Genomic DNA, 54,658 nt, shown 5'->3' with positions numbered 1-54,658 from the left:
GAAGTTGTTCTGACCGGCGCCTCTGGGCGGATCGAAGGCCGTTACACGCCGGGCAAGAGCGAGACGGCCCCGGTGGCGCTGATCCTGCACCCGCACCCCAAGGCGGGCGGCCAGATGAACAATCCGGTGACGGTGCAGCTGTTTCACCTGTTCATGAAGCGCGGCTTCTCGGTCCTGCGGTTCAATTTCCGGGGCGTCGGCAGGAGCCAGGGTGAGTTCGATTCGGGCATTGGCGAGCTGGCCGACGCGGCCACCGCGCTGGACTGGCTGCAGACCACCAATCCGGCGGCGTCGCAGTGCTGGGTGGCCGGCTATTCGTTCGGCGCCTGGGTGGGCATGCAGCTGTTGATGCGGCGCCCGGAGACCGACGGCTTCATCTCGGTGTCGCCGCCGACCAACGCCTACGATTTCTCGTTCCTGGCCCCCTGCCCGGCCTCGGGTCTGATCCTGCACGGCGGCGCCGACACCGTGGTGCCGCCCATCGAGGTCGAGCGCGTGGTCTCCAAGCTGCGCACGCAGAAGGGCATCGTCATCGACTACGACGTCGTCGACGGCGGCTCGCACTTCTGGATGGAGAACCTGCCGGAGGTGGAGCGCCGCGTCGGCGCCTATCTCGACAAGCGCCTGGCGGCCGAACCGGCGTAGGTTGCTGACTCAATCATTTCCTCTTTGCTCGTCATCGTCCGGCTTGTCCGGGCGACCCATGATCGCCGCGATGAAGGATGAAGTGCAGCGGCGCCGTCGAACCCCATCTTCCGGCAAGGAGATCATGGGTGGCCCGGACAAGCCGGGCCATGACGTTATTTAACAAATTCAGTAATATAAATTCGGGTTCAACCAAAACCCGATGATCCCCCCGGAAGACGCCATCCGGGCGCGGCGGCGTCTGACCAACAAGCTGATCGCCGCGCGGAAGGCCGCGCGCCTGCGGCCGTTCTTCACGGTTGACGCCCGCCTGATCGCCGGCGACGGCGGGCTGATCCTGGGGGCCGACGCCATCGTCGAGACCTTCGCCGCCCAATTCCGCGAGCCCGGGTTCACCGGCTATGTGCGGACGCCGGGGACGATTGAGCTCGATCAGGCCGGAGACCGGGCGGCCGAGATGGGGCGCTGGACCGGGGGCGCGATGTCGGGCGCCTACCTGGCGGTCTGGCGCAAGGTCACCGGCCAGTGGGTGATCGAGAGCGAGCTCTACGTTACACTGGCGGGCTGACCAGCATCGCGCGTTCGTGGTCGCCGAGCACCCGCCACCTGCCCTCTTCGAGATCCCCAAGGCGCAAGGTCCCGATGCGGATGCGCACCAGGTCCATGACGTGCAGGCCGACCAGTTCGCACATGCGGCGGATCTGGCGGTTGCGGCCTTCCTTGAGGATGAAGCGCAGCTCCTGGCCCTCGACGACGCTGACGCTCGCCGGTTTGAGCTGGCGGCCATCCATGCTCAGGCCGTGGCAGAGCCGGGCGATCTTTTCCGGCGTGATCCTGCCGGTGACGCGGACCAGGTATTCCTTCTCGAGGTCGGACTCCGGCCCGATGATCGCCTTGGCCAGCACCCCGTCGTCGGAGAGCAGCAGCAGGCCGCGACTGTCCATGTCCAGGCGTCCGAGCGGGGCGAGGCGGGTGTCGCGGTCGGGGATGGCGGGGCTGTCGCCGACCAGAGCCGGCCGGGTCAGGAGCCGCACGGCCGGGATCTGGCCGGACTCGGGCTGGGCGGAGACGACGCCCATCGGCTTGTGCAGCACGACGCTGAGCGCGGCGGGGCCGCCGCCATCGGCCAGGGTCAGGGTCTGGCCGGGCAGGATCTTGCGGCCGGTGTCGGTGACGGTCTCGCCGTCGATGGACACCAGGCCGCGGGCGATGAAGTCCTCGGCCTCGCGGCGGGAACAGACCCCGCTCTGGCCCAGCCATTTGTTGACCCGCTGCGGCTCCGCCGCCTCATATCGACCCGTCCAGGCCATCAGGCGGGCTTCGGCGGGTAGGCGTGGCGGCGGCCCGCCGGGTCCTCGACGGCGTCCGGCGAGAGATAGCCCGGGCCGACCGGGACCTTCCCGTGGCCGCCGGGGATGTCGAGGACGTAGGTCGGCTGGCAGAGACCGGAGACGGCGCCGCGCAACGCCTTCATCAGCCGCTGGCCGTCCTCCAGCGAGGTGCGCAGGTGCGAGGTGCCCGGTGCGAGATCGGCGTGGTGCAGGTAGTAGGGCTTGATCCGGGTCTCGACGAAGGCCCGCATCAGGGCGGTGAGGGTTTCCGGGTCGTCGTTGACGCCCTTCAGCAGGACTGTCTGGCCGAGCATGGGAATGCCCGCATCGACGATCCTGGCGCAGGCCGCGCGGGCGGGCGGCGTCAGTTCGCGGGCATGGTTGGCGTGGAGCGCCACATAGACCGCCTTGCCGGGCGCCTGAAGAGCTGAGACCAGCGCGTCGGTGACGGTTTCCGGCGCCACGGCGGGAACGCGGGTGTGGAAGCGGACGACCTTGACGTGGACGATCTCGCCCAGGCGGCGCATCACATCGGCCAGGCGACGCGGCGACAGGATGAACGGATCGCCGCCGGTGACGATCACTTCCCAGATGTCAGGGCGAGCGGCGATGTAGGCCATGGCCGCGTCGAGGGCGCCCGGCGACAACGGGCGCAGGCCGTCGGGCCCCACCATCTCGCGCCGGAAGCAGAACCGGCAATAGACCGCGCAGGCATGGTTGACCTTCAGCAGGCAGCGGTCGGGATAGCGATGGACGATCCCCTCGACGGGACTGTGGGCGAAGTCGCCGACGGGATCGGCGGACTCCTCCGGCAAGACGTCGAACTCGGCCTCGGTGGGGACGAACTGGCGGGCGATCGGATCGTCGGGATCGGCGGCGTCGATCAGGTCGGCCATCGCCGGGGTGATCGCCACGGCGTATTGCGCCGCCACCCGCTCAAGCGCCGGGAGCCGCTCGGGCGCGACGAGGCCGGCGGCGTCCAGGGCCTTGGGGCTGCGGAGGGTCTGGGCGGTCGTCATGCGGCTGGCGGTATGGCGCAATGGCCCGCGCGCGGCAACGTGGGCGCGTCAGCCTGTCCCGACCACCGGCGCCCAGAGCACCTGCTCGATGTGGCTGGCGCCGGTCGCCAGCATCACCAGCCGGTCGAGGCCCAGCGCGCCGCCGCTGGCCTGTGGCATCGTCGCCAGGGCGGCCAGGAAATCCTCGTCGACGGGATAGCGTTCGCCGTAGACGCGGGCCTTTTCGTCCATCTCGATCTCGAACCGGCGGCGCTGTTCGGCCGGGTCGGTGAGTTCGCCGAAGCAGTTGGCGAGCTCGACGCCGCAGGCATAGAGTTCAAAGCGTTCGGCGACGCGGGGGTCGGACGCTTTGGGCCGGGCGAGCGCGGCCTCGCTGACCGGGTAGTCGCAGAGAATGGTCGCCCGGTCGCGGCCCATGTGCGGCTCGATCTTTTCCACCAGGACGCGGCTGAAGATATCGGCCCAGGTGTCGTCGGGGGCGGTGCGGATCCCCTGCCCGCCTGCCGCGGCGGCCAGGGCGTCGCGATCTTCAAGCATCGCCAGGACATCGATTCCCGCGTGGCGCGCGAACGCCTCGGCCACCGTCAGCCGCTCGGGTTGGGCGTGAGGATCAATGCTGTGGCCGCGCCAGGTCAGGACGCTGGCGTCGGCCGCCTCGGCGGCGACCGCCAGCAGGCGCGCGCAATCGGCCATCAGCACCTCGTAGGGCTCGCCCGCGCGATACCACTCCAGCATGGTGAACTCAGGGTGATGCAGCGGGCCGCGCTCGCGGTTGCGCCACACCCGGGCCAGCTCGAACAACCGCGCCTCGCCCGCCGCCAGCAGTTTCTTGGCGGCGAATTCAGGGGAGGTGCGCAGGTAGAGGGGCTCGCGACCTCCGGCGATGTCGACCGCCTCGGTGGCGAAGGCTTGCAGGTGGGCCTCGTTGCCCGGCGATACCTGCAAGGCTGGCGTCTCGACCTCGACGAAGTCGCGGGCGGCGAAGTCGGCGCGGAGGGCGGCGGTGATCCGGTTGCGGGCCAGCAGGAACGGCCGGCGGTCGGCGTGCCGGTCCGGCGTCCACCACGGGGAAGGGGTCTGTCCTGGCACCTGGAGAACCGGTAGGGGGCTGGCGGATTCGGCGTCAATCGCTATAGGGGCGCGACAAGAAATTCATCAGCGGAATCGCGCGCCCTGACAGCGCGGCCGCCGTTATCGGGGAATATCCGCTTGAAAGTAGCCGCCAGCTCACTGCGCAAGGGCGCCGTCGTCGACATGGAGGGCAAGCTCTATGTGGTGCTCACCGCCGAGAACATCCATCCCGGCAAGGGCACCCCGGTGACCCAGCTGAACATGCGCCGCATCTCCGATGGCGTGAAGGTGTCGGAACGCTGGCGGACCACCGAACAGGTCGAGCGCGCCTTCGTCGACGACCGCAACTTCACCTTCCTCTATGCCGACGCCGAGGGGTTCCACTTCATGAACCCGGAAAACTACGACCAGGTGGTCTGCACGGCCGACGTGGTCGGCGACGCCGAGCCGTGGTTGCAGGACGGCATGACCGTGATGCTCTCGACCCATGACGAGGTTCCCATTGCGCTGGAGTTGCCGCGGCTCCTGACCCTGGAGATCACCGATACCGAGCCGGCGGTGAAGAACCAGACGGCGTCCTCGTCCTACAAGCCCGCCATCCTGACCAACGGCGCGCGGATCATGGTGCCGCCCTATATCGCCGCCGGCACCCGCGTCGTGGTGCTGACCGAGGACTTTTCCTACCACGAGCGCGCCAAGGACTAGTGTCCCGATTCCGAAGTTCGCGGGCGCCTGAGGCCGGTGCGGACGAACTTCGGAATCGACGAGGACACTAGCAAGCCTTTGTTTCCTAGTGTGCTTCTTGGATCTGAAGTTCGCTCAGAGCCTGATCCCTCAAGAAGGCGAACTTCAGATCCAGCACACTAGCGGCGGCCCGGCCGGGCCCCAGGGCTCTGGCGGACAGCGGGCGACGGCCCCAAATAAGGCCACATCGGACGCTCTCTGCGGCGGCCGGCCCAAAGCCTTCGGAGTTTTCCCATGCGGACCACCCTGCTCGACCTGCGGCGCATGAAGGCGGCGGGACGGCGGATCGCCATGCTGACCGCCTATGACGCCACCTCGGCGATGATCGCCGATCGCTCAGGCCTGCCGATGCTGCTGGTGGGCGACTCGCTGGGCATGGTCATGCAGGGGCACGACACGACCCTGCCGGTCAGCCTGGACGACATGGTCCGCCACGCCGCGGCGGTCGTCCGGGGGAGCCAGCACGCCCTAGTGGTCGCCGACCTGCCATTCCTGACCTACGCCAGCGTCGAGGACGCCACGCATGCGGCGCGGCGACTGATGCAGGAGGCCCACGTCCAGGCGGTCAAGCTGGAGGGCGGCGCGCACGTCGCGCCGATCGTCCGGCACCTGACGGCGTGGGGCGTGCCGGTGATGGGCCATCTGGGCTTCACTCCGCAGTCGCAGCACACGCTCGGAGTGCGGGTGCAGGCCAAGACCGCGTCCTGCGCCCGACGGCTGATCGAGGATGCGCTGGCGCTTGAGGCCGCCGGGGCCTTCGCTGTCGTACTGGAACTGGTCCCTGCCCCGCTCGCCGAGGCCGTCACCCAGAAGCTGCGGATCCCGACGATCGGCATCGGCGCCGGCGCCGGTTGCGACGGCCAGGTGCAGGTTTGGCACGATATCCTGGGACTGCTGGAGACCTCGCCTCGGCATGCCCGCCGCTACGCCGAGATCGGCGTGGCCATCGAGGCGGCGATCCGCGCCTACGCCGCCGACGTGGAGGCCGGCGCCTTCCCGATCCCCGCCCAGAGCGCCGGCATGGACGCCGGCGAACTGGCCCGCGCGCTCGCCTAGAGCCCGGGCCATGCAGGTCCTCCACACCATCGCCGAGATGCGGGCGGCGCGCCAGAACATGGGGCGTCTTGGCCTCGTGCCGACCATGGGCTACCTGCACGCGGGCCACCTGAGCCTGGTCGCCCGCGCCAGGGCGGAGTGCCCCGCGGTGGCGGCCAGCATCTTCGTCAATCCCACCCAGTTCGGCCCCAACGAGGACCTCAGCCGCTATCCGCGCGATCTGCCGCGCGACCTCGAACTGCTGGAGGCGGCCGGTGTCGACCTGGTGTTCGCGCCCGAGCCTTCGGAAATGTACCCACCGGGGTTCGACACCCAGGTCCGGGTCGGCGGGATCACCGAGGTGCTGGAGGGCGCGGCGCGGCCCGGCCATTTCTCCGGCGTCGCCACCGTGGTCGTCAAGCTGCTCAACATCATCCAGCCGACGCTGGCCTATTTCGGCCAGAAGGACGCCCAGCAGTGCGTGGTGATCCGCAAGCTCGCGCGCGACCTGGACCTGCCCGTCGACGTGGTGATCGCCCCGACCGTGCGGGAAGCCGACGGTTTGGCGCTCTCCAGCCGCAACCGCTATCTGACCCCGCCACAGCGGGCAGTGGCGCCGGCGATCTTCCAAGGACTGTCGGCGGCCCAGCGCCTGTTTGACGCTGGCGAGCGCGACGGCGAGATCCTCCGCCAGGCGATCCGAGCGGTCATCGCAGCGCAGCCCGACCTCAAGGTCGACTATGTGAGCGTCGCCGATCCCGAGACCCTGCGGGCGTTGCCCACCGTGCAACAGCAGGCGCTGGCGTCGGTGGCGGCAAGGCTGGGCGCCACCCGCCTTATCGACAACCTGATCCTGGGCTGAGGCTGCGACCGGGCCTAAGGTTTGACGATCCGCCCGCCGGTGATCGGCCAGCGGACACCGGTGGTCCTGGGGAAGCTGATCGGCAGGCCCCGCGCGCAGCGGGCGGCCAGGTAGGCGAAGGCCTCGGCTTCGATGGCGTCACCGCGCCAGCCGTGGTGCTCGGCGGCCTTCACCGGCGCCGGGAGGCGGTCGCCCAGAGCCTGCATGATCCTGGGATTGTGCCGCCCACCGCCGCAGACCACGACCTCGCGCGGCGCCTCGCCCAGCATCTCGAATCCCAGCCGGACGGCCTCGGCCATGAAGGCGACCAGGGTGGCGGCCGCGTCCTCCAACTCGCAGGCGTCCAGCGGTTCGAGGGAGAAATCGAAGCGGTCGAGGGACTTGGGCGGCGGCGCCCGGAAATAGGGGTGGCCCAGCAGGCCGGCCAGGACGCCCTCATTGACCCGGCCGACGCTGGCGTAGCGCCCCTGGTCGTCGAAGCGGCCGGCGCCCCGGGCCTGGACCAGCAGGTCGATCATGCCGTTGCCGGGTCCGGTGTCGAAGGCGGAGATCCCGCCCTCCCGCGAGATGAAGGTGACGTTGGCGACGCCGCCGATGTTGAGCACCGCCAGAGGGGTCTCCAGACCCGATGCCTGCGCGCGCGCCAAGTGGTAGATCGGGGCCAGGGGCGCGCCCTCCCCTCCGGCCGCCACGTCGGCTGAGCGGAAGTCGTGGGCCACCGGAACGCCGGACTTGCGGGCCAGCAGCGCCGCGTCGCCCAGCTGGACCGTGCGGCCGACGAGGCCGTTCCCTGGCCGTTCATGCAGCACCGTCTGGCCATGCATGCCGATCAGGTCGATGTCGGACCAGGCAAGGTCGTTGGCGGCGAGGAACTCCCGCGCCGCGGCGAGGTGCTCCTCGGCGCCGGCGCGGGCGGCCTCGGCGAAGATCGCCGGCGGCGGCGCGCCGCGCGGCCAGGCCAGCGCCTGTTTCGTCGCCTCCAGCATGATGTCGCGGGTCGCCTCGCTCAGGCGGCGCTCGCCGGCCGGCCCGAAGGCGGAAATCGCCTCGCCCTCGGTCTCCAGCACCGCCATGTCGACGGCGTCGAGGGAGGTCCCGGTCATGAATCCCAGCACGCGCATCGCGCTTGACTGCCATGCGCCGGCCCCGTAGTCAGCCCGCCATGTTCGGCAAGACCGCCCTCACGCGCGCCTATTACCGCCTGCCCTAGCCGCAGGCCGCCGATCCTTCGCGCCTGCCCACCCCGGCCGGCGCGCCGCTCGAAATCTCCCGCGCCGGCCTCCTGATCCCCAAGGAGCCTGCCATGTCTCTCGAACTTGCCGACGCAGCCGTGCTAGAGCCCGGCCAGCGATTTCCCGAGATTCCCCGAATGTCCGACCCGGTATTCAAGTCCGAGTTCCTGCAGACCATGCAGGCGCGCGGGTTCATTCACCAGATCACCCACCCGGTGGAGCTGGACGCGGCCTGCGCGGGCGGCCCGGTGACGGGCTACATCGGTTTCGACGCCACCGCGCCCAGCCTGCACGTGGGCCACCTGATCCAGATCATGATGCTGCGACGGTTGCAGCAGGCCGGGCACAGGCCGATCGTGGTGATGGGCGGGGGCACCACCAAAGTGGGCGATCCGACCGACAAGGACGCCTCGCGTCCCCTGCTCACCGACGCCCAGATCCAGGCCAACATCGCCACCATCAAGGGGACCTTTGAGCGGTTCCTGACCTTCGGCGACGGGCCGACCGAGGCGGTGATGATCGACAACGACAGCTGGCTGTCGAAGTTCGGCTATGTGGAATTCCTGCGCGAGTTCGGCGTGCATTTCACCATCAACCGGATGCTGGCGTTCGACAGCGTCAAGGCGCGGCTCGAGCGCGAGCAGCCGATGACGTTCCTCGAATTCAACTACATGCTGATGCAGTCAGTGGATTTCCTGGAGCTGGAGCGGCGGCTGGGCTGCGTGTTGCAGATGGGCGGCTCGGACCAGTGGGGCAACATCGTCAACGGGGTCGAGCTGATCCGCCGGGTCGACGGCAAGCCGGCGTTCGGCCTGACCACACCGCTGCTGTCGACCGCCTCGGGCGCCAAGATGGGCAAGACAATGGGCGGAGCGGTTTGGCTGAACGCCGACCTGCGCAGCCCCTACGACTACTGGCAGTTCTGGCGCAACACCGAGGACGCCGATGTCGGGCGCTTCCTGCAGCTGTTCACCGATCTGGCGCTGGACGAGATCGCGCGGCTGGAAGCGCTGCCCGGCGCGGCGATCAACCAGGCGAAGAAGGTGCTGGCCAACGCGGCGACGACCCTGCTGCACGGACCCGAGGCGGCCGCGAGGGCGGCGGGCGCCGCCGAGGCTGCCTTTGTTCAGGGCGCCTTGTCAGACGACCTGCCGACCTACGAGGTCCCGTCGTCGGACCTGGCCGCGGGGATTGTCCTGGCGGCGTTGGCGGTGGACGCCGGCCTGGCCGGATCGCGCGGCGAGGCGCGTCGCCTGGCCCAGGGCGGCGGCCTGCGGCTGAACGACAAGGCCGAGCTCGACGCCAACCGCACCGTCAGCGACGCCGACCTGACCGACGGGGTCATCAAGCTTGCCGCTGGCAAAAAGAAGATCGTCCTGGTGAAACCGGTCTGAGGAGAAGTCGATGAGCAAGATCACCGAGGGCGCCCCGGCGCCGGATTTTGAGCTGGAGAGCGCGGGCGGGCCGATCCGGCTTGGGGATTTCGCGGGCCGGACCTTGGTGGTCTTTTTCTATCCGAAGGACGACACCACCGGCTGCACCACCGAGGCCAAGGACTTCAGCGCGCTGGCGGGCGAATTCGCCAAGGCGGGGATCGCGGTTGTCGGCGTCTCCAAGGACAGCCTCAGGAGCCACGAGAAGTTCGCCGCCAAACACGGCCTGACCGTCCAGCTGGGCTCCGATCCCTCCGGGGCGATGGTCGAGGCGTTCGAGAGCTGGGTCGAGAAGAGCCTCTATGGCCGCCGCTATATGGGCATCGATCGCTCGACCTTCCTGATCGCCGATGGGGTGATCCGGCGCATCTGGCGCAAGGTGAAGGTGGCCGGCCATGCCCAGGCCGTGCTGGACGCCGCCAGGGCGCCTTAGGCCGTCCGCACCCCTGCGCGCAACCTGATCGGCGTTCAGGTTTCGTCAATAGACTGGGGAGCGGATTTATACACGTTACAGTTGCATAGACCTGCGGCGCAATGCGCCTTGCGCCGCCCGCAATTCTCATTGCATATCCCGCCTGTCCATGGGGCTGGGGGCCACGCGACGCATGACACGGCTGGCGCGCCTTCGCCGCTCAATCGAAGAGTTCTTCCCGGAACGCCATCTCTACGTCCGCTCGGGCGGGGAGATGAGGGGCTATGTCCTGACGCCCCGCAAGCAGATGGCGGTCGCCGCCTGCGTGTCGGCCGCGGCTCTTTGGATGGGCATTTCCAGCGCCGCCGTGCTGGTGGACGTGCTGTCGGCGTCCTCGGCCGACCGCGAGATCGCCAGGACCCAGGCCAAGTACGAACGCTGGATCGCCGACCGCCAGGCGCGGCTGAACTCCGCGGTGGCCGAGCTGAACGCCGGCGGGGCGACCAACGAGAGCCTGGCCTCCAGCATGGAGAAGCGGCACGCCGCGCTGGCCATGCTGCTCACCGACATGAAGGGCGCGCCCGGCGCGGCCGAGGCCCTGGCTCCGGCGATGGGCAAGGTGCTCGCCTCGACCGACAAGAACCCGGCCCACCGAATCGACCGGGTGCGCGCCAGCCAGGACCAGATTCTCGACGCGGCCGACAGCTTCGCCAAGAGCCGCGCGGACCGGGTGCGACTGGCGTTCCGGCTGGCCGGGCTGACGCCGGCGGCCTACATGCCCAAAGGCGGATCCTTAGGCGGCCCGCTGATCGACTCCAAGGACCCGCGCGCGCTCGCCGCCGTGCTCGACGTCGATGAGGATTTCGCCGACCGCATCCAGCACGCCGCCACCGACATGGGCGAGGCCCATGCCCTGGAACAGGCCGCCCAGAGCCTGCCGCTCGCCCGGCCGACATCGACGACGCCGCAGTCCAGCGGCTTCGGCGTCCGCTACGATCCGTTCACCAGCCGGCCGGCGTTCCACTCCGGCCTGGATTTCCCCGGCGGGATGATGACCCCGATCCATGCGACGGCGCCGGGCGTGATCTCGTTTACCGGCCTCCGCTCAGGCTACGGCCAGACGGTTGAGATCGACCACGGCCGCGGCTTCAAGACCCGCTACGCCCACTTGGCCAGCATCGCCGTGACGGTGGGCCAGCGGGTGGCCGTGGGCCAGCGGCTGGGCGGCATGGGCTCCACCGGCCGCTCCACCGGCACGCATCTGCACTATGAGGTGTGGGTCAACGGCCGGGCGCAGAATCCGGATCGTTTTGTCAGGGCAGGCGCCTATGTTCTCAAAGCCGGCTAGGACCCTCGCCAAGGGACCGGATAACGCCGAAGCGCCGGCGCGCAAAGCCATCGCCTGCTCGCTGATCGCCGAGAACGTCAGCCTGGATGGCGACCTGAAGAGCGACGGCGATGTGCAGCTCGACGGGGCGGTGCGCGGCGACCTGCATGTGGCGCATCTGACGCTTGGCGAGACCGGGCTGGTCGAGGGCTCCATCGTCGCCGAGGCGGTCGAGGTGCGCGGTCGCGTCACCGGCACGATCAGCGCCAAGGCCGTGCGGCTCTACGCCACCGCGCGGGTGGACGGCGACATCACCCACGCCCAGATCGCCATCGATGCGGGCGCCCATTTCGCCGGCCGCAGCGTGAAACTCGCCCTCCCCGTTCAGGAATCTTTGAGCCTGGCGACGGCGGCGGAGTAGGCGTCAGTCCGCCGCGCCGGCATCCCCCGTCACGCCGACCCGTTGGGCCAGCGCGGCGCCCATGAAGGCGTCGAGGTCGCCGTCGAGGACGCCCTGGGTGTCTGAGGTCTCCACGTCGGTGCGCAGGTCCTTGACCATCTGGTAGGGCTGCAGGACGTAGCTGCGAATCTGGTGACCCCAGCCGATGTCGGTCTTCTGGTCTTCCAGCGCCTGCTGCGCCGCCTCGCGCTTCTGCAACTCGAGTTCATAGAGCCGCGCGCGGAGCATCTTCCACGCCTCGTCGCGGTTCTGGTGCTGGGAGCGGCCGGCCTGGCAGGCGACCGCGACGCCGGTGGGGATGTGGGTCAGGCGCACGGCGCTATCGGTCTTGTTGATGTGCTGGCCGCCGGCACCGGAGGCCCGGTAGGTGTCGGTGCGCACGTCGGCCGGATTGATGTCGATGACGATGGCGTCGTCCACCACCGGATAGACCCAGACCGAGGCGAAGCTGGTGTGCCGCTTGGCGGCTGAATCGAATGGTGAGATGCGGACCAGCCGGTGGACCCCGCCCTCGGTCTTCAGCCAGCCATAGGCATTGGGCCCCTTGATCTGCAGGGTCGCCGACTTGATGCCGGCCTGGTCGCCGGAGGTTTCCTCCAGGAAATCGACGCTCATCCCGTGGGCGTTGGCCCAGCGGGTATACATCCGCATCAGCATGCCGGCCCAGTCGCAGGACTCGGTGCCGCCGGCCCCGGAGTTGATCTCGACAAAGGCGTCGTTGCCGTCGGCCTCTCCGGACAGCAGCGCCTCAAGCTCGGCGCGACCGGCGCGGTCCTTCAGGCCGCGCAGCTGGACGCGGGCTTCCTCCAGCGAGGCTTCGTCGCCCTCCTCGTCGGCCATTTCGGCATAGCCCAGGGCGTCGGCGAGATCGCGTTCCAGACCCTTGACGGCCTCGACCTGACCGGCCAGCCGCGAGCGTTCCCGCGTCAGAGCCTGAGCGGCGGCGGCGTCATCCCACAGTGTCGGGTCCTCGACGCGGGCGTTCAGTTCGTCGAGCTTGCGAAGCGCCGGTTCCCAGTCAAAGACGCCTCCTGAGCAGGTCGATCGACTGCTCGATGTCAGCCTTGGCGGCCTCGACATCCAATCTCATGGGACAATTCCTGGTGCAGTTCGCGGGCCGCGAGATAGCGCCCGCCTTCGGTTAGTACAAGCCGCTGACATCCTCGGGCGGTTTCTTCGGCGGGGGTGGCGGGGCGACGGCGGCCGCGGCGCTGGGGGCGCCGGTTAGGCCGTTCTTGAACACCGTGGCGTAGGGCTGCGGCCCGTCAGGCGCGACGACGTCCTCGGCGACATGCGGTTCGGTGCCCGGGCGGAAGGCTTCGCGGATGCCGCGGACCATGGCGAACTTGGCATTGGCCGGCGGCTTGAAGTCATCGGGCGGATAGCCCTTGTTGGCCTCGGTCATGAAGTCGATGAAGATCGGCACGGCGGCGACCGCCCCGGTCTCGCCGTGGCCAAGGCTGCGGTTGTCGTCGAAGCCGATGTAGATGCCGGCGACCAGTTGCGGGGTGAAGCCGACAAACCAGGCGGAGCGGAACTCATTGGTGGTGCCGGTCTTGCCCCCGGTGGGCCGGCCTAGCACCGAGGCGGCGGCGGCCGTGCCGCGCTGGACCACGCCCTGCAGCATGGAGGTGATCTGGTAGGCGGTGATCGGATCCCAGACCTGGGCGCCGGCGGCGGGGATCCGCGGGCTCTCGTCGCCATTGAAGCCGGCCGTGCAGCGGTTGCAGTCGCGCAGGTCGGCCCGGAAGATGGTCTTGCCCTCGCGATCCTGCACCATCTCGATCAGGTGCGGCTCGACCTTCTTGCCGCCGTTGACGAAGGCCGCGTAGGCCCCCGACAGCTTGAAAACCGTTGTCTCGCCGGCGCCCAGCGCCATGGCCAGCACTTTTTCCATGCTCTTGACCACACCCAGCCGTTCGGCGGCGGCGGCGATCTTGGTCATGCCGACCCCTTGCGCCAGGCGCACGGTCATGGCGTTGCGCGACAGCTCCAGGCCCTTGCGCAGCTGCAGCGGGCCGAAATAGTCGTGCTCATAATTTTCCGGCGTCCAGGCCTGGCCGTTGGCCCCGGTGAGCGTGATCGGGGCGTCCATGACGATGCTGGCGGGCGTGTAGCCGTTCTCCAGCGCGGTGGCGTAGACGATCGGCTTGAATGCCGAGCCCGGCTGGCGCAGCGCCTGGGTGGCGCGGTTGAAGCTGGACAACGAGAAGGAATAGCCGCCGACCATCGCCAGCACCCGACCCGAGTTCGGCTCCATGGCCACCAGGGCGCCGTTGACCGCCGGGATCTGTTTCAGCCGGAAGGCCGAGCCCTTGTCGGAGGGGGCCACGAAGATCAGGTCGCCGGAACCCAGCCCCTTGCCGGCCCGCGCCCAGGCGACGTCCTCGGGCGCCAGCACCCCGGCCTTGCCCTCGACGGTGCGGACATGCACGCCGCCGCCGACATCGGTGATCACCGCCTCGCGCCAGTCCGGCCGCTCCGCCGGGCGGGCCTGCGACCTGGCCAGCGCCTCCCAGCCCGCCAGTGTGGCGACATGGCCCCAGGCGCCGCGCCAGCCGTGGCGGCGATCATAGGCCTCCAGCCCTTTCATCAGCGCCGCCTTGGCCGCGGTCTGCAACCGCGGGTCCAGGGTGGTGCGCATGTAGTAGCCGCCCTCGTTGATCCGGGGCCCAAGCGTCGCCATCCCTCGACGGCGGACCTCCTCGACGAAATAATCGGCGTCGCGGTACTTGGCGCGGCTGGGTTCGGGCTGGACCTTCAGGTCCTCCAGCTTGGCGGCCTCCACCTGCGCGCGGCTGGCCCAGCCCAGGTCGGCCATCTGGTCGAGGATGAAGTTGCGCCGGTCCAGCGCATACTTCCGCCGGCGGATCGGGTGGTAGTTGTCGGGTCCCTTGGGCAGGGCCGCCAGGTAGGCGCACTCGGCCAGGTCCAGTTCGGTGATCGACTTGCCGAAATAGTTGTAGGCCGCCGCGCCGACGCCGTAGGAGCGGTAGCCCAGCCAGATCTCGTTCAGATAGAGTTCGAGGATCCGCTCCTTCGACAGGGTCTGTTCCAGCCGCCCGGCCAGCATCGCCTCCTTCAGCTTGCGACCGAGGGTGGCGTCGTTGGTGAGCAGCACGTTCTTGGCCACCTGCTGGGTGATGGTCGAACCACCCTCCATGCGCTTGCCATGGGCCAGGTTGATGACGTTCTTGGCCATGGCCCGGACGAGGCCCATGACATCGACGCCACCGTGCTTGAAGAAGTTATGATCCTCGGCGGCCAGGAACGCCTCGGCCAACTGCGGCGGGATCGAATCGTAAGGCACGAAGATCCGCCGCTCCCGGGAGAACTCGCCGATCAGGGTGCCGTCCCAGGCATAGGCCCGGGTCGCCGTCGGGGGGTGATAGTCGGCCAAGTCGCCGGCGTCGGGCATGTCGTGGAACAGCCAGGCGGCCCAGATGGCCACCGCGAACCCCGCGGCCGCGATCAGGCCAAGCACCGCCACCCCGGCCATCGCGACCCATCTTTCGCGGGGTAGATCCAACGGACTCACGGCCTCCAGAGGCGCCCCGCCCCAATGGTCTTGGGTCTAACCGGCTTCGGATGCGGCGCCAACGGTAGCTCGCCGTCGCAATCAACCCGAGCGGCAAAGCAAGACGAGGCTGCCGGCCCCCAGGATGACGCCACAGCCGGAAACCATGGCGGCCGCGCGGGTTCGCCCCGGTTGGGGGACTTGCCCCTCGCGGGTCAGGGCCTAGTGTTCCCGCTGGATTGTGGATGAACGCGATGAGCGACGCTGTCGGCCCTGGCGATCTGGTTCTCTGTGTCAACGCCGCCCCAAACCATGTCACGGGAAGGCCGGTGCCCCTCCAGGCCGGAGAGACCTACCGGGTCATCGGCGTCATGGACTTTGCCTGCCCCTGCGGACGTTCCGACGCCCTGCTCGACGTGGGCGTCGACTTCGCGTGGTGCCAGACGCGCTTCCGTCTCCTGCCAAAGCCCAAGGCCCAGACCAGAACGCGCCGCGTTTCGGCGCCCAAGGAGACGGAAACGGTTCGCTGAACGGCGGGACGACGGCGTCGGAGGCGGATCGCGCTCCACGCTGGGGAGGAGCTTTGAGCTACCGCGAGGCCAACCGGGTCGCTTCGGCGAAATAGTCGTCGATGGAATCGCCGACGGCGTTCATCAGGCGGGTGCGGCGGACGGGATCGCGCAGCAGCTCCTCGTCGTCGGGGTTGGAGACGAAGCCCATCTCCAGCAGCACGGCCGGCACGTCGGGCGCCAGCAGAACCATGAAACCGGCGTCGCGGTGGCTGCGGCGCAGCAGCGGCGTCCTGGCTTCCGCCTCAATGCGGGTGACCAGGGTCTGGGCGAAGGCGGCCGAGCGGTTCTTGGTGGTCCGCTGGGTCAGGTCGAACAGGATGTCCTGCACGCCGCGGTCGCCGGTCAGGCTGGCCTTCATGAACCAGTCGTCCTGTTTGACGAAGCGCACGGCGCGGTTCGAAGCCTTGTCTGACAGGGTGTAGACCGAGGCCCCGCGTAGGCTGGCGTCAGGGCCTGAGTCGGAGTGCAGCGAGATGAACAGGTCGGCGCCGGCGCTCTGGGCGATGCGGACGCGGCGGTCCAGCGGCACATAGCTGTCGTCGTCGCGGGTCAGCACCACGCGATAGCGGGACGCGCGTTCCAGCCGGGACTTGAGCGCCAGGGCGGCGGCGAGGTTGACGTCTTTCTCGAAGCCCAGGGCGCCGCTGGCGCCGGGATCGTGGCCGCCATGGCCGGGGTCGATGACGATGATTTTTTTCAGCGACACGCGTGTCGCCCGCACGGGCGCGATCTTTGGCCGAAGCTTGAGCGCTATCGGCATCGGCGCGGTCGACGAGGCAAGCTTCAGGCCGGCGGTGGGCAGGGCGGCCACGTCGATCACATAGCGGTAGTGGTCGATGCCGTCGGCCGGCGGCAACAGGAACCGGCCGCGCACCTTGGCCTCGGCGGTCAGCTCGAGCACCAGTCGCGCGCCGCCGGTGGTCTGGTCGACGCTCCAGGACCGCACCAGCCCCTGGCCCGCGCCCTGCAGGCCGCCCAGGGCGGAGACGCCGGCCAGGATCACCACGGCGTGGCCGTCGGAACCGTCGGACACCAGCTTACCGCTGGCGGCCTGGTCGAGGTCCATGACGATGCGGGTCGCCTGGGAGTCGCCACCCAGCCGGACCTTGAGCAGTCCGGCGGCGGAGGCCGCGGCCCGGGTCATCGAGACGGCGGTGAGGGCGCAAGCCAGAACGGCCGCGGCAACGGCCGCGCCCCTTCGACTCCGCATCCAGCTCCGCACCCCGGCCTGCATGACGCCTCTAAACCCCGCGCCGGTCGCTATGGCCGACACCGCCCAAGACCCATATACGCGCGGCCGGGGTAGACAAACGGTTAACCGGATCTTGCCGCCCGCACATTCCGGGTACGGCTTTCCTTTTGCGGTCCGCTGTTGCAAAGTCCCGCCGCGCGCCAATCCGCCTCCCGCGTCAAGCGAGGGCAAGGGTTCGCGCGAACCAAACCCGCGTCAGCTGACCGTATTCCCGGCAAGCGACGCTCTATCCGATCCGCGTCACTCGACGCGCCTGGGAACACACCCGATGGGCAGCGCTGCTCAAAATCATTCGCGGGCCACGTCACGGCCCCAAGCCTCCCGAGACGCCATGCGTGGCGCTCCCGCGGGTGGCGCGCGCGCCCGTCCCACAAACAACCGGCTGCGCCTGGACCTAGCGTCCAGGGCGCGCCGCGGAGACAGATCCAATGCCCAAGAACATGTTGATCGATGCAGCCCACGCCGAAGAGACGCGTGTGGTGGTGGTCGACGGATCGCGCGTTGAAGAGTTCGACTTCGAAAGCGCCAACCGCAAGCAGCTGAGAGGCAATATCTACCTGGCGAAGGTGACGCGCGTTGAGCCGTCGCTGCAGGCGGCCTTCATCGAGTATGGCGGCAACCGCCATGGCTTCCTGGCCTTCAACGAAATCCACCCCGACTACTATCAGATCCCGGTCGCCGACCGCGAAGCGCTGATGCGCGAAGAGGCTGACGACGAGGACGAACATCACGAGCCCCGCGGCCGCCGCGGCGCGGCCGGCGCCGAGGCGACCTCCGAGGACGAGGACGAGGACCCCGAAGTCGCCTCCGAGGACGACGACGACGTGATGGAAGAAGAGGTCGCGCGGCGTCGCCGGCGCCTGATGCGCAAGTACAAGATCCAGGAAGTGATCCGCCGCCGGCAGATCATGCTGGTGCAGGTCGTCAAGGAAGAGCGCGGCAACAAGGGCGCGGCGCTCACCACCTATCTGTCGCTGGCCGGCCGCTATGGCGTGTTGATGCCCAACACCGCGCGCGGCGGCGGCATCAGCCGCAAGATCGAAGCCGCCACCGATCGCCGGCGCCTGAAGGGCGTGGTCCAGAGCCTGGACGTGCCGCAGGGCATGGGCCTGATCGTGCGGACTGCCGGCGCCAAGCGCACCAAGGCCGAGCTGAAGCGGGACTATGACTATCTGCTGCGGCTGTGGGAGAACATCCGCGAGACCACCCTGCACTCGATCGCCCCGGCGCGGATCTACGAGGAAGAGGATCTGGTCAAGCGGGCGATCCGCGACCTCTACGACAAGGACATCGACGGGGTGTTCGTCGAGGGCGCGGCGGGCTTCAAGGAAGCGCGCGATTTCATGCGCATGCTGATGCCCAGCCAAGCCAAGAAGGTGCAGCTCTACACCGAGCCGACCCCGCTTTTCGTCAAGCACCGGGTCGAGGACCACCTGAGCCAGATCTATTCGCCGGTCGTGCCGCTGCGCTCGGGCGGCTATCTGGTGATCAACCAGACCGAGGCCCTGGTCGCGGTGGATGTGAACTCCGGCAAGTCCACCCGCGAGCGAAACATCGAGGCCACGGCGCTCAAGACCAATATGGAGGCCGCCGAGGAAACCGCCCGGCAGCTGCGGCTGCGCGACCTGGCCGGCCTGATCGTCATCGACTTCATCGACATGGACGAGTCGAAGAACAACCGCACGGTCGAGAAGATCCTCAAGGACTGCCTGAAGGACGACCGGGCGCGCGTGCAGATGGGCAAGATCTCGCCCTTCGGCCTGATGGAGATCAGCCGCCAGCGCCGCCGGACCGGGGTGCTGGAAGGCACCACCCACGTCTGCGAGCACTGCGCGGGAACCGGCCGGGTGCGCTCGGTGGAATCCAGCGCCCTGGCGGCGCTGCGGACCCTGGAGCTCGAGGCGCTGAAGGGTGGCGGCGAGGTCACGCTGAAGACGCCCCGCGCCGTGGGCCTGTACATCCTCAACGAGAAGCGCGCGCACCTGGCGCGCCTGCAGCAGACGCTGGGCCTGTTCGTCACCGTGATGATCGATGACGAGATCGCCCACGCCGACTGCCAGATCGAACGCACGTCGATGGAGACCCGGCCGGACCATGTTGCGGTGGCCGCCCCCGCGGTGGCCTACGAGCCGATGGTCGATGACGGCTATGACGACGAAGCCTTCGAGGACGAGGACGAGGAAGACGCAGAAGACGAGATTGCCATCGAGCGGGAAGACACCGACGATGACGCGCCGCGGGCCGCCGCCCGCGCGCCCCGGGATGAGGAGGAGAGCCGCGAGGACGGCGATGGCCGCAACCGGGGTCGCCGACGCCGCCGGCGCGGGCGCCGCGACGGCGAGCCGCGCGAGCCGCGCGAGGCCACTGACGCTCAGGCCGCCGCGCCCCGCGCCGCCGACGCGCCGCGCAACGATGACCTGGATGGCGATGGCCGCCGCCGGCGGCGTGGTCGCCGAGGTGGCCGGCGGATGCGCGACGACGGGCGGCCCACCGACCCCTTCGCCTGGACGCGGCCCTGGGTGCCGTATGGGGATGATCCCTTCGTCTGGTTCGACCCGTCGGAAGACATCAAGGCGCCGCCCGCCCCCAGCCCCGCCCTTGCCAACGACGGGCGCGAGACGCCGCGCGCCGCGGCTCAGGTCGTCGCGCCGGCGCCGGACGCCAGAGCGGCGGACGGCGGTTCCACCGACGAGATCTGGGTCGAACTTCCCGCCAGCGAGGATCGCCCCAAGCGCGCCCGTCGCGGACGCGGTCGCGGCCGAGGGGGAGATGCGCCGGTCGCCGAGGTTGCTCGCGAGCTGCAAATCGAGGCGCCGATCGTGACGCCCGAACCGGTGATCGAGCGTGTCGAGGCTGTTGAACCCGCCATGGCCGACGCGCCGCCGGCCAAGAAGCCGCGCGCCAGCCGGGCAAAGGCCAAGCCGGCCGTCGAGGCGGTCGAGCCCGAAGCGCCGGCCGTGGCGGTGGTCCCGGCCGAGCCGGCTCCGGCTCCGGCGCCTGTTCCCGTCCCCATCCCCGTCGTCGCCGCGCGCGAGCCGGATCCGGCGGAAATCTCCACCCCGCCCGCCGCCCCGCGCAAAGGCTGGTGGCGGCGCGGGTGACGGGTTAGGCTCAAGACGATCCGGGGGGCGCGGTTTAGAGGCTTGAACATGGCGTCCCCTGCCCGTCCGGTTTCCCGCATCACGCTCGCCGCGACCCTGGCTCTCAGCCTCGTGCTGCGGCCAGGAATCGTCGCCGCCCAGAGCCAGCCGGGCGAATCCCTGATTCGCGACACCGAGATCGAGGAGATTCTGCACAAGGACGCCGAGCCGATCTTCCGCGCCGCGGGGATCGACCCCAAGGGCGTTCAGGTGATCATCATCGGCTCGACGGAGCTCAACGCCTTCGCCGCCCCGAAGGTGATGGCGGTCTATACCGGCCTGATCCTGCGGACCAAAACCCCCAACGAACTGCAGGGCGTCATGGCCCACGAGGTGGGTCACCTGGCCGCCGGCCACAGTTTCCGCTCGGGCGACATGCAGCGCGCCGGGATGGTGCCGATGATCCTGACCATGGGCCTCGGCGTGCTGGCCGCGCTGGCCGGGTCCGGCGACGCGGCGGCGGGTCTCGTGATCAGCGCCCCCTATTTCGGTACGCTGGGGGCCATCGGCTACACCCGCGAACAGGAAAGCCGCGCGGACCAGGCGGGCGCCACCCTGCTGGAACGCGCGGGCCTCTCAGGGCGCGGTCTGGCGGAGTTCTTCGACAACTTCCGCTATCAGGAGGTGTTCGCCGAATACCGCCGCTACAAATATTTCATCGACCACCCGCTTTCGTCGGACCGGATCGAGGCCCTGCAGCTGCGGGTCGCGGCCCTGCCGCATTTCAAGGAGGTCGACAGCCCCCAGGCGCTGGCCGAGCACGAGGTGATGAAAGCCAAGCTCGACGGCTTCATCAATCCGCAGCTCGCGATCACGAAATATGCGGAGGACGACAAGGGCTATCCCGCCCGCTACGCCCGGGCGATCGCCTACTATCAGCTGAAAGAGCCGGACAAGGCGCTGAAACGGGTGGACGCCCTGTTGGCGGACCAGCCGGACAATCCCTACCTCTGGGAGCTCAAGGGCCAGATCCTCTTCGAGTTCGGGCGTCAGGCCGAGGCGGAGGCGCCGCAACGCCGGTCGGTGGCGCTGAAGCCCGACGCGCCCCTGCTGAGGATCAACCTGGGCCAGACGCTGATCGCCCTCGACGACAACAAGAAGGTGGTCGAGGGTATCGGAGAGTTGCGCAAGGCGCTCATCCAGGAAGAGGACAACGCGGTCGCCTGGCGGCTGTTGGCGGAGGCCTATGACAAGCGCGGCGAGGACGGGCTCGCCCGGCTGGCCACAGCCGAATACCGCTACAATATCGGCGATATGAAACAGGCCCGGGTGTTCGCCATGCGCGCCCGCGAGCGGCTGGTGAAGGACACGCCGGAGTGGCGCCGCGCCACCGACATCGTGCTGGTCTCCAAGCCAAGCCGCGAAGACCTGCGCGACCTGGCCAAGGAGGGCTCCATCGGCGGGAGCCAGCTTCACTGAGGCTTCGCAAGGCGACCGCGCGCGGCTATGTCCCTGGCATGACCCCAGCGTTCCGCATCCTGGCCGGCCTGGCCGCCGCGCTGACCCTGTGCGCCTGCCAGAAGACGCCGGACGCCGCCTTTGGCCAGAAGGTGCGCGCCTATCTGATGGCCCACCCGGAGGTGATCCGCGAGGCGGCGGTGAAGCTGAACGAGCGCGACCGGCTGGCGGCGCAGAAGGCCTCCACCGAATCCCTCGACAGATATCGCCAGCAGCTGGAGCGCGATCCGCGCGACTTCGTGGCCAATCCGGGGGGCCGGATCACGGTGGTGGAGTTCTTCGATTACCGCTGCGGCTACTGCAAGCTCGCGGCGCCCGAGGTGTTGAAGCTGATCGAAGAGAACCCCGACGTGCGGTTCGTGTTCAAGGAATTCCCGATCTTCGGCGCGGTCTCCGACACGGCCGCGAAGCTGGCGCTGACCCCGGCGGCCAAGGCCAAGGGGCTGGATCTCTACCGCGGCTGGATGACCGAGAAGGCGCTCGATGACGCGGCGCTGGATCGCCGGATGACCGCCCTCGGCATCGATCCGGTCGCCACGCGCGCCGCCGCCCAGGCCCCGCAGATCGCCCGCCAACTCCTCGACACCCGTACCCTCGCCAGCGCGTTGAAGATCGAGGGCACCCCGGCCTTCATCGTCGGGGAGACCATGATTCCAGGGGCTGACATGGCGGCGCTTCGAGCCGCCATCGCTGCGGCCAAGGCCGGTCCGGCGAAGACGCGGAGCTAGCAGATGGCTGAGAAGGTTCTGGTGATCGGCGCGGGCATGGCCGGCCTGTGGACGGCGCTCGCGCTCGCGCCCGGCGACCGCGAGGTGGTGCTGCTGGAGCGCGATCCGCCCCCGCCGCAGGGCGGGCCGGACGAGGCCTTCGAGACCTGGAACCGGCGCGGCGTTGGCCACCTGCGCCACAGCCATGCGTTCCTGGCGCGCCTGCGCCTGCTGATCCGCGACCAGCACCCGCAGCTGCTGGCCGAATTGCTTGCGGCGGGCTGCCGGGACCTGGGGTTCGAGGGCGGGCTGAGCGAGAGTCAGAAACGCACCTATGTCCCCCTGCCGATCGACGCCGATCTGGCGGTGCTGACCAGCCGGCGGACAACCTTTGAACTGGTCATGCGACGCTATGTCGAACGGCAGGCCAACCTCAGTATCCGCTCGGGCGTCTTCGTGAAGGAGCTGCAGGTCACGCCGGGCACCGTTCCGACGGTCACCGGGGTGATCATCGAGGATGTCGACGGCCTGCACACGCTGAGCGCCGACATCGTCGTCGACGCTGGTGGCCGGACCTCCAGCGCCGTCGAACAACTGCGCGAGGCCGGCGTTGCGATCCCCGAGGAGTCCGAGGACTGCGGCATCCTCTACTACACCCGGCACTATCGGCTGAACCCCGGCGCGCCGGAACCCGAGCGGGGCAAGGCGCCGCTGACCGGCGACCTGGAATACCTCAAATTCGGGGTGTTTCCGGGCGACAACGGCTGTTTCTCGATCACCCTCTGCGTGCCGGACATCGAGGAAGAACTTCGCAAGACGATCGTCGGTCCGGCGGTGTTCGACGCGGTCTGCACCGCGTTGCCGGGCCTGGCGCCCTGGGTTGATCCGACGACGTCGACGGCGATCAGCAAGGTGTTCGGCATGGGCGACCTGCACAGCCGCTGGCGCGACATGGCGCCGGGCGGCAAGGCCGCGGTGCTGGGCTTCTTTCCGGTGGGCGACAGCCATGTGCGCACCAACCCCCTCTACGGCCGGGGCTGTTCGTTCGCCGCGGTGAGCGCGCATCTGCTGCGCGACGCGCTGAACCTGTTCAGCGACCCGGCGGCGCGGCTGGACGCCTACCAGCGCCGCGTCGAAGCCGAGCTTCGGCCCTACTATTCGGTGATGCGCGACGCTGACCGTTCGGCGATCCGGCGCGCCCGGCAGGCGCTGACCCCAGGCCATCGGCCGAGCCTGAAGAGCCGCATCGCCCGGCGGTTCATCGAGGATGGCGTGGCGGTGGCCGTGCGCTCCGACACCGACCTGTTGCGCGCGGCGCTGCGCGGGTTCCACATGCTGGAGGACCCGCAGGCCTGGCTGAAGCGTCCGGCCAACATCTCCAAGGTGCTGGGCTACTGGGCGCGCGGCCGCAAGGCCAACGCGGCGGCCTATCGGCCCAAGGGCGGGCCGGAACGCGCCGACATGCTGCGCGGCCTGGGATTGTCGCCGGAGCTCGATGTCGAGCGTGTGCTGGCGGGCGGAGTTCGCTGATGCGGACGCCGCTGCTGGCCGGCTTGCTTAGCCTGTCGATCGCGGGGGCGGCGGTCGCGGCCGGCGTGAGCCTGAAGCACGAGATGAAAAGGGTCGTTGAGCCGGCCTCGAACGCGCTGTTTGCCGTTGGCGGCGATGTGGACCCGGCCAACGGCCCTGACGCCGCCAAGGTCACCGAGGCCCGCTGGCAGGAGGGACTGATAGCCGCCCAGACGCTGACGAAGGTCGCCGCTCACCTCAACGGCGCGCAGCGAAAGGCCGGACCGGAATGGACGCAGGCCGCGGGCGACTTCGCCAGACTGGCGGCAGCGGCGGAAACAGCCGCCCAGGCCAAGGACGGCGCCGGCTTTTCGACAGCGGCCAACGCCCTGGCCGATACCTGCACGGCCTGTCACACCAAGTACAAGCCGAAGACCTAGTGGATTGATGGGGACGTAAGAGTCCTGGCCGGGATTCCCCAGGGCGTGCGTCGTGCGAGTCTGCCCGATGCGTGCCGGCCGCCGCGCCGGATGTCCGCCCTCCGGTGGGCAACCCAAGGCGGGGTTCGACCCTTCTCAGCCGTTCCTCGCGTCTGCTCTGACGGTCCCTAGATCACCATCAGATCGTGACCGACGATGATCTCTCCTTTGAAGATTCGCGCGGCTGCAGCGCGCCAAGCGGCGTCACTGACGCTCGCATCACCTGGGGCAAGGTGCGAGATCACCAGGGTCCTGACGCCGGCCTCCTGGGCTATCCGCCCAACTTCCTCCGCCGGCGAGTGGTCCGCGTGCATGTGAAGCATGGCGGTCTCGATCGAGGTGGGGAGGAGGCCCTGATGCTGCAGGCGGAGCTGCAACGCCTCGACCGCCGCGAAGTTGATCGCCTCGTGGACCAGCACGTCCGCACCCTTGGCCATCTGCGCCACCGCCTCCAGCGGGACGGTGTCGCCCGAGAAGGCGATCGAGCGGTCGTGGAAATCGAAGCGATAGCCGTAGGCCGGCGTCACGGGCGGATGCTGCACCAGCACCGAAGTCACCTTGACGTTCTCGTCCTGCATCACCGGTCCCGCGGTTGGAAGGTCACGGACTTCGATCATCTGCAGCGGCGGCCTCTGGAAGTCCTCGGCCCAGAAATCGATCGTCGCCTTCTGAGACCGCAAGAAGTCCTCGGTCATTTGCGCCAGCGGCGGCGGGCCAAAGGCGCGCACGCTCTGCAGCATGCCGCGGACCCAGCCGATCTCCAAGAACGGGCCGTACTCGATGTTGTGGTCGGGATGGTGGTGGGTGATGAAGATGCCGCGCACGGCCTTGAAGGCCGTGCCGGTGCGGGCGAACTGGTTCGTCAGCCCAAGCCCGCAGTCCAGCACATAGGCCGCGCCGTTACTGACCATAAGGTGCGAGGTCATGCGCCGCAGCTGACCGGGCGCGGGGCCGGCGCCCGTGCCCAGCAGAACCAGCTTGGTCCCTTGGGCGGCCTGTAAGGCGGCCCGCACTTGCGCCACCAGGGCGGCCTGTGCGTCCTCGGCTGTTGCACAGGTGTCTGCAGCCGTCGCGACCGACCCAGCTCCGACCGCCATCGTTGATCCGGCCGCGACGCTGGCCAGCAGTCCGCGGCGTGAAAGGCCGACCCCCGGGTTCTCCATGTCTCGCCCCCACTCGGCTCAGGTTGGCAAGCTGCGCCTGCAGTTAGGAGCTGTAAAGCCGGTGGCAACCAACGCCGCTTCAGGGGCGGCAAGCCAACGGCGACTCACCACCCTTCTGAGCCCTTCGGAACGTCTGCTAGTTGGCGAGGCTGCATTGCCCGCCCGACGCGGGCGACGGGCGACCTCATCGATTCCGAAGTTCGACCGCGCAGGCCATAGGCGCCCGCGAATTTCGGAATCGGGACACTAGCGCATTCGGCGGCTGCGCTGGCGCAACCGCCTCTCCTTCTTGATCGTCTTCCCCCGGCTTGTCCGGGGGACCCATGATCACCGTCATGGCGGGAGGGTGGCGGCGGCGGCGTGGATCGCGTGGTGGCCGCGGCGATCATGGGTGGCCCCCCGGGTCGCGTCGCTACGCGACCCGCCCGGGGCAGGCTCACGAGCCGGGCCAGGACGAGCTTTAGGGGGGGCAACTTGAGGGCCGGAGGCGTTAGATCAGGCCCGCGAGCGGCGAGGACGGGTCGGCGTACATCCGTCTGGGCATCCTGCCGGCGAGGTAGGCTTGCCGGCCGGCGATGACCGCGTGTTTCATGGCGCGCGCCATGCGAATCGGATCGCGGGCCTCGGCGATGGCGGTGTTCATCAGGACGGCGTCGCAACCCAGTTCCATGGCCAGCACGGCGTCCGACGCCGTGCCGACGCCGGCGTCAACCAGCACGGGCACACTCGACTGTTCGATGATCAGGCCGAGGTTGAGGAAATTCTGGATGCCCCGCCCGGACCCGATGGGCGCGGCGGCCGGCATGATCGCCGCGGCCCCGGCGTCCTCCAGCTTGCTCGCATAGACCGGGTCGTCGGTGCAGTAGACCATCACCTGGAACCCCTCGGCGATCAGCAGCTTCAGCGCCCGCAGCGTCTCTTCCATGTCGGGCAGCAGGTGTTTGGTGTTGGACAGCACCTCCAGCTTCACCAGGTCCCAGCCGCCGGCCTCGCGGGCCAGCCGCAGGGTGCGGACCGCGTCCTCGCCAGTGAAGCAGCCCGCGGTGTTGGGCAGGAAGGTGAAGCGGTCGGGTTTCACATGGTCGACCAGCATCGGCTGGCTGGGATCGGACAGGTTCACCCGGCGCAGCGCCACGGTGACGATCTCCGCGCCGGCGGCCTCGGCGGCCGCGGCGTTCTGGGCGTAGTCCTTGTATTTGCCGGTGCCGACGATCAGGCGCGAGGTGAAGGTGCGGCCGGCGACGCTCCAGGTGTCGGTCCCAGGTGCAGACCCGTCCATGTCAGCCGCCTCCGATGAAGTGCACGATCTCGATCCGGTCGCCGTCGGCGAGCGGGGTCCTTCCATAGGCCGAGCGCGGCACGATCTCCAGATTGCGCTCGACCGCCACCTTGCGAGCGTCAAGGCCCAACGCCACGACCAGCGCCGCCAGATCGGCCAGCGGCGGAAACGCGCGTGGCTCTCCGTTGACGGTCAGGTTCATGAACGCGGGCCTCCAGGTCGCCAAGCTTGTGACCCGCTGCCCTGACCGGTACAAGTCGGCGGAATCGACGGCGGAGCGCAATGTCGAAACCGATCTATGTGCTGAGCGGGCCCAATCTCAACCTCCTGGGCGTCCGCGAGCCGGAGATTTATGGCCAACAGACCCTGGACGACGTGCGCAGGCTCTGCGAGGCGCGCGCGGCGGCGCTCGGCTGGACGATCGTCTTCCGGCAGTCGAACCATGAGGGCGAGCTGATCGACTGGATCCAGGAAGCCCGAGACAAGGCCGCCGCCGTGGTGATCAATCCCGCCGGCTATGGCCACACCTCGGTGGCGCTGCTGGACGCGTTGAAGATGGTCGGGGTGCCGGTCATCGAGTGTCACCTGTCGAACCCTGCATCCCGCGAGACGTTTCGCCGTAAGACCTATGTGTCGCTGGCGGCGACCGGCGTCGTCTCCGGCTTCGGCGCCGCGAGTTATGAACTGGCGGTCGAGGCCGCCGCCGGCCTTTGCCGCCAGGCCTGAAGACCAAGAAGCGAAGGTATTTCCATGGCTAGCCCCCCCAAGGCCCCCGCCGACGACCCGATCGACGCGCGCCTGGTGCGCCGACTGGCCGACATCCTGACGGAGACCGGCCTTTCGGAGATCGAGGTCGAACACGCCGGCCTGAAGATCCGGGTCGCCAAGACCCTGACCGCGGCGCCGATGCAGATGATGCACGCCGCGCCGATGGCGGCGCCCGCGCCCGTGGCGGTCGCCCCTGGAGTCGCCGCGACTGACGCCCCGGCGCGCGCCAGCGGCGACGAGGTCAAGTCGCCGATGGTCGGCAGCGTCTATCTGCAACCCGAGCCCGGCGCGCCGAGCTTTGTCAGCATCGGCGACACCGTCGAGGCCGGCCAGACCCTGATGATCATCGAAGCCATGAAGACCATGAACCCGATCCCCGCCCCCAAGGCCGGCAGGATCGTGGCGATCCTGGTGGAGGATGGCCAGCCCGTGGAGTTCGGCGAGCCGCTCGCGGTCATCGGCTAGGGCGAGCGCCATGTTCGACAAGATCCTCATCGCCAACCGCGGCGAGATCGCCCTTCGCGTGCACCGCGCGTGCAAGGAAATGGGCATCTCCACCGTCGCCGTGCACTCCGAGGCCGACAGCGGCGCCATGTGGGTGAGACTGGCCGACGAGAGCGTCTGCATCGGCCCGCCGGCGGCGGCCAAGAGCTATCTGAACATCCCGGCGATCATCGCCGCGGCCGAGATCACCGGGGCTCAGGCGATCCATCCAGGCTATGGATTTCTGTCGGAAAACGCCCGCTTCGCCGAGATCGTCGAGGCCCACGGCTTCACCTTCATCGGGCCCAGGCCCGAGCACATCAAGCTGATGGGCGACAAGATCACCGCCAAGCAGGCGGTCAAGGCCGCCGGCATTCCCGTGGTGCCCGGCTCCGACGGCGCGGTGACCACCGAGGACGAGGCCATGGCGGCGGCGCTGGAAATCGGCTTTCCCGTGCTGATCAAGGCCGCGGCCGGCGGCGGCGGACGGGGAATGAAGGTGGCTCAGAGCGAGGCCGACCTGTACGAGGCGGTCTCGACGGCGCGCAGCGAGGCCAAGGCCGCGTTCGGCGACGACGCGGTCTATATGGAACGCTATCTGCAGACCCCCCGGCATATCGAGCTGCAGGTGATCGCGGATTCCTTCGGCAACGTCTGCCACCTGGGGGAACGCGACTGTTCGCTGCAGCGGCGCCACCAGAAGGTGCTGGAGGAAGCCCCCTCGCCGGCCATCGACGCGGCGACCCGCGCGCGCATCGGCAAGGTGGTGGTCGATGCGGTGAAGGCCATCGGCTATCTGGGCGTCGGCACCATCGAGTTCCTCTACGAGAACGGCGAGTTCTTCTTCATCGAGATGAACACCCGTCTGCAGGTGGAGCACCCGGTCACCGAGGCGATCACCGGCATCGACCTGGTGCGCGAGCAGATCCGCATCGCCGCCGGCCTGCCGCTGTCGTTCAGTCAGAAGGACGTGGTGTTCGAGGGCCACGCCATCGAGTGCCGGATCAATGCCGAGAACCCGAAGACCTTCGCCCCCTCCCCCGGCCTGGTCACCGACTTCCACGCGCCTGGCGGCCTGGGCGTGCGGCTGGATAGCGCGCTCTACGCCGGCTACACGATCCCGCCCTATTACGACTCGCTGATCGGCAAGCTGATCGTCCACGGCCGCGACCGCGACGAATGTATCGCGCGCCTCAACCGTTGCCTCGGCGAGATCGTGGTGGCCGGCATCGACACCAACATCCCGCTGTTCCAGGAGCTGATCCAGCAGCCGGACATCATCGCCGGGCGCTACAATATCCACTGGCTGGAGACCTGGATGAAGGCCCAGGCGGCGGCGGCCGCTTAGCGACGGACGGGCGGCATGGCGCAGTTCGACGCCCGCGACCTGCTCGACTGCTACGCCCGCGGCGTGTTCCCGATGGCCGACGCGCGGGAGGACGAGCGGGTCTTCCTGATCGACCCCGAGCGCCGCGGCGTGATCCCGTTGGAGGGGCTGCATGTGTCGCGCAGGCTGGCGCGGACGGTGCGGACGGAGCCGTTCGAGGTGCGCATCGACACGGCGTTCCGAGAGGTCGTGCGGCGCTGCGCCGAGGCCGGACCGGGGCGGATGGAGACCTGGATCAATCGCCCGATCGAGGCCCTCTATGTCGGCCTCCACGCCGAAGGGTTCGCCCATAGCGTCGAATGCTGGCAGGATGGTGAGCTGGTCGGCGGCCTCTATGGGGTTGCGCTGCACGGCGCGTTCTTCGGCGAAAGCATGTTCTCCCGGCAGCGTGACGCCTCGAAGGTGGCGCTGGTTCACCTGGTGGCGCGCCTGATCGCCGGCGGCTACCGGCTGCTCGACGCCCAGTTCATGACCGCGCACCTGACCCAGTTCGGGGCGCGGGAGATCTCACGGGCCGACTATCGGCGGCGCCTGGCCACAGCCCTGACCGTCCAGGCGAACTTTCAGCGCGCGGGCGCGGCGATGGGCGGCGCGGTGGCCCTGCAGATGATCAGCCAGGCGTCGTAGACCGGGTGTTCCAAGGGGTGCAGGCCGGGCGATGAAGCGTACATCCAGCCCTTGAAGACCTGGCGCGGCGCCAGCGACGGCTTGCCGGGTTGCGGCCGGGGCTGGGAGTCCACCGTCAGATAGGCGATGGAGTCGTCGATGGCCTCGTCGGGCGCCGAGCGTTCGCAGGCCTTGACCGTGAACACCAGACTTCCGAAGCGCACCGGGTGACCCACCGCGGCCTCGAATCGGACGCTCTCGGCGGTCACCTTGTCCAGCGCCTGCAGGACCGCGACGTCATAGCGCGCGCGGCGAACCGGGACGCCGGTGGGCTTGTCCTGTGTCTCGACCGGCGGCGCCGCGGCGACCTCCTTTTCGGAGATGGCCGGTACGGCGATAGGCGCGGGCGTCGGCACGCTGGCCGGCGGCGCCTCCTCAGCGGGCGGCGGGCCGGCGGGCTCCTCCGTCGGACCGGGTTGCGCGCGAACCAGGCTCGTCGTGGCGAGGAGGGCCAGGGCCGTGAGCCCAAGGGCGAGTTTGCGATAGGGCTTGAGGAACGCTTTGTAGGACACGAGCAGCGGCCTATTCCGGGGTCCAGGCCTCGTAGTCGCCGGTGGCCTTCTGGCGCTCGCCGCCGCGGGCCAGCGAGCCTTGCGGACGGCGCGCGTGGATGGTGCCGGTGAGGTTGGGCAGGTGCGCCTTCTCCCAGGGCTTGATGACGAAGGGCTCGACAGTCGGCGGCAGGGCGAAGGTGTGGTGCAGCCAGCCGTGCCAGTCCGGCGAGACCTTGGAGGCGTCGGCATAGCCCTGGTAGATCACCCAGCGCCGCAGGCGGCCGTCGAAGCTGTCGGAATTGTCCTTCGCCTCGAAATAGCGATTGCCCCGCTCATCCTGGCCGATGAACACGCCGCGGCGGCCGATGTGAAACCGCGCGCCGATCGTGGCGCCGTTCCACCAGGTGAAGATCGACTTCAGAACGTTGAGCACGGGGGGCTTCGTCTCTCAGGGCCAGGCTGGCGGGGCGGGAGCGCGCGCGGACTATAGGCGGGCGGATTTGGAGCGTCCAGCGTCGCGCCGGACGGAATTTTCGGCAAGATATTGGGGATGAAGTGACGGCTGACCACAACATCTATTGATCGGCGCGACGCCAGACGCCTACCCTGGCGGCCAGGGAGTCGGTTGATGGGTCGCGAAACATCGCGGACGAGGATCGAGGCGCGGAGGGTGGAGGTCGGGGGTCGGCTCACGGAGGCCAGAGCCCCGAGCCATTGGACGACCGCGCGGCTGGACGCCTGGATCGACTGGGCGGGCGGGGCGAGCGACCTCCCCGCCGCCATCGGCGAAATCGTGGAGGGCCTGACGGTCAAGGCCCAGGCCCGGGGGCTGGTGAAGGACGTCCGGGCGCGCACGCGATTCCGCGACGATCTGACCGAGGCCCTGCTGCAAGGCGTGATCGCCATCGGTCCCGCGCCCGCCGGTCAGGCCAGCCCGGTGATCGACAGCGCGGCGCCGGACATCGGCGCGGCGCTTTCCGACCTGGTCGCCGCGCACCGGGGCCGCGAGGCCGCGGCCTTCGCCGCCGCGGAATTCGGCCGCCGCCTGCAGGCGGTGATGGACGCGGTCCTGAGGTGCGAGGGCGATCCACGAGCCTGCGCCGACCCTGGCCAGAATCCCGGCCTGGCGCGCGCCGCCGAGACCGCTCGCGCGGCCGGCGCGCCGGACAGCCTGATCCTTGAGGCCATAGCCCTGGCGCGCGGCGGAGAGGACACCTGGGCCGTCGCGCCGCTGCCCTCGACCGACGGCGGTGTCCGGCTGGTGGTCGCGGGGGTCGCCGACGCAGGTGTCGCGCGGGCCGCGTGGGCGACCGGGGCCGTCGTACTGGCCTCGCGGCGGACGACCGCCGAGGGGATCGCCAGCGCCGCGGGTGCGGCGCGCGGCGGGGTCGACCTGATGGGCTTCTGGACCGCCGACGGGTTCGATGTGGAGGGTTTCGAGGCGACCGTCGCCCTGCTGGCGATGGCGCTCGCGGCGTCGGAGGGACCAGCCGTGATCGGCCTGGCCGGCCTTGGCGACTGGCTGGTGGCCCACGGCCTCGACTACGACAGCGACGCGGGCCGCGAGACCGCGCTCGCACTCTATCTGGCCGCGGCGCGGGCCATCGAGGGCGTCGGCCTGCCAGGCGGCCTGGCGCTTCTCCAGGACGCGGCGCTGGAACTGCGCCTGGGCGGAGGACGGCTGTCGGGCGATGCCTGGTGCGGTCCGGTGACCGTCGCCGAAACCGCCGACGGTGAACTGGTGCGGGTGCTGTCCGACGCCGCCGTGCGCGGGCTGGCGCTGGCCGGCGCCGATGCGGCCGAGGCCCAAGCCTGGCTGCTGGGGCGCAGGGATCTGGCCGACGCGCCGGGGGTCAACCCCGCCGCCCTGCTGGCCCGGGGCTTCACCGACCACGAACTCGATGCGGTGGAGGCCGCCCTGCCCGGCGCGCGGCGACTGCGCGACGCCTTCACGCCCGCGGTGATCGGCGACGGCTTCATCCGCGACGTCCTGGGCGCAAGCGACGCCGAGTTGGCCGATCCGGCGCTGGACATCCTCGGCCTGCTGGGATTCTCCGCCGCCGAGGTGGCCGCCGCCGAGGCCCATGTCCTGGGAGTCGGCAGCCTGAGCGCCGCGGCGTTCCTCGCCGGACCGACCCGCCACATCTTCCGCTCGGCCAACGACCTGGGTGCGGGGGCCGCGCTGGCGATGCTGCGGGCGCTGGAGCCGGCGCTTTCGGTTCCGCCGGTGGTGGAGGTCACCCTGCCGTGGGACGCCACGCCCGACCAGGCGCTGGCGGCGCTGAGCGGCATCGACGGGGCCGTTCGTCTGCGTCGCGCCGCCCCGCCGGCCGATCTGAAGCTGGAAATTCCCAGCCTGACAGAGCCTCGCGTCACCCGGGATGCCCCGCCCGAAGAGCGCATCGTCGAACGGGTGGTGGAGCGCGATCGCACCCGGCGCAAGCTGCCGGACCGGCGCAAGGGCTATATCCAGAAGGCGGCGGTCGGCGGTCACAAGGTCTATCTGCACACCGGCGAATACGACGACGGCGAGCTGGGCGAGATCTTCATCGACATGCACCAGCACGGCGCCGCCGTCCGCTCGCTGATGAACAATTTCGCCATCGCGATCTCGATTGGCCTGCAGTACGGCGTGCCGCTGGAGGAGTTCGTCGACGCCTTCGTGTTCACCCGGTTCGAGCCCGCCGGGCCGGTGACCGGCAACGACACGGTCCGTTCGGCGACCTCGATCCTGGACTACATCTTCCGCGAGCTGGGGGTATCCTATCTTGGCCGCGAGGACCTCTCCAGCGCCGATCCGGGTGAATTGAACGCCGATGGCCTGGGGCGCGGCAAGGCCGACGCGCTGGAGGCGGCGCCGTTCGAGGAAGGCGCGCCGCAGCCGGCGTCCCGGTTCATCTCGCGGGGGTTTTCCCGGGGCGCGGCGCCCGACAATCTGGTGTTCCTGCCGGTGGCGAGCCGCGTCATCGGCGCAACCAGACCGGAGGCCGCCGATGTCTGCGCCGCCTGTGGCGACGTGGCGGTGGTGCGCAAAGGCGCCTCGCTGATCTGCGAGACCTGCGGCGCCCGCGCAGGCCGCTTCGGAGAGGATCTCGGGGCCTGAAAAATCCCGTAACCCCTTAAGAATTACCGCGAATTAAGTGGCGCACCGCGACGTCCAAGCGCAGAGGCAAGGCGCAAGGATCGAGGAATTCCACCGCGTGCCGACCAAAGCCTTCCAAGCCCTGATCGCGCTCACCGCCCTGGTGATGACCGCGTCCTGCGCCTCCGGCGCGTTGGCCGCGGGCGGGGACAGGGAAATTCCGCGCTTCACCGCGTTTGGCGGCGCCTGCCCCAAGTGCGAGCTGTCGGGCCGCAAGATGACCGGCGCGCACTTCATCGGCGCGGACTTCTCGGGCACGGCCCTGGTCGGTTCCGACCTGCGCGACGCCCGGTTCCTGAAGTCGAATTTCACCGGCGCCGACCTCTCCCATGCCGACCTGACCAACGCCGAGATGCTGGCCGCGACCTTTACCAACGCCAACCTGTCGCACGCCCGCCTGCGATCCATCGAGGCCAGGGGCGCGGTGTTCGCGGGAACCAACCTGAGCAAGGCCGACCTCAGCGATTCCTCGCTCACCGGGGCCGATTTCAGCCGGGCGATCCTCACCGAGGCGGGGTTCCGCTCGGCCGGGATGCAGGCCGCCAACCTGAGCCGGGTCGCGGCCCGCGGCGCCGACTTCCGCGACACCACTCTGACCGCGGCGGTGCTGACAGGCGGGCATTTCGAGCGCGCGTCGTTCCGCTCGGCGGACCTGACCCTGGCGGTGCTGACCGGCGGCGGGTTCGACGGGGCCGACTTTCGAGACGCCGAGCTGGCCCACACGCTGATCGCCGGCGTCGATCTGTCGCGCGCCCGTGGCCTGACCCAGGACCAGGTGGACGAGGCGTGCGGGGACGCCAGGACCCGGCTGCCCAGCGGGCTGACGCCACGCGCCTGCGGGACTGGCGCCCCGCGGACGCGCGCGACGGTCAGGCCTTGAGGGGCGGAGCGAGCCGGATACTGAGCTCTTTCAGTTGCTTGTCGCTGACGTCTGACGGCGCGTTCATCATCAGGTCCTGGCCCTGCTGGTTCAGCGGGAAGGCGATGACCTCGCGGATGGCGGTCTCGCCGGCCAGCAGCATGACGATGCGGTCGATGCCGGGCGCCAGGCCCCCGTGCGGCGGCGCGCCATGGCGGAAGGCGTTGAGCATGCCGCCGAACTGTTCCTCGACGACGCTTGGCCCATAGCCGGCGATCTCGAAGGCCCGGAGCATGATTTCCGGCAGATGGTTGCGGACGGCGCCGGAGCACAGCTCGTAGCCGTTGCAGACGATGTCGTACTGGTAGGCCAGGACGTCGAGCGGATCCTGGCTGTTCAGCGCCGCCAGCTCGCCCTGCGGCATCGAGAAGGGGTTGTGGCTGAAGTCGACGTGGTTGGTCTCCGCGTTCATCTCGAACATCGGGAAGTCGACGATCCAGACGAACTCGAAGCGGTTCTCGTCCACCAGCTTCAGGTCGGTTCCGACCTTGGTGCGCGCGCCGCCGGCGAACTTGGCGAAGGTCTTGGGATCGCCGGCGACGAAGAAGGCCGCGTCGCCCGGACCCATGCCCAGCTGGCCCATCACCGCGGCCGTCTGATCGGGTCCCAGGTTCTTGGCGATGGGACCGCCCCAGCCGCCCTGGTCCTCGCTCCAGAAGATGTAGCCCAGCCCCGGCTGGCCCTCGCCCTGCGCCCAGCTGTTCATCCGGTCACAGAAGGCGCGGCTGCCCCCCTTGGGCGCGGGGATGCCCCACACCGCGTTCTTTCCATCCTCCAGGATGCGCGCGAAGAGGCCGAAGCCGGCGCCGCGGAACGGATCGGAGACGTCCTGCATACGGATGGGATTGCGCAGGTCGGGCTTGTCGGTCCCGTACCTGGCCATGCATTCGAGATAGGGGATGCGCGGGAACGGGTACGGCGTCACCGGCTTGCCGTCGGCGAATTCCTCGAACACGCCGTGCATGACCGGCTCGATGGCGGCGAACACGTCCTCCTGCGTGACGAAGCTCATCTCGACGTCGAGCTGGTAGAATTCCAGGGATCGGTCGGCGCGCAGGTCCTCGTCGCGGAAACAGGGGGCGATCTGGAAATAGCGGTCGAAGCCCGAGACCATCAGCAGCTGCTTGAACTGCTGCGGCGCCTGGGGAAGCGCATAGAATTTCGTTGGGTGCAGGCGCGACGGCACCAGGAAGTCGCGCGCGCCCTCCGGCGACGAGGCCGTCAGGATCGGCGTCTGAAATTCCAGGAAACCCTGGCCGATCATCCGGTTGCGGATCGACTGGATGACCTTGGAGCGCAGGACGATGTTGCGATGCAGGGTCTCGCGCCGCAGGTCCAGGTGGCGGTTCTTCAACCGGATTTCCTCAGGATAGTCCGGCTCGCCGAACACCGGCAGCGGCAGTTCGGCGGCTTCCGACAGCAGGGTCACCTCGGTCACCCGGATCTCGATCTCGCCGGTCGGCAGGCCCGGGTTCACCACCTCGGGCGCGCGCGCCACAACCTCGCCGTCGATGCGGATGACGCTTTCGGCGCGCAGCCGCTCGACCAGGGCAAAGCCCGGCGTCTCCGGGTGCAGCACCAGCTGGGTCAGGCCGTAGTGGTCGCGCAGGTCGACGAACACCAGCCCGCCGTGGTCGCGCTTGCGGTGGATCCAGCCCGAAAGCCGGACCGTCCGGCCGGTGTCGGCGGCGCGAAGCGCGCCGCAGGTGTGGGTGCGGTAGGCGTGCATTTACCTGGGAAATTCGGCTGTTTTACGAGGCGCGGAAGGGCGCATGTAGGGGGGCGAAAGTCAAGGCGAAGCCGCCCACCGCGGCGCTCTCGGCAAGGCCGCCAGCAGCCCGACGCCAAGCCAGAGGCCAAGGATCGAGCTCATCCCCATTCCGACCAGCGGCACCGGGAAAGCGCCAACCCGAGTTGTCAGCACGGAGAACAATCCATAGAGGGCGAGTGCGACAGCCGCCGCTCGCAGGGCGGGCGCCTCCGAGCGGCTGTGGATCAGCGGCGTCGACACCGCGCCGATAAGCACAGCCCAGGCCGCGATACCCGCAAGCGGTGAGAGCCGCCAGGCCAATTCCATGATGCCTTCGACGTCCGCTACGGGGGCGAGCGGATCCGCCCGGAGCCACGACCAAGCCATGGCCGCCACGGCGAACACCGCCGCGGCGCCACGCTGAGCGCCACCCATCGGCGCCAGCGCGATGATGACGAGCCACGCAGCGCCGAGAGCACTCGCCTGCGAGGCGTCCGGCTGAACCGCGAGCAGCGCCATAGCGATTGCCGCCGAGAGCCACAGCCGGTCCTTGCCGGCCGCCAGGGCCGCGCACGCGACCACCGCCGATGGAAGAACTACCTCCGCCGCATTCATATGAAGCGGCCCGATATCGACCCACCGGTGGACGCCAAGCTGGCCGGTATTCGCCAGGCTCGCGATCAGCCCTGCTGGCGCCAGGAGCAAGACCCCAAGCAGAGTTCGGCGTCCTGTCCACCGCGCGAGCGCCCCGGCACAGAGCGCGCCAATTGCCCACGCAAGTAGGTTCCGGGTCCAGACACCCGACGGCGCCCCGCTGGTCGCAGCGGCCCAGCAGCCCAGCGCGACGCTGGCCAACGACAGGCCGGCGAACAGCATGAAGAAACATGTCATCGCGGCGGGGCGCGCAGCCTTCACGTGAACGCTCTCAGGGCAAGCTGGACCGGGTGGTCGGCCGAAGCCGAGCCTCCGCCTCGTCGTCGGCTACTTCTCCGGGTGCAGCAGGGCCTGGTACGTCAGCGTCCGCGCCATGGTTCCCAGGTCGTCGCCGCCGGTGCCGCCCAGGCGCTGGATCATGCCGACGAAGAACAGGTCGTTGGTCGGGTCGATCCAGAACCAGGTGCCGGCCGCGCCGCCCCAGCTCATGGTGTTCTTGCCCTCCAGCGACCCGGCCTTGCGCGGGTCGTTGTCGACCATGAAGTCCAGGCCAAAGCCCACGGCCTCATTGAAGCGCAGGCCGACGGAGCCGTTGGAATTGACCAGCACATTGCGCGGGATGACGTTGGTGTCCATCAGCTCGACCGAGGCCGGCGAGAGGATGCGCACGCCGTCCAGCTGGCCCTTGTTGAGGATCATCTGGCAGAAGCGGGCATAGTCCCAGGTGGTCGAGACCAGGCCGCCGCCGCCGCTCTCCATGCGTGGCGGCTTGGAATAGTCAGGCATGTCGGAGCTGAAGATCGTCTTGGCCTCGACCACCTTGTCCTGCTTCTTGTCGTAGGCGTAGACCGGCGCCAGGCGGGCGGCCTTGGCCGGGCCGGTGGAAAAGCCGGTGTCGACCATCTTCAGCGGCCCGAAGACGTTCTCCTGGAGGAACTGGCCGAACGGCTTGCCGGAGAGCTTTTCGACGATATAGCCCTGGATATCGACGGCGCTGGAATAGGACCAGTTGGTTCCCGGCTGGAACATCAGCGGGATCTCGGCGGTGCGCTCGATCATCTCGTGCAGGCTGCCCGCGCCCAGCACCTTCTTCTCGCGATAGAGCTTGTCGACCGGGTGCTCGTCGCCGAGGCCATAGCCGAAGCCGGCGGTGTGGCTCATGATTTCGCGCATGGTCGGGGGACGCTTCATGTCCTCGACCTTGGTGATCTTGCCGTCCGCGTCGGCGCTGACCATCACCTTCAGATTCTTGAATTCCGGCACATAGCGGGTGACCGGATCGTCGAGGCGCCACTTGCCCTGTTCGAACAGGATCATCATCGCCACGCCGGTGAGCGGCTTGGACATCGAATAGATACGGAAGATCTCGTCCTTCGGCATGGCCTGGCCGGAGCCGAAGCCAACCTTGCCGTAGGTCTTGTATTCCACGACCTTGCCGTGCCGAGCCAGCAGGGTGGTCATGCCAGGCACGCGGCCGTCGGTGACCACCTTGGCCATGTAGTCGTCGAGCCGCTTCAGCCGGGCGGGATCGAAGCCGGCGGCCTCCGGCGTCAACGAGCCGCTGAGCGCGGCGCGTGGCGTGGCGGCGGCCTTCGCCTTGACCGGGGCCTGCGCGGCGGTCTGGGCGCTGGCGAACGGAGCCTGCAGCAGCAGAGCCGCGCTCAGGGCCGCGGCGAAATAGGCGCGACGATGCATCTTGAATCCCCCTTTTGTTATCGCCGGTAGCTTAGGGACCGCCGCCCCCGGTGCAAGTCGGGTTGCGTTTCACGACTGCAATGCGCCGAAGCGGTTGCCAGGGCCCCTCGTCCGCCCGCAAAGTGCCACGGCCCCGGCGCAAGACTGGCGGCGGAGGAACGGGCATGCTGAGCTGGCGCATCGGCGACGTGACGGTGACCCGGATCCTGGAACTGGAGATGACCGGCGGGACCCGGTTCATCCTGCCGCAGGCCACGCCGGATGTGGTGCTGGGAATGCCGTGGCTCGCCCCGCACTTCGCCGACGAGACCGGGCGGCTGCGGATGAGCGTCCACGCCCTGGCGGTCCAGACGCCGACCCGGCGGATCATCGTCGACACCTGTATCGGCAACGACAAGCAGCGCGAGATCCCCAATTGGAGCGGCCTGCAGACCAACTTCCTGGCCGACCTGGCAGCCGCCGGGTTCCCCCAGGAAACCATCGACGTGGTGCTGTGCACGCATCTGCATGTCGATCACGTGGGTTGGAACACCATGCTGGTCGACGGCAAGTGGGTCCCCACCTTTCCCAACGCCCGCTACCTGATCGGCCGGGCGGAGTACGACTACTGGCGCGGTGAGGAGGACGGCAACGCCCATCCCGAGCGCTCGCCTTTCCACGACAGCGTCAAGCCGGTGTGGGACGCAGGCCTGATCGACCTTGTCGGGACCGATCACGCCATCTGCGAGGAAGTGAGCTTCGAGCCGACCCTGGGACACACGCCGGGGCACGTCAGCGTGCGGATCCGCTCGCGCGGCCAGGAGGCGCTGATCACCGGCGACTTCATCCACCACCCGTGCCAGTTCAACCATCCCGAATGGGCCAGCAGCGCCGACTTCGACAAGACCGCCTCGACGCAGACTCGGGAGCGGGTGTTCGACACGCTGGCGGGGACGCAGGTGCTGGTGATCGGCACCCACTTCGCGGCGCCCACGGCGGGCCATGTGGTGCGTGACGGGGACACCTATCGGTTGGCCGTCGAAGGCTAGAGCTGAGCCGGTCGCCCCCGAAATCCCGCACCGCGGAGGACTGGCCAATCCGGGACTTGCCACACCGTCGTGATCCGACGACGGTGTGGCGGACTGGAGGATCGGACAGCATGGCAAATCCTGCGATAGCGCTCATCGGCCTGATCCTGGTGGGGGCCTTGCCGGCCCTGGCGCACGCCCAGACCGTCGATAGCGAGGCCGAGGCCGACCGCGCGGCGGCGGCGCATTCGACGTTCCGCTGTCAGGACGGCCAGAACCTTGTCGCCAGGTTCGCCAGCAAGGACGCGCGCCTCTATGCCATCGTCGATTCGGGGGACGGCCCGCACGCCCTGGCCATCGTACCGTGGACCGGCGGCCCGGCGCGGATGACCTGGACCGACGGGCGGCGCACCCTGACCTGGAGTCCTGGCGTCCAGCTGATGTGGATGGACGGAGCCACGCACCGGATGTGCGGCGGCGGCCTGCATCGCCACTGACCGGCGGGCGCGGAGCAGGCAATGGCTGGGCAATCACGGTTGATCGCGGGGTGCGTCGCCATCGCGCTGGCGGCGACCACCGCCGCGTCCGCGCCGAGCGCCGATCCCGCCGACTATCGCGCCGCTCGCACGGCGGCGCGCGCCCTGAGCCGGACGACGCAAGCCAATTTCACCGACAGCGAGGCCCACCCGGGCCGCAAGGTCTTCGACCTGGAATTCTGCACCGAGCGCGACCCCGAGGTCGGCGGCGCGACCGAGGGTCGAACCATGGCCCTGGAGGACCTGGCGCTCAAAGTCTCCGAGATGGAGGCGGGTCTGACGCGCGGCGGCTATTCGGCGGCGGTATTCGCGGGTCCGCTGCGGCTCTATGAGCAACAGGCGCTGGCGCGGATCGCGGCGCGGACGGCCCATCCCCGCCGGCGTGGCTCCGACGATCCCTGGGCGACCGACGCCGACGACGCGGCGCAGGAGGCCAGCCTGGCGTCGATGGGCCGCGCGGTGGAGGCGGCCCGGGCGCGGCTGCAGCCCCGCCTGCCGCCGGTGGTGGTGCAGGGCGGCTGCGGCGCCGGCGAGACGGCGGTGCTGCTGCGCGCCAGCCCGGCGCGGGCGACGGTGTGGCTGATCACCCAGTTCTCCTTCGACGTCTGCAAGGCCAAGGGGCTGGACCCCTGGGACCGCGGCGCCTGCGGGCGCTGGGGCGAGGTGGCGCTCGACCGCAAGACCTATCTGTCGGGATCCTATGTCTACCAGGCCCAGTGGGCGGGCGGGGTGAAGACCCGGGGCCAGACCTCGGTGACCCCGTCGCTGGACGATACCGGCCCGGCGCAGGTCGTGTGGATCCGCCAGCGATGATCGGCGACTATCTGAAGAACCTGCTGAAGGTGCTGGGGTTCGCCGCCGCCTTCGCCGCCCTGCCGCTGATCGCCGCCTTCGCCGACCTGCAGCCGCCCTGGCCGCCGGCCATCGGCTACGTCTCGGCCGGGCTGGTGATGCTGGCCGGGCTGATCGTCTGGGAGTGGACGCGACGGAGCAAGGTGCGGTCGCGCCGGACCTGGATCATAGCTGCCGCCGTGCTGACGGTGATCGGGCTGGGGAGCTACCTGACGCTCTATTCGCTGTTCGTCGAGCCCGCGCCCGGCGCGCACATGCGGGTGGTGCGCGGCTTTGTCTGCACCGCCGACGCGGTGAAGGTCTATGGCGACGCCTGCCCAGACCTGCCGCGCGAGGCGCTGGCCGGGGCGGAGTGGGAGGCGGTGAAGCTGTGGACCCGGGGCTCGCTCACCCTGGCGCGGATGGGCCTGGCCGGCGCCTGGATGGTGTTCATGACCGGCTGGATCGCCGCGCTGGGCGCGGTGATCGCCGGGCGCAAGGTCTGACGCGGGGCGTGCAGTCTGGTGGGTGTGGGGCGTGGGACGAGCATGATCGATCGACGGGGACTGTTGGCGGCCAGCGCCGCGTTGGGGGGCCTGGCGATCGGCGCCGGGCCGGTCCTGGCGCGATCCGGCGCGGCCGCCAGGGCCTTCGATCCGCGCGACCTGGGCGGGACCTGGACCAACGCCACCTATACCGACCTGCAGCGGCCGAAGGAGCTCAGCCGGCTGGTGCTGAGCCCGGCGGAGGCGGAGGCCTACGAACAGCCGTTGCGCGCGTTGCACGGCATGCCGGCGGCCAAGGCGGGCGAGGTTGGCCAGTCGGAGAGCGAGTTCAATGACCGCGGCGCCGGCCTGCTGCACATCCGCGGCGAGATCCGGTCGTCGCTGATCACCGACCCGGCCGACGGCCAGATCCCCTATCTGAAGGCGATCCGCGCCAAGCTTGAGGTCGACCTCGAGCCCGAAGCCCGGACTGTGTTCCTGGACAATCCGGAAGACCGGCCTGCCTACGAGCGCTGCCTGGTGACCTCGGCCACCACCGCGCCGCTGATCCCCGGGCCGGACACCAACGTCTATCGCTTCGTGCAGACCCGCGAAGCCCTGGCGATCGTCGCGGAGAAGTTCCACGACGCGCGGATCGTGCGCCTGGGCGCCGTGGCCGAGCCGCATCCCCTGCCCTCCTGGCTGGGCGAGTCGGTGGGACGCTGGGCGGGCGACACCCTGGTGGTCGAAACGACGGGCTTTGGCCCCCGCCTGGTGCAGCGCAAGCTGGCGGTGAGCGCGGCGACGCGGGTGACGGAGACCTTCACGCGCACCGGGCGCGCGGAGATCACCTATGGCTTCACCGTCGAGGACCCCAGCCTCTACACGCGCCCGTGGCGGGGGGAGATGCTGTTTTCGCCCGCGCCGGGGCCGCTCTATGAATACGCCTGCCATGAGGGCAACTATGGCCTGCCGGATATCCTGCTGGGCGCGCGGCGGGCGGAGGGCCGGCTGAAATGACGGGTATGCCTGGCCGCGGCCCCGCGGCGCTTTACGGCCGCGCGTCCTGGCGCCGCGCGGCGGCGAGCATGTCGGTCATGCCGTAATTGCCCTCGTGGCAGGCGAACTCGTAGATCGGGCCGGTGTCGGCGTGGAACGGCATCTCGGCGCGCCAGGGCGTGGTGAAGGTGGCGGGATCGTCGATCTCCCAGGCGTAGAGGATCTCGGTCGGGCCGACGCGGGTGAAGCGTTCGGTGACGCGGGCGTCGGGCGACATCAGGAACATCGCCCGAAACTGCTCCTGCGGATGGAAGTTGGTGGTCTCGACCACCAGGGTGTCGCCCTGCCAATGGCCGATGGAATCGCCCATCCAGACGCGCACGCCGGCCGGCGGGTGACGTGGAGGCGACCCCTTGGCGCCCAGCCGCACGATGCGAACGTCGTGGTTCATTTCCGTCAGGATGGCGATCTCGGTGGGGGTCTGGACGATCTGTTTCACCCCGGCCACGGCGGGGTTGAGATAGGGCGGACCGGAGGAGGCGAAGCCGCCCATCAGGCAGCGGTCGCCAGGCGTGCGCGCCTCGGGTCCCGCCGCGGTCTGCAACAGGGCCGCGGCGTCGATGGCCTTGTAGCGGTCGCGCAGCCCCGGCCGATAGGGCAGCCGGCCGTCGGCCGGGCTGACGATGAAGGAGGTGCGCAGCCGCCCGGCGATGCGCGCCATGGTGAACGCCGGATGCCATTCGGAGACGCCCTGGCCCAGGCCGTCGGCCTCGGCCCGTGCGCGCGCCTGGGCCGAGCGCTGCTCGAACGCCGCCTCCTCGGCGCGGGTGGCGAAGGTCAGCGGCGTGTCGGGATCGCGTTCAAGGCGGGTCAGCGAGACATTGGTCCAGAACCCCTGCAGGTCCGGCTGGCCAACGGCGGTGCGCGGGGCATGGTAGGGCCGCGCCTGAACGCCGGCCGCGAGCCCGGCGCAGATCAGCGCGGCGACGAGGCCGGTCAGGGCGGCTCTGAGCCTATGTCGTGTCGTGAACGTCCCCACGCCGTCGATAGAACGGTGATCCGGCCGGGGCGGCAACTGAAGAGTCAGCGGCGCGGGGGGCCGGTGGCGCGGCGCAGGGGCGAGGCGCCGCCGAGCGCGGGCGGCAACGTGAGCGCCGAGACCGCGCCGGACCCGGCGAGCCTGGCCCGAAGGCCAACCTTTGGTCGCGGCGGCCTCGCGGGCGGATTTTCCGGCGAATTCGGCGCCACGTGGGCCAGCAATTCCCGCAAGGTGGGCAGGGCCGCGGGCTCGGGCCCGGGCAGCATCGCGGCGTCGGCCACGACCTTGCCCAGCGTGCGCAGCAGCAGCGGCAGGCTGGCAGGCTCGGTTTCACGCTCCCGGTCGCGGTCCCGTTCGCGGAAATCCTCATTGCGTTCGGGCCGTTCGGCGTCGGACGGATCGCCGCGATCGGCCAGGTCTTCCCGGTCGCCCGGGTCTTGCCGAGACGCCTGCGGCCGCGGCTCAGCCGGGGCATGGGCCAGCCGCCGTTCAAGCGCCGTGGCCACCCGCACCGAAAAGAAGCATCGGTCGAACAGCCGGAAATATTCGGCCATCCCCGCCGCGTCCGGCGCCCGCTCCGCCGCCTCTCCGAACGCCAGGCCCAGCCGGCAGGCGCAGGCGCTCAGCTCGGACAACCTGGCAATGCGGAGGTCGGGGGTGTTCATTTGAGAACAAAGATAGAACATCAGCGCATGACCGTCAAGTCCGATCGCCACCTCACCCAGGGCGCCGAACTCAGATTAACAGACTACAAATATTCTCTGTCATCCCGGCCGTAAGCCTGCGCACGCAGGCTGAAGCGCCGGGACCCAGAGTCCCCGCACAGGCCGTTCTGGGTCCCGGCGCGGCCCTTCAGGCCGTCCGGGATGACAGAATTTAGGGGTGTGCCTGACAAATTAACCCGATTTCGTTGCCCTGCCACCTCACCGTCCACGGCGCCTGTTCTCAAAGGCCCACCTGACCGCCTCCGCGTTGGGTCCGCGCCCGCGTCCTGCCGGGCGGTGCGAACGTCGAAGGGAAGGACGTGGCGGTAAAGGCGCGGATGGATGAGGCGCAAGGCCCGGAGAGACGCTAACCTCGGCGGCGCGCCGGGCGGTGGGCGAGGAGTGTGAGGATGGCGACCTTATCCTGGGGCGTGAAGCAGAGTTTCCGCAGCTATGTGGAGGCCGCCGGCGGGACCGTCGCGACAACCGGCGGGGCCGAGCGGGCGCCGGACGGCGGGTTCCTGTTTCCCGAAGGCCCGCAGAGCACGCTGGCCCAAGGGGCGGACGGGCGGCTGCGGGGCGCGGGCCGGTTCCAGGGCGAAGTCAGCTTCAACGCCCACGGCGGGATGCTGTCGGTCGTGCTGGTCGATCCGTGGATCGAGGCGAGCGAGGCCGGCCTGATCCTGACGGTAGCCGACAGCCCCGCGGCGACGCGCCGCCTGCCCTTCGCCAAGCTGGACGCAAACGCCATGACGACGGAGGCCCTGACGACGGGCGCCTTGACGACGAGCGGGGGCCTGGTCCTCCCGGCCGCCATAACCCTCGACGGCATGTTCCTGCTCGGCGACCACTACCCGCCCGGCACGGTGCTGGACCCGGTGCGGCTGCTGGGGCTTGCTGGCAGGGTCTGATCGGTGGCAGTTGCGGGGCCACCCTGCCGCCCCTGCCTCACCACGGAGTCCTCATGCCGGCCGACGCCCTGTTTCAGCCCTTCACCTTCAAGGGGCTCCATCTGCCGAACCGCATCGTCATGGCGCCGATGACGCGCAGCATGTCGCCGGGCGGCGTGCCGACGGCCGACGTGGCCGGCTATTACGCCCGGCGCGCGGGCGCGCAGGTGGGGCTGATCGTCTCCGAGGGCGTCGGCGTCGAGCGCGCGGTCAGTGTGAACAGCCCGAGCATCCCGCGCTTCCACGGCGAGGCGGCGCTGGCCGGCTGGAAGGCCGTGATCGACGGCGTGCACGCGGCCGGCGGCAAGATGGCCCCGCAGCTGTGGCACGTGGGCGCGGTGCCCGGGCGCGGCGACGACCAGGCGGACCCGGACGCGCACGACAGCCCGTCTGGCCTGCGCGCGCCGGGCGTCGCCCACGGCGCGCCGATGAGCGACGCCGACGTGGCCGACACGATTGCCGCCTTCGCCACCGCCGCGGCGGACGCCAAGCGCCTGGGCTTCCACGCCGTCGAGCTGCACGGCGCCCACGGCTATCTGATCGACCAGTTCTTCTGGGAAGGGACCAACCAGCGCGGCGACGGCTTCGGCGGCCCGACCATCGCCGAACGCTCGAAATTCGCCGCGGCGATCATCGCCGCCGTGCGCGCCGCGGTCGGCCCCGACTATCCGCTGATCATCCGCATCTCGCAGTGGAAGCAGCAGGATTTCGCCGTCCGCGTGGCGACCACGCCCAAGGAGATGGAGACCTGGCTCACCACCCTGACCGACGCCGGCGCCGACATCATCCACTGCTCGCAGCGCCGGTTCTGGGAGCCCGAGTTCGAGGGCTCGGACCTCAACTTCGCCGGCTGGGCCAAGAAGCTGACCGGCGTCCCGACCATCGCGGTGGGCTCGGTCGGCCTGACCGGCGAGTTCATCGCCTCCTACGGCGGCGAGGCCTCCAAGCCCGCCTCGCTGGACGAGCTGCTGCGCCGCCTCGACCGCGGCGACTTCGACCTGGTCGGCGTCGGCCGCGCCCTCCTCCAGGACCCGCAGTGGGCGGTGAAGGTGCATGAGGGGCGGACGGGGGAGCTGATGGACTTCGATCGGTCGGCGATGATGAGTTTATCGTAGGCGGATTGGTCTCCAGCCGCGTGGTGTGATAGTTTCATACCGTCCGCTCGGGCGAACTGGAGACTCCATGGCCGCCGTCACCAAGCGCACTGTCAGTCTGCCCGCCGAACAGGCGGCCTATATCGACGCCAAGGTGGCGGGCGGCGACTATGCCTCCGCCAGCGAAGTCGTCCGGGCCGGCCTGCGCGCGCTGAAAGAGCGCGATGCGGCCATTGAACGGTGGCTGGTCGAGGAGGTCGCGCCGACCTATGACGCCTATAAGGCCGATCCCGACGATGTGCTCAGCCTCGACGATCTGCAGCAAGCCCTGGACGCGCATCACGCGGCGCGATCCGCCCAATGATCCACGTCAAGTGATCCGCCGGACGGTTGTCGTGACGCGCGCCGCGCGGTCCGACCTGACGGCCGTCTATGACCATATCGCCGCCGAGGTCTCGCAACGCGTCGCGCGCGCCTACACCCAGCGGATTGAAGCCTGGCTGGCGACGTTCGACATCGCCGCCGAGCGCGGGACGGTGCGCGACGACTTGCAGCCTGGCCTGCGCACCATCGGGTTCGAGCGCCGAGTGACGCCGGCGTTCGCGGTGGAAGAGGAGCGCGTGGTGATCCTGCGGCTGTTCTACGGCGGGCAGGACTGGCGCGCGACCCTAAGCGCCGGTTGAGGCTCGGCGCGAAGTCGTGCGTGCCCTCAATTCCGGTAGTCGAGTGACCAACTAGGCCTGACGCGGAACGTGACCATCCGCGCAGCCGGTAATTGGGTATCGTGTCGACGTATTACCTGCGTATTACCTGTGCAAATTACGCATTTTTTGAGTTTTGTCCAGCTTGCACCAGAACGGCTTGCGCAGGAGTTACGGTGACACCTGTAAATCCTGGGATGAAGCCCCCTCCGTCTCGCCGCTGCGCGGCGATCCACCTCCCCCAGCGGGGGAGGATCTGGATCAGCGGGGCCGAAACCGCTTGCCCGCCGGGAAGCCCTTCGGCGCCAGCTTGCCCGCCCCGGCGCGCCGGCCCAGCCAGTTGCGCCAGTCCGGCCAGGCGCGGTTGCGGCCGCCCGCGTCGATCCAGGCGGCGCCTTCAGCTTCGGCGAAGGCCGTGGCGTCGCGGAGGCCGCCTTCTCGGTAGGTCTGGAGTTTGACGCCCTTGCCTCGGGGCATTTCGGGGAGTTCGGCGGTGGGGAAGATCAGGATCTTGCCGTTGTCGCCGATGACGGCGAGCTGGTCCGCGCTGCCTAGAAGCAGACTGACCAGGGCGCCCTTCGGGCCGGGGTTCAGGACCTGTTTGCCGGCGCGGCGGAAGGCGATGGCCTCTTCTTCCGGCAGGATGAAGCCGTAGCCTTCCTGGCTGGCCAGGATGCGCCTGGCGCCGGGCTTGTGGACGAACACGTCAACTATGCCGACGCGGTCGTCGAGGTCGATCATCAGGCGGAGCGGCTCGCCGTGGCCTCTGGCGCCGGGGAGCTTGTCGCAGGCGAGCGTGAAGAAGCGGCCGTCGGAGGCGAAGATCAGCAGTTTGTCGGTGGTCTCGGCGGGGACCAGGAAGGCCAGCTTGTCGCCCTCCTTGAACTTGAGTTCCGACGGATCGTCCACACGGCCCCTGGCGGCGCGGATCCAGCCGCGGTCCGACAGGATCACGGTGATCGGCTCGCGCACGATCATGGCTTCCAGGGCGGCTTCGGTATCGACCTGGGGGGCGTCGGCGAAGATCGAGCGGCGGCGGCCGAGCGGGGTGTCGGCGCCCAGGGTGGCGAGCGTGTGCTTCAAGCCCGCGCCCACCAGTTTCCACTGGGCGCGGTCGTTGGCCAGCATGCCGGCGATGCCGTCGCGCTCCAGGGAGAGGTCGGCGTGTTCGCGGCGCAGCTCCAACTCCTCCAGCCTGGCGAGCTGGCGCAGGCGGGTGTTGAGGATGGCGTCGGCCTGGATCTCGGTCAGGGCGAACGCCTCGATCAGCCGGGCGCGGGGCTCGTCCTCATAGCGGACGATGCGGATCACCTCGTCGAGGTTGAGGTAGGCGACCAGCAGGCCGTCGAGGATGTGCAGGCGCGCCTCGATCTTGCCCAGGCGGTGGCGGGCGCGGCGGACGATGACCTCGCGCCGGTGGTCGAGGAAGGCCTGCAGCACCTGGCGCAGGCCCATGACGCCGGGGGTGCCGCGGGCGTCCAGGACATTGAGATTGACGCTGAAGCGGTTCTCCAGGTCGGAGAGCTTGAAGAGGCTCTCCATCAGCACTTCGGGCTCGACGTTGCGGGACTTGGGCTCGAGGACCAGCCGCACGTCCTCGGCGCTCTCGTCGCGGACATCGCCCAGCAGGGGCGCGCGCTTGTCCTCGATGAGCTGGGCCAGCTGTTCGACCAGGTCGGCCTTCTTCACCTGATAGGGCACCTGGGTGACGACGATCTGGTAGGTTCCGTGGCCCAGGTCTTCCTTCGTCCAGAGGCTGCGCAGGCGCACGCCGCCCCGGCCGGTTTCGTAGGTCTCCAGCAGGCTGGCGTGGGGCTCGACGATGACGCCGCCGGTGGGGAAGTCCGGGCCCTGGACGTGGACCATCAGCTCGGCCGTGGCAGCGCGGGGGTTGTCGAGCAGGGCCAGGCACGCGCCGATCAGCTCGGCGGCGTTGTGCGGCGGAATGGATGTCGCCATGCCCACGGCGATGCCGGTCGTGCCGTTGGCGAGCAGGTTGGGAAAGCCGGTGGGCAGGACGACGGGCTCGGTGTCCTGGCCGTCGTAGGTGGGCTTGAAATCGACGGCGTCCTCGTCGATGCCGTCGAGCAGCAGGGTGGCGGCCTGGGTAAGCTTGGCTTCGGTGTAGCGCATGGCGGCGGGGTTATCGCCGTCGATGTTGCCGAAATTGCCCTGGCCGTCGACCAGCGGATAGCGCTGGGCGAAGTCCTGGGCCATGCGGACCAGGGTGTCGTAGATCGACTGGTCGCCGTGCGGGTGATAGCCGCCCATCACCTCGCCCACCACCTTGGCGCACTTGCGGGCGGCGGCGTCGGGGTTCAGGCGCATCTCGCGCATGGCGTAGAGCACGCGGCGCTGCACAGGCTTCAGCCCATCGCGCACGTCGGGCAGCGCGCGGTCGGTGATGACGCTGAGCGCATAGGCGAGGTAGCGCCGGCTGAGCGCCTCGGTCAGCGGCTCATCGATGATCCGGTCGGACGGCGGCGGCGGCGTGGTCAGGGTGTCGGTCATGGGAATCACAGAGGCAGTGAGCGTTGACTGATAATCCGATGCCGTAGCGGCGTCCCGCGACCTAGCGCTCGCGCCCACAACAATCTTGATCGTCATGGCCCGGCTTGTCCGGGGGATGACGACCAAAAAGGAGGAGGTAGCTACAGCCGCCCCGCGTCGCTGAGGCGGTCGACGAGCCAGAGCCTCGCCGGCGGCAGGGGGCGGTTCAGCGGGTTGTAGATGAAGGCTTCGAGGAAGTGGGCGGTGAGCGTCAGGCCCGCGCCGACGTCGCCGGCTTCCAGCCGCGACTGGGCTGAGAGCAGGAAGGGCGGGAGCGCCAGCATGCGGTCCTTGTAGGGATCGCCGGCGGCGCGGCTGACGGCGCGACCGGTGCGGGGGCTGACGTAGACGAGGTCGTCGGTGACCCCGGTGGCGGCGCAGCGGGAGAGGTCGAGGCCGAAGCCCAGCTCGGCCAGCAGGCCGGCCTCGAAGCGCACGAAGACGGCGGGCCACAGATCGGTGCCGGCCAGGGCCTGGCTGAGCGCCTGGAACGCCAGGTAGGCGCCGGGATGTGGCTCGCGTTCGGGGAGCGCCCCGGCGGCGATCGCCGCGGCGGCGGAGAGCCCGGCCAGCGCGAGCGCGTCATCGAAGAGGGCCGAGGGCCCCTCGCCCACCGGCTCCAGGCTGGCCGCGCCCAGCTGTTCGGAGACCCGCGCGCGATAGCGCACGGTGACCGCGGCGCCGGCCTGCAGGAACGGCTTCATCCGCCGCGACGCCCCGCCGGCCACGTGGGCGGCGTACTTGCCGTGGCGCGCGGTCAGCAGCTCGACAATCGCGCCCGCCTCGCCGAACGCGCGGGCCGAAAGCACGAAGGCGTCGTCTTCGAATTCCATGGGATTCAGCTAGCAGACCCAACCTCCCCCGCGAAGCGGCGGGAGGTAGGGCTATGCGTCGAAATCCAGGCCCACGTCGCCGTAGAATTCGCGCTTGTCGGCCCATTTGTCGTCGACCTTGACGTGCAGGAACAGGTGGACCGGGCGGTCGAGCAACTGGGTCAGTTCCTCACGCGATTTCTGGCCGATCCATTTCAGGGTCTGGCCCCCCTTGCCCAGGATGATCGGCCGCTGGCTGTCGCGTTCCACATAGATGGTCTGTTCGATGCGGGCCGAGCCATCGGCGCGTTCCTCGAAGGCGGTGGTCTCGACGGCGGCGGCGTAGGGCAGCTCCTCGTGGACCCGCAGGTAGATCTTCTCGCGCGTGATCTCGGCGGCCAGCAGGCGGGCGGGAATGTCGGCGGTCTGTTCGGCCGGATAGAACCAGGGACCTTCCGGGACCAGGGCGGCGAGCCGGGCCTTGAGGTCATCGACGCCGGCGCCGTCGGCCGCGGAAATCATGAACACTTCCGAATAGACGCCCGTATCGAATAGAGTTTTCGACAGGGCCAGCAGGGTGTCGCGGCGCATCCCGTCGATCTTGTTGAGCGCCAGGATCGCGGTCTTGCCGGCGGTCTTCAGCCCCTCGACGATGGATTCCACATCGATGGCGGCGCGCTTGTCGGCGGCCCGTACTCGATTCTGGGGGCCGCCCGGTTCGGCGGCGGCGAGTTCGGCGACGGAGTCGACCAGGTGGACGATGACGTCGGCGTCGCGAGCCCCGCCCCAGGCGGCGCGGACCATGGCCCGGTCGAGCTTGCGGCGGGGCTGGAAGATGCCGGGGGTGTCGACCAGCACGATCTGCGCCTCGCCGGCCATGGCCACGCCGCGCACCGGAAAGCGGGTGGTCTGGACCTTTTGCGTGACGATCGAGACCTTGGCCCCGACCAGCCGGTTGGTCAGGGTCGACTTGCCCGCGTTGGGGGCGCCGATGATCGCGGCGAAGCCGGCCCTCGTCGTGGTGGGGCGGGTGGTCATGTCTCTGCCTTCTGCGGGAGGTCCGCGAGTTTTGCGAGCAGGCGCTCGGCGGCGAGCCGCCCGGCCTCTTGTTTGTTGCCGGCCGCCGCCCGTTCCGGAGGCTGACCCTCGACGGTGACTTCGATGACGAAGCTCGGCTTGTGGGCCGACCCGCTGCGGCTGACCTGATCGTACCTCGGCAATGGCAGGCCGCGGGCGAGCGCCCAGTGCTGCAGCGCGGTCTTGGGATCCTGGGTCGTGGCCTTGAGATCGTTGAACTGGTCGGCCCAGAAGGTGACGATGAACGCCGTGGCCGCGGCCATGCCCGCCTCGACATAGAGCGCCGCGATCAGCGCCTCGCAGGCGTCGCCCAGCACCTTGTCATGGTCGCGCATCCCGAGCTTGGCCGCCCCGCCGCCCAGCCGCAGGGCCTCGCCAAGGCCCACCGCGCGGGCCACGACGGCGCACGCCTGATAGTTGACCAGCTGATGGAAGGCGCGCGTCAGGTCGCCCTCCGCCGCCTGCGGCATGCGGGCGATCAGCTCGTCGGCGACGATCAGGTTGAGCACGCGGTCGCCGAGGAATTCCAGGCGTTCGTTGTGGCGTAGCTTCGCCCCCCCCTCGCCGACGCTGGCGTGGGTGAGCGCGCGTTCGAGGAGATCGCGGTCGGCAAAGCTGTGGCCGATGCGGCGTTCGAGCTCGGCGACCGCGGCGACCCTTGTATTCATAGACGGGGGGCGTTCATGGACGGGGGGTATTCATCGAGGGCGCGCGGTCATTGCAGGAGGGTGAAGAACCGACCCGGCTGGATGTTCATCACCCAGGTCCACGGCTTGAAGATCGAGGCGCCTTTGGACCAGGACAGGAGAATGATCTGAGCCTTGCCCTCCAGGTTCTCGGCCGGGACAAAGCCCACCCCGCCGTCGGGGTCGCGGCTGTCGGAGGAGTTGTCACGATTGTCGCCCATCATGAAATAATGGTGCTCTGGCACCACGAAGACGTCGGTGTTGTCGAGCGGGCCGTCGGGGCCGAAATCGTTGGTGAGGTAGGTCTTGCCGCCCGGCAGGGTCTCGCGATAGCGGGTGACGCTGGCGATCTGGCCATCGCCGATGTCCTCGCGGACCGTCCCGGCAAACACCCGCGGCACCTGCACGCTGTTGAGGTAGAGCAGGCCCTGCTTCATCTGGATGCGGTCGCCCGGCAGGCCGATCAGGCGCTTGATGTAGTCGGTGGAATTGTCGCGGGTCAGCTTGAACACCACGATGTCGCCGCGATGCGGCGGCTTTTCCAGGATGCGACCGGAGAACAGCGGCGGGCTGAACGGGATCGAGTGCTTCGACCACCCGTAGCTCCACTTCGAGACGATGATGTAGTCGCCCTCGAACAGGTTGGGCTCCATCGAGGCCGAGGGTATGGTGTAGGGCTGGAAGAAGATCACCCGCAGAAACAGGGCGATCAGCAGGGCGTAGACCACCGTCTTGATGACCTCGACCAGCTCGTTCAGGGGGCCGGATCCCTGGGCGGTGGTTTTCTCGGGCGGCGCCGCAGCCTGCATCGTGTCGCTCATCCATCGTTCCAAAAGACGCCCGCGCGCGCGAACCGGCCGTTGCTACGCGCTGGATAGACCATGAGCAAGGTTCATGCCCGTGAACATAAGGTCATGCGCGCGGGCGGGCTGAAGTGACATCGTCGCCGGGCGCCGGCACAAGGGGGGATGCCTCGGACCACCCTCACCGCGCCGCACCTCGTCCTGGCGTTGGTGGTGATGGCGGTCTGGGGGACCAATTTCGTGGTCATCAAGCTGGCGCTGGCGCACCTGCCGCCGCTGACCTTCGCTGCGTTGCGGTTCACTTTCGCCGTGGTCCCGGCGATCGCCTTCATCAAGCGCCCCGCCGCCCCCTGGCGGATCCTGGCGGCCTATGGGGTGCTGATCGGCGTGGGCCAGTTCGGCCTGCTCTATATCGCCATGCGGGGCCTGATCTCGCCGGGCCTGGCGTCGCTGGTGGTGCAGACCCAGGCGTTCTTCACCATCGCCCTGTCGATGGCGTTCACGGGAGAGCGGTTGCGAGGGTTCCAGGTCGCGGCGTTCGCCCTGGCCGCGGCGGGGCTGGGCTGGCTGATGGTTCACGCCGCAACGGTGGCGGGGACGGAGGTGACGGGGCTCGGCCTGGGCCTGGTGCTGGTCGCCGCCATGAGCTGGGCGCTGGGCAACACGGTGCAGCGGGCGGCGGGGCCGCAGGACATGCTGGGGTTCGTGGTCTGGTCGAGCCTGTTCGCCATCCCACCGCTGGCGGCCCTGGCCTTGGGGTTCGACGGCTGGCCGGCGATCGCGCGGGGCCTGACCCAGGCCACGGCGGGGACCTGGGCGGCGGTTCTGTGGCAGTCCCTGGGCAATACGCTGTTTGGCTACGCCGCCTGGGGGTGGCTGCTGTCGCGCTATTCCACCGCGACGGTATCGCCGCTGTCGCTGCTGGTGCCGGTGTTCGGCATGGCCGGCTCGGCGATATTCCTGGGCGAGCCGCTGGCGGCATGGAAGATCACCGCCGCCGCCCTGGTGCTGAGCGGCCTGGCGCTGAACACCCTCTGGCCACGGTTCGCACGCGGGACCACGCCGGCCGGCTGACATTTCCTATGGCGTCGGGTCGCGAAGAGCGGAACAATCGGGTTAACTCACGACCGTGTGGGCCGCCGGACGTCCGGCCATCGTAATCGGAGCACCGTTCATGACCAGGACCCTACTGACCACCGCGGCCGCCATCGCCTTCCTGCTCAGCGCGGGAACCGTGAGCGCCCAGAAGCTCGACGCCAACGGCCGCTGCCACAGCGCCAGCGGCCAGTTCGCAAAGGCCGAGGTCTGCGGCGGAGCCTCCAGCCTGAAGGCGACAAAGTCCGCCAAGGCGGCCCCGGCGATGGCCGCGCTGTCGGCGACGCCGGCCAAGGCCGCGAAGGCCGAGAAATGCCGCGACGACAAGGGCCACTTCATGAAGTGCGGCGCCGCCCCCGCCGCCGCCATGAGCGCCAAGGCCGCCCCGGCCGCCGCGATGAGCGCCAAGGCGCCCCCCGCCAAGGCCGCACGCTGCAAGAACGCCAAGGGCAAGTTCGCCAAGTGCGGCTCGCCGGGCGCCACGCCGGCGTAAGGGGCGTATCGGCCTTCAGATCAGCCAGTGTCGTTCTGTCACCTACCTATCCGGGCCGGACGCGCCAAAAGCCCTCTCCCCCTTGCGGGGAGAGGGTTGGTTGTGGGGGTGTCAGCTCTGCCTCGGAGCCGTCGCACTGAAGACCAGTGAGCCAATGCGCGCCGCCGAGTCCGCACCCCCACCCCAACCCC

The 54,658-nt window shown here is 69.4% G+C and carries 54 protein-coding genes (1 of these 54 cut by a window edge); 32 read left to right on the top strand and 22 right to left on the bottom strand.

Annotation, left to right across the window (positions count from 1 at the left end; translation table 11 throughout):
- Positions 1–645 carry the 3' portion of an alpha/beta hydrolase gene (locus tag RMN86_RS12965; RefSeq protein WP_309606265.1) on the top strand. It extends 6 nt beyond the left edge of the window, so the window shows 645 of its 651 coding nt (coding positions 7–651); its start codon lies off the left edge, out of view; its stop codon occupies positions 643–645.
- 202 nt (positions 646–847) lie between these two features.
- Complete coding sequence (locus RMN86_RS12960; RefSeq protein ID WP_309606264.1) at positions 848–1,213, top strand: nuclear transport factor 2 family protein; 366 nt, start codon at positions 848–850, stop codon at positions 1,211–1,213.
- Here RMN86_RS12960 and RMN86_RS12955 read toward each other — a convergent pair.
- Genes RMN86_RS12955 through epmA form a run of 3 tightly spaced genes read right to left on the bottom strand, consistent with a single transcriptional unit; the run spans position 1,197 to position 4,084 of the window.
- The gene (locus tag RMN86_RS12955) at positions 1,197–1,955 is read right to left on the bottom strand and encodes a pseudouridine synthase (protein WP_309606263.1); all 759 of its coding nucleotides are present in this window, start codon (positions 1,953–1,955) and stop codon (positions 1,197–1,199) included. The two genes, RMN86_RS12960 and RMN86_RS12955, sit on opposite strands and share 17 nt — an antisense overlap.
- A complete protein-coding gene (locus RMN86_RS12950) occupies positions 1,955–2,995 on the bottom strand; it encodes a lysine-2,3-aminomutase-like protein (RefSeq protein ID WP_309606262.1) in 1,041 nt (346 codons plus the stop codon). The genes RMN86_RS12955 and RMN86_RS12950 overlap by 1 nt, the downstream gene beginning before the upstream one ends.
- Positions 2,996–3,043: 48 nt before the next feature.
- Positions 3,044–4,084 (bottom strand): EF-P lysine aminoacylase EpmA, encoded by a 1,041-nt coding sequence (gene epmA / locus RMN86_RS12945; protein ID WP_309606261.1) that lies wholly within the window; start codon positions 4,082–4,084, stop codon positions 3,044–3,046.
- Positions 4,085–4,204: 120 nt separating this feature from the next.
- On the opposite strand from epmA, the gene efp reads away from it, so the two are divergent.
- The 3 genes from efp to panC all read left to right on the top strand — a co-directional run bounded on the left by efp (position 4,205) and on the right by panC (position 6,707).
- Positions 4,205–4,771 carry an elongation factor P gene (gene efp, locus RMN86_RS12940; RefSeq protein WP_309606260.1) on the top strand — a complete coding sequence of 189 codons (567 nt, stop codon included), beginning with the start codon at positions 4,205–4,207 and terminating at the stop codon, positions 4,769–4,771.
- Between the two features lie 273 nt (positions 4,772–5,044).
- The gene (gene panB / locus RMN86_RS12935) at positions 5,045–5,866 is read left to right on the top strand and encodes a 3-methyl-2-oxobutanoate hydroxymethyltransferase (RefSeq protein WP_309606259.1); all 822 of its coding nucleotides are present in this window, start codon (positions 5,045–5,047) and stop codon (positions 5,864–5,866) included.
- A 10-nt stretch (positions 5,867–5,876) separates the two neighbouring features.
- Positions 5,877–6,707, top strand: coding sequence for a pantoate--beta-alanine ligase (gene panC / locus RMN86_RS12930; protein WP_309606258.1), 831 nt, complete (start codon positions 5,877–5,879; stop codon positions 6,705–6,707).
- Between the two features lie 14 nt (positions 6,708–6,721).
- Here panC and RMN86_RS12925 read toward each other — a convergent pair whose 3' ends face one another.
- Positions 6,722–7,828 (bottom strand): anhydro-N-acetylmuramic acid kinase, encoded by a 1,107-nt coding sequence (locus RMN86_RS12925; protein WP_309606257.1) that lies wholly within the window; start codon positions 7,826–7,828, stop codon positions 6,722–6,724.
- Positions 7,829–8,010: 182 nt separating this feature from the next.
- Between RMN86_RS12925 and tyrS the strand changes: the two genes are divergently transcribed.
- From tyrS to RMN86_RS12905, 4 genes are all read left to right on the top strand, one after another.
- Positions 8,011–9,333, top strand: coding sequence for a tyrosine--tRNA ligase (gene tyrS, locus RMN86_RS12920; RefSeq protein ID WP_309606256.1), 1,323 nt, complete (start codon positions 8,011–8,013; stop codon positions 9,331–9,333).
- A 10-nt stretch (positions 9,334–9,343) separates the two neighbouring features.
- On the top strand, positions 9,344–9,805 hold the full coding sequence (locus RMN86_RS12915) for a peroxiredoxin (RefSeq protein WP_309606255.1): 462 nt from the start codon (positions 9,344–9,346) through the stop codon (positions 9,803–9,805).
- 172 nt (positions 9,806–9,977) lie between these two features.
- The gene (locus RMN86_RS12910; protein ID WP_309606254.1) at positions 9,978–11,132 is read left to right on the top strand and encodes a peptidoglycan DD-metalloendopeptidase family protein; all 1,155 of its coding nucleotides are present in this window, start codon (positions 9,978–9,980) and stop codon (positions 11,130–11,132) included.
- Positions 11,113–11,532 (top strand): polymer-forming cytoskeletal protein, encoded by a 420-nt coding sequence (locus RMN86_RS12905; RefSeq protein ID WP_309606253.1) that lies wholly within the window; start codon positions 11,113–11,115, stop codon positions 11,530–11,532. The genes RMN86_RS12910 and RMN86_RS12905 overlap by 20 nt, the downstream gene beginning before the upstream one ends.
- Positions 11,533–11,535: 3 nt before the next feature.
- On the opposite strand, the gene prfB is transcribed toward RMN86_RS12905, so the two are convergent.
- Positions 11,536–12,661 (bottom strand): peptide chain release factor 2 gene (prfB, locus tag RMN86_RS12900; RefSeq protein WP_309606252.1). Its coding sequence is split into 2 segments (ribosomal slippage): positions 11,536–12,591 and positions 12,593–12,661, totalling 1,125 coding nucleotides; the frame shifts between segments, so codons are not numbered across the junction.
- 51 nt (positions 12,662–12,712) lie between these two features.
- Positions 12,713–15,070 (bottom strand): penicillin-binding protein 1A, encoded by a 2,358-nt coding sequence (locus tag RMN86_RS12895; RefSeq protein WP_309606251.1) that lies wholly within the window; start codon positions 15,068–15,070, stop codon positions 12,713–12,715.
- Positions 15,071–15,342: 272 nt separating this feature from the next.
- On the opposite strand from RMN86_RS12895, the gene RMN86_RS12890 reads away from it, so the two are divergent.
- Entirely contained in the window at positions 15,343–15,618 is a 276-nt protein-coding gene (locus RMN86_RS12890) for a hypothetical protein (protein WP_309606250.1), read from the top strand.
- A gap of 58 nt (positions 15,619–15,676) precedes the next feature.
- Here the strand turns inward: RMN86_RS12890 and RMN86_RS12885 are convergent, their stop codons facing one another.
- Entirely contained in the window at positions 15,677–16,870 is a 1,194-nt protein-coding gene (locus RMN86_RS12885) for an N-acetylmuramoyl-L-alanine amidase (RefSeq protein ID WP_309606249.1), read from the bottom strand.
- A 470-nt stretch (positions 16,871–17,340) separates the two neighbouring features.
- Between RMN86_RS12885 and RMN86_RS12880 the strand changes: the two genes are divergently transcribed.
- Genes RMN86_RS12880 through RMN86_RS12860 form a run of 5 tightly spaced genes read left to right on the top strand, consistent with a single transcriptional unit; the run spans position 17,341 to position 24,166 of the window.
- Positions 17,341–20,013, top strand: a complete 2,673-nt coding sequence (locus tag RMN86_RS12880) for a ribonuclease E/G (protein WP_309606248.1) — start codon at positions 17,341–17,343, stop codon at positions 20,011–20,013.
- A gap of 48 nt (positions 20,014–20,061) precedes the next feature.
- Entirely contained in the window at positions 20,062–21,471 is a 1,410-nt protein-coding gene (locus tag RMN86_RS12875) for a M48 family metalloprotease (RefSeq protein ID WP_309606247.1), read from the top strand.
- 38 nt (positions 21,472–21,509) lie between these two features.
- Positions 21,510–22,238, top strand: coding sequence for a DsbA family protein (locus RMN86_RS12870; protein ID WP_309606246.1), 729 nt, complete (start codon positions 21,510–21,512; stop codon positions 22,236–22,238).
- 3 nt (positions 22,239–22,241) lie between these two features.
- Positions 22,242–23,747 carry an FAD-dependent oxidoreductase gene (locus RMN86_RS12865; RefSeq protein WP_309606245.1) on the top strand — a complete coding sequence of 502 codons (1,506 nt, stop codon included), beginning with the start codon at positions 22,242–22,244 and terminating at the stop codon, positions 23,745–23,747.
- Positions 23,747–24,166, top strand: a complete 420-nt coding sequence (locus tag RMN86_RS12860) for a hypothetical protein (protein ID WP_309606244.1) — start codon at positions 23,747–23,749, stop codon at positions 24,164–24,166. The genes RMN86_RS12865 and RMN86_RS12860 overlap by 1 nt, the downstream gene beginning before the upstream one ends.
- A 167-nt stretch (positions 24,167–24,333) precedes the next feature.
- Here the strand turns inward: RMN86_RS12860 and RMN86_RS12855 are convergent, their stop codons facing one another.
- From RMN86_RS12855 to thiS, 3 genes are all read right to left on the bottom strand, one after another.
- Positions 24,334–25,302 carry an MBL fold metallo-hydrolase gene (locus RMN86_RS12855; RefSeq protein ID WP_309606243.1) on the bottom strand — a complete coding sequence of 323 codons (969 nt, stop codon included), beginning with the start codon at positions 25,300–25,302 and terminating at the stop codon, positions 24,334–24,336.
- Positions 25,303–25,858: 556 nt separating this feature from the next.
- Positions 25,859–26,647 carry a thiazole synthase gene (locus tag RMN86_RS12850; RefSeq protein WP_309606242.1) on the bottom strand — a complete coding sequence of 263 codons (789 nt, stop codon included), beginning with the start codon at positions 26,645–26,647 and terminating at the stop codon, positions 25,859–25,861.
- Between the two features lies 1 nt (position 26,648).
- On the bottom strand, positions 26,649–26,849 hold the full coding sequence (thiS, locus tag RMN86_RS12845) for a sulfur carrier protein ThiS (protein WP_309606241.1): 201 nt from the start codon (positions 26,847–26,849) through the stop codon (positions 26,649–26,651).
- 80 nt (positions 26,850–26,929) lie between these two features.
- Between thiS and aroQ the strand changes: the two genes are divergently transcribed.
- Genes aroQ through aat form a run of 4 tightly spaced genes read left to right on the top strand, consistent with a single transcriptional unit; the run spans position 26,930 to position 29,912 of the window.
- On the top strand, positions 26,930–27,373 hold the full coding sequence (gene aroQ, locus RMN86_RS12840; protein ID WP_309606240.1) for a type II 3-dehydroquinate dehydratase: 444 nt from the start codon (positions 26,930–26,932) through the stop codon (positions 27,371–27,373).
- Positions 27,374–27,397: 24 nt separating this feature from the next.
- Positions 27,398–27,880 (top strand): acetyl-CoA carboxylase biotin carboxyl carrier protein, encoded by a 483-nt coding sequence (gene accB, locus RMN86_RS12835; RefSeq protein WP_309606239.1) that lies wholly within the window; start codon positions 27,398–27,400, stop codon positions 27,878–27,880.
- Positions 27,881–27,890: 10 nt separating this feature from the next.
- Entirely contained in the window at positions 27,891–29,246 is a 1,356-nt protein-coding gene (accC, locus tag RMN86_RS12830) for an acetyl-CoA carboxylase biotin carboxylase subunit (RefSeq protein ID WP_309606238.1), read from the top strand.
- A gap of 15 nt (positions 29,247–29,261) precedes the next feature.
- A complete protein-coding gene (gene aat / locus RMN86_RS12825) occupies positions 29,262–29,912 on the top strand; it encodes a leucyl/phenylalanyl-tRNA--protein transferase (RefSeq protein ID WP_309606237.1) in 651 nt (216 codons plus the stop codon).
- Here aat and RMN86_RS12820 read toward each other — a convergent pair.
- Positions 29,849–30,463, bottom strand: coding sequence for a DUF2155 domain-containing protein (locus RMN86_RS12820; protein ID WP_309606236.1), 615 nt, complete (start codon positions 30,461–30,463; stop codon positions 29,849–29,851). The genes aat and RMN86_RS12820 overlap by 64 nt on opposite strands.
- A gap of 10 nt (positions 30,464–30,473) precedes the next feature.
- On the bottom strand, positions 30,474–30,878 hold the full coding sequence (locus RMN86_RS12815; RefSeq protein ID WP_309606235.1) for an NADH:ubiquinone oxidoreductase subunit NDUFA12: 405 nt from the start codon (positions 30,876–30,878) through the stop codon (positions 30,474–30,476).
- Between the two features lie 195 nt (positions 30,879–31,073).
- Between RMN86_RS12815 and RMN86_RS12810 the strand changes: the two genes are divergently transcribed.
- Together RMN86_RS12810 and RMN86_RS12805 are read left to right on the top strand one after the other, a co-directional pair.
- Complete coding sequence (locus tag RMN86_RS12810; protein WP_309606234.1) at positions 31,074–33,548, top strand: ribonucleotide reductase; 2,475 nt, start codon at positions 31,074–31,076, stop codon at positions 33,546–33,548.
- A gap of 97 nt (positions 33,549–33,645) precedes the next feature.
- Positions 33,646–34,467 carry a pentapeptide repeat-containing protein gene (locus tag RMN86_RS12805; protein ID WP_309606233.1) on the top strand — a complete coding sequence of 274 codons (822 nt, stop codon included), beginning with the start codon at positions 33,646–33,648 and terminating at the stop codon, positions 34,465–34,467.
- Here RMN86_RS12805 and aspS read toward each other — a convergent pair.
- From aspS to RMN86_RS12790, 3 genes are all read right to left on the bottom strand, one after another.
- Entirely contained in the window at positions 34,457–36,235 is a 1,779-nt protein-coding gene (aspS, locus tag RMN86_RS12800; protein WP_309606232.1) for an aspartate--tRNA ligase, read from the bottom strand. The genes RMN86_RS12805 and aspS overlap by 11 nt on opposite strands.
- A gap of 60 nt (positions 36,236–36,295) precedes the next feature.
- The gene (locus RMN86_RS12795) at positions 36,296–37,171 is read right to left on the bottom strand and encodes a hypothetical protein (RefSeq protein WP_309606231.1); all 876 of its coding nucleotides are present in this window, start codon (positions 37,169–37,171) and stop codon (positions 36,296–36,298) included.
- 66 nt (positions 37,172–37,237) lie between these two features.
- Positions 37,238–38,605: a serine hydrolase domain-containing protein gene (locus RMN86_RS12790; protein WP_309606230.1), complete on the bottom strand. Its 1,368-nt coding sequence runs from the start codon at positions 38,603–38,605 to the stop codon at positions 37,238–37,240.
- A 164-nt stretch (positions 38,606–38,769) separates the two neighbouring features.
- Between RMN86_RS12790 and RMN86_RS12785 the strand changes: the two genes are divergently transcribed.
- The 5 genes from RMN86_RS12785 to RMN86_RS12765 all read left to right on the top strand — a co-directional run bounded on the left by RMN86_RS12785 (position 38,770) and on the right by RMN86_RS12765 (position 42,484).
- On the top strand, positions 38,770–39,633 hold the full coding sequence (locus RMN86_RS12785; protein ID WP_309606229.1) for an MBL fold metallo-hydrolase: 864 nt from the start codon (positions 38,770–38,772) through the stop codon (positions 39,631–39,633).
- Positions 39,634–39,743: 110 nt separating this feature from the next.
- Positions 39,744–40,109: a hypothetical protein gene (locus RMN86_RS12780; RefSeq protein WP_309606228.1), complete on the top strand. Its 366-nt coding sequence runs from the start codon at positions 39,744–39,746 to the stop codon at positions 40,107–40,109.
- A 21-nt stretch (positions 40,110–40,130) separates the two neighbouring features.
- A complete protein-coding gene (locus RMN86_RS12775) occupies positions 40,131–40,961 on the top strand; it encodes a hypothetical protein (protein ID WP_309606227.1) in 831 nt (276 codons plus the stop codon).
- Positions 40,958–41,485 (top strand): hypothetical protein, encoded by a 528-nt coding sequence (locus tag RMN86_RS12770; protein ID WP_309606226.1) that lies wholly within the window; start codon positions 40,958–40,960, stop codon positions 41,483–41,485. Before RMN86_RS12775 ends, RMN86_RS12770 begins: the two co-directional genes overlap by 4 nt.
- A gap of 42 nt (positions 41,486–41,527) precedes the next feature.
- Positions 41,528–42,484, top strand: coding sequence for a hypothetical protein (locus RMN86_RS12765; RefSeq protein ID WP_309606225.1), 957 nt, complete (start codon positions 41,528–41,530; stop codon positions 42,482–42,484).
- A 31-nt stretch (positions 42,485–42,515) separates the two neighbouring features.
- Here RMN86_RS12765 and RMN86_RS12760 read toward each other — a convergent pair whose 3' ends face one another.
- On the bottom strand, positions 42,516–43,502 hold the full coding sequence (locus tag RMN86_RS12760) for a hypothetical protein (protein ID WP_309606224.1): 987 nt from the start codon (positions 43,500–43,502) through the stop codon (positions 42,516–42,518).
- Positions 43,503–43,546: 44 nt separating this feature from the next.
- Entirely contained in the window at positions 43,547–44,167 is a 621-nt protein-coding gene (locus RMN86_RS12755) for a hypothetical protein (RefSeq protein WP_309606223.1), read from the bottom strand.
- Positions 44,168–44,616: 449 nt separating this feature from the next.
- On the opposite strand from RMN86_RS12755, the gene RMN86_RS12750 reads away from it, so the two are divergent.
- From RMN86_RS12750 to RMN86_RS12735, 4 genes are all read left to right on the top strand, one after another.
- The gene (locus tag RMN86_RS12750; protein WP_309606222.1) at positions 44,617–45,117 is read left to right on the top strand and encodes an HtaA domain-containing protein; all 501 of its coding nucleotides are present in this window, start codon (positions 44,617–44,619) and stop codon (positions 45,115–45,117) included.
- Positions 45,118–45,170: 53 nt separating this feature from the next.
- Positions 45,171–46,271: an NADH:flavin oxidoreductase gene (locus tag RMN86_RS12745; protein WP_309606221.1), complete on the top strand. Its 1,101-nt coding sequence runs from the start codon at positions 45,171–45,173 to the stop codon at positions 46,269–46,271.
- A gap of 67 nt (positions 46,272–46,338) precedes the next feature.
- The gene (locus tag RMN86_RS12740; protein WP_309606220.1) at positions 46,339–46,614 is read left to right on the top strand and encodes a type II toxin-antitoxin system ParD family antitoxin; all 276 of its coding nucleotides are present in this window, start codon (positions 46,339–46,341) and stop codon (positions 46,612–46,614) included.
- Positions 46,615–46,645: 31 nt separating this feature from the next.
- Positions 46,646–46,933, top strand: a complete 288-nt coding sequence (locus tag RMN86_RS12735) for a type II toxin-antitoxin system RelE/ParE family toxin (protein WP_309606219.1) — start codon at positions 46,646–46,648, stop codon at positions 46,931–46,933.
- Between the two features lie 279 nt (positions 46,934–47,212).
- On the opposite strand, the gene parC is transcribed toward RMN86_RS12735, so the two are convergent.
- The 5 genes from parC to lepB form a co-directional block, all read right to left on the bottom strand.
- Positions 47,213–49,462 carry a DNA topoisomerase IV subunit A gene (gene parC, locus RMN86_RS12730; protein ID WP_309606218.1) on the bottom strand — a complete coding sequence of 750 codons (2,250 nt, stop codon included), beginning with the start codon at positions 49,460–49,462 and terminating at the stop codon, positions 47,213–47,215.
- Positions 49,463–49,602: 140 nt separating this feature from the next.
- Positions 49,603–50,334 carry a DNA repair protein RecO gene (recO, locus tag RMN86_RS12725; RefSeq protein ID WP_309606217.1) on the bottom strand — a complete coding sequence of 244 codons (732 nt, stop codon included), beginning with the start codon at positions 50,332–50,334 and terminating at the stop codon, positions 49,603–49,605.
- A gap of 51 nt (positions 50,335–50,385) precedes the next feature.
- Positions 50,386–51,351, bottom strand: coding sequence for a GTPase Era (era, locus tag RMN86_RS12720; RefSeq protein WP_309606216.1), 966 nt, complete (start codon positions 51,349–51,351; stop codon positions 50,386–50,388).
- A complete protein-coding gene (rnc, locus tag RMN86_RS12715) occupies positions 51,348–52,058 on the bottom strand; it encodes a ribonuclease III (protein WP_309606215.1) in 711 nt (236 codons plus the stop codon). Before rnc ends, era begins: the two co-directional genes overlap by 4 nt.
- Before the next feature lie 47 nt (positions 52,059–52,105).
- The gene (gene lepB, locus RMN86_RS12710) at positions 52,106–52,897 is read right to left on the bottom strand and encodes a signal peptidase I (protein ID WP_309606214.1); all 792 of its coding nucleotides are present in this window, start codon (positions 52,895–52,897) and stop codon (positions 52,106–52,108) included.
- A gap of 147 nt (positions 52,898–53,044) precedes the next feature.
- Between lepB and RMN86_RS12705 the strand changes: the two genes are divergently transcribed.
- Both RMN86_RS12705 and RMN86_RS12700 read left to right on the top strand, forming a co-directional pair.
- Positions 53,045–53,953: an EamA family transporter gene (locus RMN86_RS12705; RefSeq protein ID WP_309606213.1), complete on the top strand. Its 909-nt coding sequence runs from the start codon at positions 53,045–53,047 to the stop codon at positions 53,951–53,953.
- Positions 53,954–54,053: 100 nt separating this feature from the next.
- The gene (locus tag RMN86_RS12700; protein WP_309606212.1) at positions 54,054–54,467 is read left to right on the top strand and encodes a hypothetical protein; all 414 of its coding nucleotides are present in this window, start codon (positions 54,054–54,056) and stop codon (positions 54,465–54,467) included.
- Positions 54,468–54,658 lie beyond the last annotated feature (191 nt).

It is taken from the genome of Phenylobacterium sp. (assembly GCF_031360265.1).
In the GTDB taxonomy this organism is placed as follows: domain Bacteria; phylum Pseudomonadota; class Alphaproteobacteria; order Caulobacterales; family Caulobacteraceae; genus Phenylobacterium.
This window is presented reverse-complemented; position numbering and strand designations above follow the sequence as displayed.

What these genes read in the sequence shown, in the direction of transcription:
- RMN86_RS12960 (WP_309606264.1), top strand. Translation starts at nt 848, where the DNA reads ATGATCCCCCCGGAAGACGCCATCCGGGCGCGGCGGCGTCTGACCAAC.
- RMN86_RS12955 (WP_309606263.1), bottom strand. Translation starts at nt 1,955, where the DNA reads ATGGCCTGGACGGGTCGATATGAGGCGGCGGAGCCGCAGCGGGTCAAC.
- RMN86_RS12950 (WP_309606262.1), bottom strand. Translation starts at nt 2,995, where the DNA reads ATGACGACCGCCCAGACCCTCCGCAGCCCCAAGGCCCTGGACGCCGCC.
- panB (WP_309606259.1), top strand. Translation starts at nt 5,045, where the DNA reads ATGCGGACCACCCTGCTCGACCTGCGGCGCATGAAGGCGGCGGGACGG.
- panC (WP_309606258.1), top strand. Translation starts at nt 5,877, where the DNA reads ATGCAGGTCCTCCACACCATCGCCGAGATGCGGGCGGCGCGCCAGAAC.
- RMN86_RS12925 (WP_309606257.1), bottom strand. Translation starts at nt 7,828, where the DNA reads ATGCGCGTGCTGGGATTCATGACCGGGACCTCCCTCGACGCCGTCGAC.
- tyrS (WP_309606256.1), top strand. Translation starts at nt 8,011, where the DNA reads ATGTCTCTCGAACTTGCCGACGCAGCCGTGCTAGAGCCCGGCCAGCGA.
- RMN86_RS12915 (WP_309606255.1), top strand. Translation starts at nt 9,344, where the DNA reads ATGAGCAAGATCACCGAGGGCGCCCCGGCGCCGGATTTTGAGCTGGAG.
- RMN86_RS12910 (WP_309606254.1), top strand. Translation starts at nt 9,978, where the DNA reads ATGACACGGCTGGCGCGCCTTCGCCGCTCAATCGAAGAGTTCTTCCCG.
- RMN86_RS12905 (WP_309606253.1), top strand. Translation starts at nt 11,113, where the DNA reads ATGTTCTCAAAGCCGGCTAGGACCCTCGCCAAGGGACCGGATAACGCC.
- RMN86_RS12895 (WP_309606251.1), bottom strand. Translation starts at nt 15,070, where the DNA reads ATGGCCGGGGTGGCGGTGCTTGGCCTGATCGCGGCCGCGGGGTTCGCG.
- RMN86_RS12890 (WP_309606250.1), top strand. Translation starts at nt 15,343, where the DNA reads ATGAGCGACGCTGTCGGCCCTGGCGATCTGGTTCTCTGTGTCAACGCC.
- RMN86_RS12885 (WP_309606249.1), bottom strand. Translation starts at nt 16,870, where the DNA reads ATGCGGAGTCGAAGGGGCGCGGCCGTTGCCGCGGCCGTTCTGGCTTGC.
- RMN86_RS12880 (WP_309606248.1), top strand. Translation starts at nt 17,341, where the DNA reads ATGCCCAAGAACATGTTGATCGATGCAGCCCACGCCGAAGAGACGCGT.
- RMN86_RS12875 (WP_309606247.1), top strand. Translation starts at nt 20,062, where the DNA reads ATGGCGTCCCCTGCCCGTCCGGTTTCCCGCATCACGCTCGCCGCGACC.
- RMN86_RS12870 (WP_309606246.1), top strand. Translation starts at nt 21,510, where the DNA reads ATGACCCCAGCGTTCCGCATCCTGGCCGGCCTGGCCGCCGCGCTGACC.
- RMN86_RS12865 (WP_309606245.1), top strand. Translation starts at nt 22,242, where the DNA reads ATGGCTGAGAAGGTTCTGGTGATCGGCGCGGGCATGGCCGGCCTGTGG.
- RMN86_RS12860 (WP_309606244.1), top strand. Translation starts at nt 23,747, where the DNA reads ATGCGGACGCCGCTGCTGGCCGGCTTGCTTAGCCTGTCGATCGCGGGG.
- RMN86_RS12855 (WP_309606243.1), bottom strand. Translation starts at nt 25,302, where the DNA reads ATGGCGGTCGGAGCTGGGTCGGTCGCGACGGCTGCAGACACCTGTGCA.
- RMN86_RS12850 (WP_309606242.1), bottom strand. Translation starts at nt 26,647, where the DNA reads ATGGACGGGTCTGCACCTGGGACCGACACCTGGAGCGTCGCCGGCCGC.
- thiS (WP_309606241.1), bottom strand. Translation starts at nt 26,849, where the DNA reads ATGAACCTGACCGTCAACGGAGAGCCACGCGCGTTTCCGCCGCTGGCC.
- aroQ (WP_309606240.1), top strand. Translation starts at nt 26,930, where the DNA reads ATGTCGAAACCGATCTATGTGCTGAGCGGGCCCAATCTCAACCTCCTG.
- accB (WP_309606239.1), top strand. Translation starts at nt 27,398, where the DNA reads ATGGCTAGCCCCCCCAAGGCCCCCGCCGACGACCCGATCGACGCGCGC.
- accC (WP_309606238.1), top strand. Translation starts at nt 27,891, where the DNA reads ATGTTCGACAAGATCCTCATCGCCAACCGCGGCGAGATCGCCCTTCGC.
- aat (WP_309606237.1), top strand. Translation starts at nt 29,262, where the DNA reads ATGGCGCAGTTCGACGCCCGCGACCTGCTCGACTGCTACGCCCGCGGC.
- RMN86_RS12810 (WP_309606234.1), top strand. Translation starts at nt 31,074, where the DNA reads ATGGGTCGCGAAACATCGCGGACGAGGATCGAGGCGCGGAGGGTGGAG.
- aspS (WP_309606232.1), bottom strand. Translation starts at nt 36,235, where the DNA reads ATGCACGCCTACCGCACCCACACCTGCGGCGCGCTTCGCGCCGCCGAC.
- RMN86_RS12790 (WP_309606230.1), bottom strand. Translation starts at nt 38,605, where the DNA reads ATGCATCGTCGCGCCTATTTCGCCGCGGCCCTGAGCGCGGCTCTGCTG.
- RMN86_RS12785 (WP_309606229.1), top strand. Translation starts at nt 38,770, where the DNA reads ATGCTGAGCTGGCGCATCGGCGACGTGACGGTGACCCGGATCCTGGAA.
- RMN86_RS12780 (WP_309606228.1), top strand. Translation starts at nt 39,744, where the DNA reads ATGGCAAATCCTGCGATAGCGCTCATCGGCCTGATCCTGGTGGGGGCC.
- RMN86_RS12775 (WP_309606227.1), top strand. Translation starts at nt 40,131, where the DNA reads ATGGCTGGGCAATCACGGTTGATCGCGGGGTGCGTCGCCATCGCGCTG.
- RMN86_RS12770 (WP_309606226.1), top strand. Translation starts at nt 40,958, where the DNA reads ATGATCGGCGACTATCTGAAGAACCTGCTGAAGGTGCTGGGGTTCGCC.
- RMN86_RS12765 (WP_309606225.1), top strand. Translation starts at nt 41,528, where the DNA reads ATGATCGATCGACGGGGACTGTTGGCGGCCAGCGCCGCGTTGGGGGGC.
- RMN86_RS12755 (WP_309606223.1), bottom strand. Translation starts at nt 44,167, where the DNA reads ATGAACACCCCCGACCTCCGCATTGCCAGGTTGTCCGAGCTGAGCGCC.
- RMN86_RS12750 (WP_309606222.1), top strand. Translation starts at nt 44,617, where the DNA reads ATGGCGACCTTATCCTGGGGCGTGAAGCAGAGTTTCCGCAGCTATGTG.
- RMN86_RS12745 (WP_309606221.1), top strand. Translation starts at nt 45,171, where the DNA reads ATGCCGGCCGACGCCCTGTTTCAGCCCTTCACCTTCAAGGGGCTCCAT.
- RMN86_RS12740 (WP_309606220.1), top strand. Translation starts at nt 46,339, where the DNA reads ATGGCCGCCGTCACCAAGCGCACTGTCAGTCTGCCCGCCGAACAGGCG.
- parC (WP_309606218.1), bottom strand. Translation starts at nt 49,462, where the DNA reads ATGACCGACACCCTGACCACGCCGCCGCCGCCGTCCGACCGGATCATC.
- recO (WP_309606217.1), bottom strand. Translation starts at nt 50,334, where the DNA reads ATGGAATTCGAAGACGACGCCTTCGTGCTTTCGGCCCGCGCGTTCGGC.
- era (WP_309606216.1), bottom strand. Translation starts at nt 51,351, where the DNA reads ATGACCACCCGCCCCACCACGACGAGGGCCGGCTTCGCCGCGATCATC.
- rnc (WP_309606215.1), bottom strand. Translation starts at nt 52,058, where the DNA reads ATGAATACAAGGGTCGCCGCGGTCGCCGAGCTCGAACGCCGCATCGGC.
- lepB (WP_309606214.1), bottom strand. Translation starts at nt 52,897, where the DNA reads ATGAGCGACACGATGCAGGCTGCGGCGCCGCCCGAGAAAACCACCGCC.
- RMN86_RS12705 (WP_309606213.1), top strand. Translation starts at nt 53,045, where the DNA reads ATGCCTCGGACCACCCTCACCGCGCCGCACCTCGTCCTGGCGTTGGTG.
- RMN86_RS12700 (WP_309606212.1), top strand. Translation starts at nt 54,054, where the DNA reads ATGACCAGGACCCTACTGACCACCGCGGCCGCCATCGCCTTCCTGCTC.